Origin of the sequence: Brevibacillus parabrevis (assembly GCF_003710905.1) — a bacterium.
GTDB lineage: Bacteria > Bacillota > Bacilli > Brevibacillales > Brevibacillaceae > Brevibacillus > Brevibacillus parabrevis.
In genome coordinates this window covers 1-55,085 of the sequence record NZ_RHHV01000011.1, presented here as the reverse complement: position 1 = coordinate 55,085, position 55,085 = coordinate 1, and the positions used below count along the sequence as shown (strand labels likewise).

The window sequence follows — 55,085 nt, the reverse complement described above, 5'->3', positions numbered from 1 at the left end:
CAGGCGCCATCGGGTTGATATCGTGGTCGAGATAATATTGCTGTTGCTGAATGCGGATTTTAATGATGTCGCGCCATTCGTCCGGGAGGCGGCTGGAGGCAAGCCTGTTTTGCATATCGACGATTTGCTGGGTCAAAAGCGGACGCCAGTCAGTCGTGCCCATGCGCTCCTGGGTGGTGATCACAGAACGATACTGCGCGTATGTAAAAATCGGGATGAGGATCGCCAGAATCAGCACGACGACGAGGAAGCGGCGGCGGCGCAGCAGTTTGACCGTTTCATTTTGGACGAGGCCCAGCATGCTTGGATTCATTTTTCTCCCCCTCCTGTCAACGTCAGGAACAAGTCTTCGAGCGTCACCGTTTTCGTGGCAATTCCCACGACCGGAACGCCTGCCTGAACCAGCGCCTGGTTGACTTCTCCTACCCGTTCCATATCCATGTGCGTTTTCAATCGGTCTTCTCCGACCGCGGCAATCTCCGTCACAGCCTTATGCCTACGCAGCACGTCCATTGCCTTTTGCATATGCGCAGCGGAGATGGTCCATTCCACCTGATCGGCAAACTGCTCCATCAGCTCAGTCACCAGCCCAACAGAAATAACCTTCCCCTGGCTAATAATCGCTACCCGATCGCACATCATCTCGATCTCGCTGAGCAGATGGCTGGAAATGAACACAGCAAGTCCCTCTTCCTCTGCAAGCCGCCGGATAAACTGGCGCATTTCGCGGATGCCAGCCGGGTCCAGTCCGTTTGTCGGCTCGTCGAGAATCAAGATTTTCGGTCGGTGCAACAGCGCCTGCGCGATTCCCAGCCGCTGTCTCATCCCGAGCGAGTACGTCTTGACCTTGTCGTCAATCGCCCGTTCCAGATCGACGAAGCGCACGATCTCCTCTATCCGCTCCGGCGCAATCCCGCCGCTCATGCGGGCAAATTGCTCCAGGTTTTCTCTTCCCGTCAAAAATTTGTACAACTCGGGATTTTCCACGATGCAGCCAACTTGCGCGATCGCTTCCGGGAAATTGTCCCGCAGCGATACTCTCCCGATGCGAATGTCTCCGCCATCTGCTTTTGCCAGACCGACCAGCATGCGGATCGTCGTCGTCTTGCCCGCTCCGTTTGGCCCGAGAAAACCAAACACTTCTCCGGCGAGCACTTCAAAAGTAATATCGTGAATAATCTGCTTTTTGCCGATTGTTTTTTGCAATCCTGATACTGCGAGGACCGTATCGCCCAATGTGCGCCCTCCTGTCTTTGTTTGCGCTGCCCGCGACTGACGCAAGCTCTGCGTTTATGGTACACTGGCATAAGATGTCCAACCACATTATACCATGTCTGTTCACTTCACATCGAATAGGAGGATAGCCGATGCGCACATCCGGCAAACTTCTCTGGCGGACCGCAGGGTTGCTGTCATTTCTGTCCTTTTTGCTCTTGGCTACAGGCTTTGTCCTGGCGATGAACCCGCAGCAGTTGGCCCCCGCTACAGGAACATCCCCTGCCGAATCCGCGAAAACGCCAGCGCCTTTGCCTGCTGAAGGCGTCCGCAAAATCGTCGCGCTCGGTGACTCGCTCACACGCGGTGCCGGCGATGCAAACGGTCAAGGATACGTCGGGCTCGTCCGGCAAGCGTTGGAAAAAAAGGCGGGCCACTCGATCACGTTTACCAACCTCGCGATTAACGGACAAGAGTCGACCGACCTGCTCAAGCAAATGTCCGAAGCACAGGTCAAAACGCTGATTGCCGATGCCGACCTGATCTTGTTCACCATCGGCGGCAACGACTTGTTCAGGCAAACCGGCGGACTTTACACGATTGAACAAGAAAAAGTGGCCGCAGCCATCGACAGGCTTACGACCAACTATGAGGAGATCATTCGACAAATTCGCGCGCTGAACAAAAAGGCGACGATCGTCTACACTTCTTTGTACAACCCGTTCGGCAATACGGAAGCGGCTGTGGATACGGTGCAACCTGTCCTGGACTGGAACAACTCCGCCTCGCAAATCGCGGCCCGCTACCCGCAAGTATTCGTCGTCCCGACTTATGACATGTTCTTGCGCAAGGAACAGTCGTACTTGTACACCGATCATTTCCATCCGAACACGGAAGGGTATTCGCGGATCGCCGAGCGGATCATGCAGGCGCTAGAGTGATTCCGCCCGCGCCTCGTTCAGCGATTTGCCGTGCGTGGCGAAGTACACCCGCTGACCTGCCCATTGGAAGGCGCTGCTGACCATGGAAAAGGCGGCTACGGTCAAGAACAGCGTCGTCCCGCCGTAAAGCCCGAGCAGCATGCCGCCCATCCACGGACCGATGAACTGCCCCAGGTTGCTGAAGCTTTTGGCACCGTAGTAGCTGCCGCGCATTCCTTCCGGCGCCATGCGGTCAATCAGGACGTCACCTGCGGTAAAGGTCAAGATTTCACCGAACGTAAACAACACCATGGCGATGATGAAAAGCGCCCAGGAGCCAGCGAACGCGTAGCCGATATCGCCCAGTGCATACATAACGTTTCCGACCACAATTGCGGTGAGGGGCGTCTTTTTTTCTGCCCATCTGGTCAAAGGCATCTGCATAAGCACGACGACAACTGCGTTGATGCTCATGAGAATCGCGAACAGCTCCGCACCGGACGCCACTGTCATCTCCGTGAACTTGGCGAGCGTGGAGGACATTTGCGAATAGCCGACCGCTCCCAGCACCCCGGCAATCATGTACAGGCGGAATGCCTTGTCGTTCACGACTACGCTGAAGGCGCGGCCAAAAGTAATCGTCTCTTTCTTTTGCCCCTCGATTTGCTTGATCCCGAACTTGTTCAGCAATCTTTGCAAGCTGATGACGTACAGCAAGTAAATGAGCGCGGTAATCATAAAAGGCAGCGCGACGGACGTCTTCGCCAGCACAGCGCCCGCAATCGGACCGACTGCTACCCCTACGTTGATCGCCGTATAGCGAAGGCCGAATACGCGAAACCGTTTTTCCGGCGGCGTCACATCCGCCATCAGCGCCTGCGAGACCGGCTCATAAAACGAGCGACAGAGCCCGCCAGCCATATTGAGGAACAGCAAGACCAGCGGGTTTTTGCTGATCGCAAAGCCGATAAAGACGAGCGTCCAGACGTACAACGCCCCCAGCATGACCCGTCTGCGTCCGATTCGGTCCGACAACGTCCCGGCAATAAAACCGCCAATCGTCCCGGCTAATGGGCCAGCTCCGATCGTCAAACCGATCATCGCCAAATCCATATCGGTATGATTCGACAAGTATAAAAACAAAAACGGCATGCTCATCGAACTAGCAGCCCTGACAAACACAGTCCCGACAATCAGCGACCAGACGATCGGGTGGTACTCCTGCAAACGTTTTTTAGTCCAGCTCATGCTCTCTTCTCCCCACAACTGTTCTGCTTGCGCCTTGCTACCAGAACAGACGCTCTGTGATGTTCCTATTGTAGTGAGGAGTCTATGGTTCGTCAATGAGCATTCAAAATTTTTGGATTATGAAAAATTTCTATGAGACTTATCAAAAATTCGATAGCTGCTAACTTGCAAAAAAAGCCGGGGATCTCCCGGCCATTACGCTTCTATTTTGATGTGCTCGATGATTTCGCCTTTTTCATTGAGCTTGACCGCCCGGTAGACGGCGTCGTGATAAAACGTGAACCAGGCGCCTTGCTGGATGCCGCCGAGTATCCATTCTTCTTTGGCGAAAATCGACGTCATCGGGTAGTCGTCGTACGCCATGACCCACAGCGGATTGTGGTGGGTGTGCGTCGGCATGATGTCTGCGAGATGCAAAAGCAGTTGACCGCCGCTTTCCATGCGGACGATGGCATGTCCCTGGCTGTGGCCGCCCGTGTGATGCAAGCTAATGCCGGGAACGACCTCCAGCGTGTCGCCGTATGTTTGCACTTGCGCTTCAATCGGGCGCCAGTTTTCTTCCCAGTATGTATTGCGGGAACGAATGTTGGGCTCTCGCATTTCCGCCCATTCCTGCTCTTGTACGTAAATGACGGCGTTCGGAAAAGTCGAGACATGCTGCCCGTCCTGTACGGATACGAGTCCATTTGCGTGGTCGTAGTGCATGTGCGTCATGATGATGATATCAATATCAGCAGGCGTCAAGCCTTTTGCCGCCAGCGATTCTTTTACTTGCGATTCTTCCACGAGGCCGAAGTTGCGCTTCTGCTTTTCTGTCAGCCGATCGTTCCCCATGCCGGATTCGATCAAAATGCGTTTGCCATACGCCTGAATCAAAATCGGGTCTGCCCGAAGCGGAATCTGATTGCTTTCGTTGGGCGGATAGCGTTTGCTCCACAACGGCTTGGGAACAACGCCAAACATCGCTCCCCCGTCGAGCTGGGTCAAACCGCCTCTGAGCCACGTAAGTTGCAGCTCGCCTACTTGCCATTCGTTTGCTGTCAAATTCTTCGGCCTCCTCGCCTGTATCTATGTAGAGGGAAAAAAGCGAAAAGCACCCTGCTCAGGGTGCCTTACAACTTCTCTGCCACACTCACAGTTCTGGTCGCTGGCGCGATTTCCAGCAACAGCTCGCTGGAGACGGCCTGCACGGTGACATCTGAGTCGGAGCGTCTATGATGAAGCACGAGTTGAGCAACCTTTTCATTTTCACGGTAAACGCTGATAAGTGTCTGAAGTGGGTTAGCACTACCACCTGCAATCATCTTAAACCCCGGGGCAATCGTAAACGTCCATCCCTCCACTTCTGCTACAGGTGCAGTGGAGTACAGGAAGTAACGCTTTCCTAATAGAATGCCGTTATGGTTCATCAAGGCGAAAGCCCCCAATCAAATGAATTTGAACAGTATGCTTCCATTGTGCAAGAATTTAAGTATGTTGAAAAGCGATTCGACAAAAGTTCTAAAAAGACGACATACTTTTTTCATCATACACGATCCAACGTATTTTCGGAATAGAAAAACTTTTGCAGGGCATCAAATCGCCCTTCCCACCTGTGCTCCTTCCAAAATCGCCCGCTTGGCATCCAGCTCCCCTGCCTCTTTTGCGCCGCCGATCAAATGCACCGGAATGCGTCCTGCAAGCGCGTGATACAAGGCATCATTCGGCGTAGCTCCCGCCGCGATGATCACCGTATCAGCCGGGATGACCTGCTCTTCGCCATTGCGGGTAATGTACACGCCTTCTTCGGCGATCCGCTTGTACTCGATCTCGGTCAGCATCTCTACGCCGTTTTGCTTTAAATAGGCCAAAGTCGCCCAGCGCGTCGTTTTGCCCAGCCCGGTGCCGACGTGCTTGCCCCTGCGCAGCATGAAGACCTTTCTTTTGCCTGTTTGCAGCTTGTGCAGAGCTTTCGCATCCAAAATCCGATACGCGAGCAAATACTCCGCTGCTTCCGGTGAGATCACCTCGTCATGGACGAGCAAGTGGGACAAGTCACAGGCAATTCCCCCTGCGCCCACGATCACGACCTTGCTTGCGACCTTTACCTTGTGCTCAAACACTTCATTGTACATGACGACGTGCGGCATCTCCTGGCCCGCAATCTCCGGTCTGCGCGGAACAACCCCTGTCGCGATGACGACTTCCGCAAAGCCTTCGCGCACCAATTCGTCCGCGCTCGCTTCTGTGCCCAGCCTGACTTCTACCCCCAGCTTGACCAGCTGCGTCTGATAATAGCGCAACGTCTCGTTAAATTCGGCCTTGCCTGGCACTTGTCGCGCGTAGTTCAGCTGGCCGCCGATGCGCTCCTGCTTTTCGAACAGAACAACCTCGTGCCCCCGCTCAGCCAGCACGCGGGCTGCTTCCAATCCGGCAGGGCCAGCGCCCACGACCGCGACCTTTTTGCGGACAGTTGCCTGTGCCAACGCCCACTCCACCTCTCTGCCGACCATCGGGTTGACCAGACAGGATGCGACCTTGCCATCGAAAATATGATCGAGACAAGCTTGGTTACAGGCGATGCACGTATTGACTTCATCAAAACGTCCCTGAACGCTTTTCGCGACGATTTGCGGGTCAGCCAAAAACGGACGGGCCAGCGAAACGAGATCGCAGCGGCCAGCCTGCAAAATTTCTTCTGCGTGACGGATGTCGTTGATCCGGTTGCTGGCGATGACCGGGATGTGGACAGCCTCTTTGACTTGCTGGGCGACCCACACATACGCTCCGCGCGGCACCATCATGGAGATCGTCGGCACTTTCGATTCATGCCAGCCAATCCCGATATTGAGCGCGTCAACCCCAGCCTCCTCCAGCATCCGGGCGAATTGGAGCGTCTCTTCGATCGTGGTGCTGTCCGGAATCAGATCAAGCCCGGACATTCGGAACAACACAGGAAAATCACGGCCAACTGCTTCCCGCACGCGCTTCGCTACTTCCACCCCAAAGCGGGTCCGCCGCCCAAAGTCTCCTCCCCATTCATCCTGCCGCTGGTTGGTCACAGGAGAGAGAAACTGATTGATCAAATACCCTTCCGACCCCATGATTTCGACAGCGTCAAAACCGGCTTTCTGCGCCCGCACCGCACCACTGGCAAAAGCGGCAATCGTCCGTTCAATGCCAGCCTCGTCCAGCTCCCGCGGCTGTGTGCGATTGATCGGCGCCTGCAACGGCGAGGGAGCTACCGGATCGAGTCCTGTCACCTCTTTGTACGCGTAGCGGCCCGCATGGAACAGTTGCAACGCGATTTTGCCCTTTTGCTGGTGCACTTTTTCTGTAATGATCCTGAGCTGTTCGATATGTTCATCGAGAAACACGTTGCAGTAGACCTCACCCATGCCACCCTCCGGCAGCACAGCCGCTCCTCCCGTCACGATCAATCCTGCTCCCCCGCTGGCTCGCTCCGCATAAAAATCTGCGAGGCGCTCTACGCCGTTCGGCAGCTTCTCCAGCCCGACGTGCATCGAGCCCATGATGATCCGATTCGGCAGTGTCATCGCTCCGAGCCGGATCGGCTGTTGAACATTTGCAAGCTTCATGATAGGACCCCCTCAAACAAGAATGAATGCTCATTCATTTTCTGTTTAATCGATTCTGCATCTCTGCCCGCAAATCCTGCCCGCTGTTTCCGCAAAACAACCAAAACATGGGGAGCGCCTGCCGCCTTTGCAGCAAACCGCTTGCCTTTCTTTCTAGACCGGGAAGCAAAAAAGCCGCGAGGTGTCCCTCCCGGCCTGTGCTTCGCTTTGTTCGTCCCGGCTTATCCCAGCTTGACCAGCTCTCCCAAATCCGCTGCAAACCGCTCCAGCGTCTCGTTCAGCGCGGCCTCTTGCTCTGCACGCTCTGGCGTCTGCACGACAAAGTGGTAGTCCACCTGTACAGATGCCTCCACCAGCTTGCCTGGCTCGGTATAGCGGCGTTTCTCGGTAACCGAGCATTCTGCTACCCGCCCTCTCGCCTGCTCCCACAAGTCCTGAACCTGTTTTTCCTGGAGTTTGCCCGGATATTGAATCTCTACCTCAACTTCGCAGCTCTGCTCGTCTTCCAGCAAAAAAAGATGAATCGTTGCCGTCGGCTGTTCCTCTTCAAAAGAGCTTGCGAAGGTGATCATGACCTCGCGCATTTCTTCGTCTTCCAGCAAGGAGCGATCCGAACGCAAAACGACATCCGTAATCATCCCTCGTGTAGACAGCAGTTGATTTAGTTTTTCTACCAATAATTGCAGCACGGTAAATGGTTCCTCCTGTAAATGCGTTATTCCCTATCCAGCTAGAAGTATAGCACGATTGCCCGGTGCGCGAAAAACCCCTTCGCTCAGGAAGGGGTCGGTGTATTGTTCATATTTTTTTGATTCATAAATTCAGAGAGCCAGGCGCGTCTTACTTCTTTGTTTGGGCAATAGCCTAAAATGTAGCTTTCCCCGCGCATATATTTTTCCTTGATCCACTCTTTATGCTTGCGGAAAAAGGCGTGTTGGAAATCGATCGGCATTTGCTGATATTCTTCCAGCGCTGAGGGGTTCTGGAGGAAAAAATCTTCATCGTACACAAGCTCTTCATTTTGTTGGCGGCTGATCAGGTACACAAAGGCAATCACCAGAAACAGGTTCACCAAGAAAATCGTCATCCAAATCCCTCCAGTCAGGTAAGTATTTTTCTGATTAATCTGTCTTATCAGCACATTATTATTGTACCACGAATTTGGTGTTTTCTAAACCTTTCGTTTCATTTTTTATAAAAAAAGTTCTATTGAAAACAGAAAAGGCTTGGCAACGTTTTGCCAGCCTCATTAAAAAGCACCCGCTCTTTTTCAAGAAACGGGTGCTTTGCCTGCTTGCTATGATGGAGTCGTTGTCGGGTTCGATGCTGGTGCTCCGCCGTCCTGTCCGGTTGCAGGCGGAGAAACGATATCGGGAGGTGGTGCCGTAGTCCCGCTATTTCCTGCTGGAACGGCAGGAGGCTGCTGGATGACAGTCCCATTCGGAACTGTCGTCTGCGATTCAGGTGTAGTCGTCTGGCCCTGCTGTTCCGGATTCGCTACATCTGGCGGTGGAGTCGTTCCATCCGTCACGCTTTCCTCGCCCTCTGCGACTTCCTGCTCCGTCGACTTTTTCGTCTCTTCGCTTGCTTTCGGCTTGGCCGAAGCTGCCGACTCCGTCGTTTTCTTTTTGGTCGATCGGTTGCTGCTCGATGCCGACACAGTTGATTCCCCTGATCCCAATGTCGGGGAGTTGTTCAGCTTTGCTACTACATTGCCGGACACGCCCATTTCCGCTTGCAAGGAATCGCGAATCAGATCGAGCTTCTCTTTTTCCAGGAACGTATAGCCGCCTTGCCAATAAGCGCCGTTGTCCAGCGTCGTCAGCGTCGAAGCGCTAAATCCTTTGAAGTCGTACGCGAGTCCCTTGATTTGTTCTTTGGACAGGTCCGTATGTATATGCTTTTTCCCTACGTCCATGATGTTGAAAACTTTGGTCAATCCATCCAGGGAGCCTACCTTGTCAACGACGGCACGAATCACTTCCTGCTGGCGTCGATTGCGGTCGAAATCGCTGGAGTAATACTTGGTTCCCCGATTGTCGTGGCGGTGGCGCACATAGCCAAGCGCCTGCTCGCCATTCAGCTTCTGCAGTCCAGGATTGAGGTTGATGTGCGTATCGTCAGTCGGATCGTCGTAAACGAGCTTGCGGTCGACATTGACCTCGACACCGCCCAGCTCGTCGATCACAGCTTTGAAGCCATCAAAATCGACCGCTACGTAATGTTCGATGGGAATCCCCAAAATTTCGTTCAATGTTTTCTTCGTGAGCGAAATTCCGTCCTCTGTCGGCGTCTGCTTGTTTCGCTCGGCCTGTCTGCGCTCAGCCTCGCCGTTGGCGTAAACCGAGTTGATTTTGTGATAATCGCGATATCCCGGAATTTTCACACGCGTATCGCGCGGGATGGAAACCATCGTTACTTTTTTCGTCTCCGGGTTGGCTACCGCGACAATCATCACGTCCGTGTTCATCGAGCCTGTCTCTGGCCGTGAATCGGAGCCGAGCAAGACGAAGGACATCGGCTTGTCAGAATGATAGACCGGGTCCACATTTTTGGATACTTCAGAGGTAAAACCATTTTCTACAGGGCTCGTTACTTCGTCCAGAGTGTCTTCAATTTTCCAATAAATTGCTCCAGCGACACCGCCGACCAGCAACAGAACCGTCAAGGCGAAGATCGTCAGGAATCTGCGCAGCTTCCGGCTACGGGTTGGCTGCTGCTTCTTCTTGCGCGGAGCAGAAGCGCGTGTTTTTGCAACAGTTTCTGGCATATGTATCAATCTCCTTGTTCGCGCACGCTTTTTGACAAAAGAAAAGGGAGGCACAATTGGGAACAGTGCCACTTAACCAGATGAACTAATATTTTCTTCTGTTGGTAATCATCTGATTCAGGTATTGTACCATAGGATTGTCTGCATTTGTAGAAAAATGTTCCTTTCACGCAAAACTCCCCTACCGTTTTTGTCGATAGAGGAGTTTTTTTCTGTGAAAAACGTCCCGGCATTTTTTGCCGAAAAAAGAGGTGACCGCTTGCGTTGGGCAAAGCGGTCACAATCGGTTTGCTGTTTATTGCAGACCTTTTGGCGCCTGGCTAAAACCTTGCACTGGCCCATCCGGCTGCTTTTGCTTGGAGCGATGCGAATCGCCGCCTTGACGCACGTGGCTTTCTTGCTTGCCGTTCACATCGTTGGACTTCTTTTCCATGTACACTCCTCCTTGGGACAAAATACCCAATTAGTGTACGCCGTTCTATGTACCCTCATTCCCGCTCGAAAATTTGCATCTCTTTTCCAGTAAAAGACTGTTTTCGCTGCATGAGCAGTTCCAGATTGTAAGGGCGATGTTTGTCGCGGCTCATTTCCGCAAGCGCCATTCCGTAGGCCGCTTGTTCCCGCAGCAGGGGCGTCCGATGCTGCGCAAAAAGAATGCCCGCGGCAAAAGCGTCGCATGCCGCTTCGCGAATCGGCGCAGGAGGAGCGGCGATCCAGATCGATTCGGCTTCCCGGCACAAATACAGGCCCGCTTCGCCGCAGTTGATCATCAACTGGCGCACGCCTTGTTCGAGCAATCGTTTCGCGCATACTTCCACATCGTTAAAGGAATGCAGCGATTGGCCGGACAATATTTCTATCTCATCAATGCTCGCAATCAGCACATGCACCCCATGCAAAAAGGGCCGCCATTTTTCCGCCTTTTTCACGGAGACAGGATCGACAGCAACGATTTTTCCCAGCCTGTTTGCCTCTTCCAAAAAGGCGTGCATGACCGGCACGGGCAAGTTTGCATCCATAAACAGGCCAGCAGCTTGCGGCAGGCGCTCCATAGCCTGACGGACAAGCTCCTCTGTCCACGCCTCGTTGACTTCCATGTCTGCCACTGCTGTGTACAGCTCTCCGTCGAGATCGCGAATCGCCAAATACCTGCCAGTCGATTTACCAGCAATCCGCAACATCCCGTGGGTCGATACTCCGCTTTTGGCCGTCACTTGCCGCAGCCATTCCCCGTCAGCATCCTCTCCCACAAGAGCAAAAAGCTGTACTTCTTCCCCAAGCCATCCCAGATTTTCTGCCACATTACGAGCTACTCCGCCTGCCACTTGCTGAACATGCCCCGGATTGCTCGTTCCAGGCAGCAATCTGGCAGAAGTGACTCCTTGCACGTCCACATTGGCTCCACCCACGCATAGCCAGTATTCGGTAATCCCTTTCAGCACTTCGGCACTCCTCCCAGCCTTTTGCTCATGGTCTCGTCCTTCATCTTTTCGACAACGCATTTGCATTTACCTACCGATCCCAAAACTTCATCGTGGAAGACGAAGCGTATATCTCGTCGGCATATTCCATCCAGACAGTGATGACGCCTCCAGCCCATCCGTGCTACAGTGAGAAAAAGTCAACGGCAACTTCTCACTGAACAAGAAGCTGCACGATTTTCCCACTCTGAATAATGGAGATGAACTGACATGAGTGCCACATCGACACCGCTGCAAGCGTCTGGGGCAACAACAGCAGCACCTACCGTGTATCGCATGCTGTTTGCCATCAGTCTCGTTCATTTGCTGAACGACAGCTTGCAAGCGGTCATTCCGGCCTTGCTTCCCATCGTGGAAAAGAATCTGGCGTTGACCTTCACACAAGTCGGCTTCATTCTTTTGGTCATGAACCTGACTGCATCCGTCTTGCAGCCTGTTGTCGGTTACTTCTCCGATCGCAAGTCACAGCCGTTTCTGCCTCCGCTTGCCTTGCTCGTCTCCGGGCTCGGGATGCTCGCTCTCGCTTTTGCAGGCAGCTACTCCTTCGTTCTCGTCGCTGTTGCCTGTGTCGGTATCGGCTCCGCTGTCTTTCACCCGGAGGCGTCCCGTTTTGCGCATCAGGCATCCGGCCCGCGCCGCGGCTTGGGGCAATCGATTTTTCAGGTCGGCGGAAACGCAGGCCAAGCGCTTGCTCCGCTCATGACGATTCTCGTCTTCGCCAATCTCGGCCAGCCGGGAGCGGCCTGGTTTTTGCTTCCGGCGGTTTTGGCAAGCGGCGTTCTGCTTTACGTGGCGCTGTGGTATCGCGGTCAACAAAGGCTGAAAAAAGCCGCTGCCGCGGTCGTGACGTACACGAACCGAAAGCAGCGGCTCGTCGCCTTGTGGCTGCTCATCCTGATCGTCAGCGTCCGCTCCTGGATGAATGCGGGCTATCAGAGCTTTTATCAATTTTACTTGATGTACGTCAAACATATGGATTATTCCAGCGCCCAGCTAGTTGTGTTCGGCTTCCTGCTCGCCGGAGCCATCGGCACCTTTTTTGGCGGACCTCTGTCGGATCGATTCGGAAAACGCAATCTGCTGATTCTCTCGACACTCGGCGCGTTGCCGTTGACCTTGCTGACGCCTTACGTCTCCGGCTTCTGGTCTTTTCCCCTGCTGCTCGTAAGCGGCTTCATCATGCTGTCCAGCTTTTCGGTCACCGTTGTTTATGCCCAGGAGCTTTTGCCAGGCAAAATCGGCACCGTGTCCGGCTTGATTATTGGCTTGGCTTTCGGCATGGGCGGCATGGGTGCTCTCGCTTTTGGCTACTTGGCAGATATGTTCGACCTTGGCTTCGTCATCACCCTCTGCTCGGTGCTCCCGTTAATTGGTCTGGTCGGATTTTTGCTGCCGAAAGACAAGACCTTGCAATCGTGGGTGCAATAAAAGCACGCTTTTGCGTCAAAAGAAAAAACCCGAGGAGCGATTCCTCGGGTTTTGTTTTTATACCAAGACGCCAGTCGGCACACCCAGCAAATGGGCAATCGCTGGCGGATACAGCTCAGGCGTGCTGTACAGACGCCAGTTGCCATCCTCGCCTTTGCCAAACACGCCGGAAATCATCCAGTCAGGCGCCAGCACGTCTTTTCCGTCAGCAGCGATAGCCAACGTGATTTTTTCACCATCAGGACGTTTGGCAACCCAGCCGTTTGCGGCTGTATCCAGCAAGAGCAGCGTTTCCTCTGCTACTTCTTTCGGAGCGGAAGTGTTGCCGTACAAGTTCTGATTGGCTTCCCTTTCCAGTACGCCACGCAAACGGTATGCTTCTGGCAGCGTCTCTTTCAGCTCTGCCAGCAAAGACTGCATGTTCGCGTACAAGGCACTGGCTCCTTGCTTGTCCAGCCACTTGAAGAATGCGGTCAGAACAGACAGCAGGTTTGTTGCCAACGTTTTCGTCGCAGCATCTGCACGGGTAAAAATGTCATGAACGAGGAAATAAGCAAGCTCCTCCTTGCGCAGCTGCTCCCAGGTAAACGCAGGGCCAAACGCGCCTCTGACAAAAGAGCGGAAGTTGTTCATAACCTCATCATATTTTTTGACCGTAGCTTCCGACTTGCCTTCTGTCATCTCTTGCACGAAGCGATTGATGTCAGCGAGTCGGTCAGGATGCACGGTGTACACACTTTCTGGCAAGCCTTCGATCAATGGTCGGTTGAGCAGGTTGTTCACGTGCAGGCTGGCATTGGACAGGCTCAGGCGCGGACGGAGCATGTCCATCCGAATGAAACGGGCAATGCCTTGTCCTACTTTGTGATCCTGTTCCATTTGCACCAGGAGGCTTTCCAGCTTGGCGTGAAGCTCTTTGCTGTCTGACGCCGCCACCAAAACAGGAGGCAGGTCGTCGAGCGCATCCTGCGGGTTCACCAGCCATTTTTCCGCAAAATACGTCTGCACAGCCCATTGCAATACTTTTGGCGGCAATGTCGGCTGGCTCGTAATGAACAAGGTTCCTTTGGACAGTCTGGAACCAGTCGAGGTCAGGACGCGAATCTCTTCCTCTTTTTCGTAAGCGAGCAGCAAAAGCAGCTGCGCCACTTCCTCCAGCTCCGAAGCGTATCCTTCCAGATACAGCTTGTCGCCTTCCAAAATTGCCTCTGCCTGCACTTCATACAGTTCAAGCAACGCATCTTTCAGCGCCGGGAACAGATGCTCTTCCTTGCGTGTCGCATATACCCAGATTTCCTTGGCGCCATCGGACTTTTTCAGCTCGAAAGCTGGATTGGCCTCGATCGCTTTGGAAAGCTGATCGCGATTGGGCAACACATACGTGCGGCGCAGCAAGGTGCCTTGACCAGATGCTGGCTGTTCGCTGCCTGTTTCTGTCCCGCCGAACTGAACGATGAAACGGTACAGCTCCGTCGTATACACTCTTTTGCCCGCGTCTTCTGCCGCATGCTCCACTTCCGGATGCTGATTCAGCCATTCCAGCAAGCTTTCTTTGACATGCGGCTGCAAAATGATGCTGCCGGAAAAGAGCATGTTGCGCAAGCCGAGGTTCAACAGGCGACCGACGATCATCTGGCCTGGCATGACATTCAGGCTGTTGGAACGCAAAATGTAATGCTTTTCCAAAGTGAGCGGATGTTGAACCGTCATGACATCGCGGTCTACTTCCGTGATCTCGTATACGTTCAGATGCAAGCCTGCAAAAGCACGACGGAGGTCAGGCTCCATCCGGCGGCCGTGCTGCTTGATGTAGTTCTCCAGCAGCGTGCTTCCGCCTGTTCTCACATCCAGGACACACCAGTTGAAGAAATGCGCAGCCCACTCTGGACGCGTGACTTCTTCTTCGGTCAAGCCCACTTCTGCTGCAAAACGGCTGCGCGCTTCGGAAATGGTCTCGCTGGTGACATTGCCACCTACGAAATGGTTCAGACGCTCGACCCAGCCTGCATATTCTTTCTGCAATTTTTGTTCATGACGGCTGCGCAGTTCGGTAATCGGTGTAACGACTCCGCAGCACTTCTTGTATTTTTTTCCGCTCCCGCACGGGCACAGTTCGTTTCTTCCTACTGACATAGAGGGTTTGGATCTCCTTTCCATCCCACGCGGCATGCGCGGGGAATCCTACACAATCCCCCTATATTACCGCATTTTCCATCATGTGTTCAAGTGTTCTCGTTTTGGCTCATGTGCGATTCCCACATCGCCGTTGCCTTCCCACTGGGAAATAAACAGCTCCAGACGGTTCATCAAGCGGACGATGCGCTGCTTTTCGCTCATGCATGTAGATATAGCAGAGAGCTGGTTGGCGGCAAAAAGTTCCACCACTTCCCGCTCCATGTCTTGAAGGCGAATCCGATAACTCGCGATGATGTCGCGCAGCAAATCAAATCGCTGTTCCAACCGGATCATGGCCTCAAGTTTACTCATTGTTGCTCACTGGTTGCCAGTACTTGCTGAATGCCAAGTACGATTTGCTCATGCTTATGTTTCTCTTTCATCAGCACTTCTATAGCTTGCATATTGCTTTGTTGGAAATGCGCGACGACTTCCTGGGACATCTCCTGATTGCGGCCTTCCAGGCGGCTGATTGCTTCTTGCAGCAATTGTTGTACTTCCTCCAGCACTCGTACATTCGTAGCGTTTGTCATGTTCGTTTCCTCCTTGGTAAAAATTGTTTCTTCTTGTTTCGGTTCCTGATGCAACGGGCTTGCTGTTTCGGGTGCAACTTCCTCTGTTTCATTCTCGATGACGGCTATCGATTCAGAAGAGTCCGCCGCTGCGATTTCTTCCGCAGCCAGCTCCTCATCGGTTTCCTCACTGCGAACAATGATATACAGCGTTTCTCCCTCGACCCGAAATCGGTCATCCAGCAGGGGCAGAAAAGCGGCATCCCCGGCGATCCCCACCTCTTGCTCCAGAAAATGGACAAGCGAGCGGGCAGCTACGTGCGTGATGCCGTTATCCCGGCAAAAATCGTAGACTTGGTCGTTTGCCTGCGTCCACTCTGCCAGGAACCATCGGTCGTCGCCTTGATACTGAACAAAGCGAGGGTCGCGTTCCAATTGCAACATGCGAAGGATCTGATTCCAGCCAAACTGCGTCTGACGGCGCAACTCAGCGACGATCTGTTCCAGCTTTTTAGGCGTTTGGGTATCGCGCAAAAAGCGGTGCGCCAAATCGTACACCTGATGCGGCTGGTAAGTGATCTCCACGATCGCCTCCGAGCTGGCAATCCGTACAGGCGACTGCTCCATCTTCAACACTTTATCAAGTAGTGTCGCGCTATCCAGATCCAAAAAAGCCGTCAGCTCATTCACTTCCATCCGGGAGCAAATCTCCGTACGTGGGAGGGAGCGCTCGCCGGACCGGAACACCTTTTTGACAATACTTGGTAGGGTATAGGTTGGCCGTTTCATGCACTTTCTCCTTCTCGTGATCGGCATTTTTGCCAAATCAAATGGGAATCAAGAAGATATTCTACAAAAAGCAAAAAAATCCTACTAGCTGTGAAGTGTTTGTCTATTTTGAAAAGAAAGGCATGGGACAATCCATGCAAACAACCCGGCAGCACACAGCCACGCCGGGTCGTTGCCTGTTTTGGTTACTCGGTCAGCTCACGCCAGTTGCCCGCTACTTCGCCTGTTTTGGCTTCCACCTGCAACGCTTCCGTATCCGCCGTCGGCACATACGCGAGCTGCGGAGTGGCAGATGTCTGCCCGCCGATCTGCGGATAGAAGTACGCAAGGCGCAAAGCAGCATGCTTCAGCAACATCTCTTTGGCTCGCTCCTGACCGATGACCCCTTGTTTGTCCAACGCGGCTGGCATCGCGGCTGTTTCGTTCACCTTTGCTTTGACGACGTTCCCTTTTTTCGCGTCTACTTCGATGGTAAACAGCGGAGTTTTCGCGCGGATTCCATTGGCCTCGGGATAAAAATCGTACTGGTAGAGCGGCCGCACCACATTTTGATCGGCCCATCCGGGCAAGTAGTCAACCGGGCGGGTTTGTTTGACCACAAAGCTCTGTTCCCTGGACAACAAATTCGTTTCTGCAAAACGGAGGGCCAACGCTTTTGCTTCATCTTCACTCAGCGGTTTTTCCCGTTCGCTTTGGGCCGAGCCATCCAGGGAAAAGGCAAGCAATGACTTCGATTTCCGCTCTACCAGCACGGAGGCACTCTGGTACATTCTCGCGTTCCACTCGTACAGATCGGTGTCGCGTTTCTTTTGTTTCACGGATGGGGCCTCGAATGTCAGGCTGCTCATTTTCAGCGCGAAGTTCTTCGCAAGCCACTCTTCCATTTTAGTGCGATCGCCCCAGCTTGAGTTGCCAGCGGTTCCTTTCAGCTTGACGGTTTCCGTTGCCGTGACAGTGACTTCCGGGACGATTTCTCCGGTCAGGGCATCCACAACCGGGAGCTTGACCGGCTCGTATACGAGCTTGCCCGCAGCGGTATCGTAAACAAGCTGCACGTCCAGGTCATTGCCCCACGCGCTCGCCGCCTTTTCCAGAGCGATCGCTTTTTTCGGGTCAGTCACCTCTGCCACCAGTGGAAGCTTCTTTTTCTCTTGCCAAAAGTGCACAATCTGTCCCGAAGCATCGATATAGGCGCGACCCATCTCCTTTTTCACCCAGACGCCGTTGAGCACCGGATAAAACGGCACGACTGCCAGGCGGTCGAGTCCCGCTTTCCGCTCTGTAGAGAGCATGGGCTGTGTCGCTATGACGATATGGTCAGGCACGTTCTCGCGAATAAAATCCGTCAGCTTTTTGTAGGTTGCTTGTTTGTCCCACTTTTGCTGATCACGGTCAGCGCCATTCAGTTTTAAGGAAGTAATGTTTCCATCTGCATCGACGACGAGATCGAGAAAAATATTTGCGGTAATCACGCTTTTTCGGTCGGACAGAGCAAGGATCGTCTCGGACTTGCTGCCTTTTCCGATCGCATCGACGTGCAGGTCGGACAAAAGCGGCACGTAATCTTCCTTCAAATCGACCAAAAGCTTGCGTATATCGTCAGGCAGCGGCATGACTTCGAGATCAGATTTGCCGTCGTAGGCATAGACAGGTGCCGCTGTTCCAATCGCAGCTCCCGGCACGGCGAGAACTGTCGCCACCAGCATTACTTCAATCATTTTGCTGCTTTTTTTCATAGCAAACTCCTCCTTTGCAAGCCAATCTTGTAGTAAGACGGTACAGGAAGGAAAAGGTTTCAGAAAATTTGTTCGGCACAAAAAAGCCAACTGCCTGATTCGAGCAGTTGGCTTTCTGGTTTTGGTGCTTTTCCTTTTTCATGCTGCCAGATGACGATTAGTAGCCTCGCCAAACTTTTCGTCTGAGCACACCTGCGTACGCCCACTCGTCTTCCTCGCCCATGTCGGCGAGTGTTTGCCCGAGTGCGTTCATTTTGCTGTCGATCTGGTCCAGGTAATGGAACAAGACAGCCGTCGGAGTCTTGCCGGATACGGCGCTTCCCCAGCCGTTCTCCACTTCCCCATGATGACTCAAAATGCAATGTTTGAGATGAAGCACCTCGGCGTCTCCGAGCGGAATGTCCAGCTTGCGGCAAATGCCGCTGACCATCTCGACGCCCATCACCAGATGGCCGATCAGCTGGCCTGGCGTGGTGTAGTCCGGCGCAATCGGGTCTGACAGCTCGTACAGCTTCCCGATATCGTGCAGGATGCAAGTGGCGTAGAGGACATCTCTATCGACCTGCGGATAGAGCGGAAGCAAGCTTTGCGCCGCTGACAGCAAGGAAACGATATGTTCCAGCAGTCCGTGGTAGTAATTGTGGTGCATTTTTACCCCTGCCGGGTACTGCCTCAGCCGCTCGCTGATTTCCTCCGTAGCCAACGCCTCGCGGATAATCGCTCGCAGCGTGTCGCTTTTCAAGCTGTCTACCGTCTGCATGAGCTTCGTCCACAGCTCGTCCACCGGAACCGGGGATACAGGGATCAGCGACTCCATCAGCACTTCATCCGATGCGGCTGCCGGGCGAATGCGCTGGATCACCAGCTGCTTTTTCCCGCGGTACATCTGGACGGCGGCGTCGATTTTCACCACAGATTTTACGGCGATCCACTCTTTCATTTCAGGGCTGACATCCCACAGCTTGGCCATGAGCGTGCCGGAGCGATCTCCCAGCTCCAGATTCAAATACTCGCTCTGGTTGCTCGCCACGCCAGCCTCTTTGCTTTTCACCAGGCAAAAGGCGACGACTCTCTCTCCCTCTTGATAATCCAGCAAATATTTTGTCATTCGTGTCCCATCCTGTTTATTTTTTTCGGAACAGTGTCTCTTCCAGCTTTTTCACGATTTTTTTGCCAACGAGGTCATCTGCCGACTTTACGACCTTCGTAATGACACCGAGCAAGTCTTCCTTGCCATTCCAATGCTCGCGCACGATTTTTTCATCCACGTCCACCAAAATTCGCCGCAGGGCGTAAACTGCCAAAACGACGTCGTCCAAAAGCCCGACGCCGCCGACGAGCGCTTCCGGGATAAAATCGATCGGCGTGATGAAATAAGCGACCGCCACCCCGGCAATCGCCTTGGACTGAACGCCTACCCGCTTGTCCAGAAGCAGACGGGCGAGCAACACGAACAGATCCGGCGCCAACAAAATATAGTTCGCTGCCGTGTCATTGACGCCTTTGTCTTTGATGAAAGCTTCGATTTTGGCCCGCAGTTTGTCGTAGAAACGCTGATGCACCTCGGGTAATTGTAGCGGAACCAACTGCTCAGGCTCGCGAATCACTGGCAGGTTATTGTCTTGCCGATTCTCTTCACTCATTGCATTCCCCTCCGTTTTTGTTTCTTCAAACTTGCCCGATGCCGCAAATAAGACCAGCCGGCAATGATTGCAAACAATGCGATAAAGAATATAGCCAGATTGCGCGAGATGAGATCGAACAGTTCATCCCAGCGCTCTCCCAACTGCCAGCCCAAGGTGACGAACAACAGGCTCCAAAACAGCCCGCCCGTATACGTGTACAGCAGAAATGTCGGAAACGGAAGTCTCGTAATTCCCGCGAAGTAGGCGGTAAACTGTCGCACCCCAGGGATAAAATAGCCGAGCGGCAGCGCCCATTTTCCTACCCGATTGAACCATTCTTCCGTTTTTTTGTAGACGGTGTATCCCATGCCGAGCCGCTTCCCGTACTTCTCTAAAAAAGGGAAGCCCAGCTTTCGCCCGATCCAGTAGGCCGTCGTCATCGCTGATATCGAGCCGAGAAAGCAGACGAGAAAAGTAGGCCAATAAGCCAATTGACCTGTCGAAACCAGAAAACCGGAAAAAACGAGCAGCGTTTCTTCTGGCAGCGGCATCCCCAAAATTCCCAGAAAAAACAAGCCAAACAAGGCTCCGTATCCGTATTGCGCAATGTAGTCGCCAAATGTAGTCATCACTTCTGCCATAACTTCCACCACTTTTCTTGCGGGTCTGCCCTCTCCATTATGCCAAAAGATAGCAGCATTCACAAATGAACGCTCCTCTCGGTCGGCGTGGACAAAGGGGTATCAATTTTTGCCAGGAGAACTGGACATACTTGTGTTAATTGGCTTCCCCCAAGCGAAGCCTTTTTTGGGAAAAACAGAACATGAGTTCAGACAAAAGAGAGGCAACTATGTGGAACAAACTGTACCGCAAACTGAAATTCGAATACTACAAGCTGATCAGAATGAAAGGGGCGCCTTCTTTTGTCGCCCGCGGCTTTTCCGTCGGGATTTTTGTCGAGTTCATTACCCTGCCCACCTTCGGCCTCGCTTTTTTGCTGCTCTTTCCGCTGGTCAGGCTGTTTCGCGCCAGCCTGCCTGCGGGTTTGATCGCGTTTGTCATCGGAAAACTCGTGCTGCCTATCTTCATGGTCGTGAACTACAATATTGGGTACGCTTTTGTCGGAAAACCGTTACAGTCTCCCCCCGCCCCTCCGCACGAAGCGTGGCCGCAATGGCTTGTCTGGATGAAAGAAAAAGGGTTGGCCTACTTCACAGGAAGCGCGATTATGGGCCTGGTCGTCGCAGTCGCCAGCTATTTTTTGGTACATGGCGCTCTTCTGATGTATCGCCGGAAAAAACTGCGCCGCTCCGTGACCCACGGCCGCACCTCTCCCTGAAAATTCGGCGGCTCCACCGCTTCGCATTAGAAAACTTGGCTGCGCCAAGCCTGCGGCGCAGCTTTAGTTGCACTTATACTGGATAAGAATCTTATATCTGTATAAAAAAGACCGGAACTGACAATTTCTTGTCCGTCCGGTCTTTTTTATGTACGCAATCTTGCGTTACGCCAAGTAGCCTTTATCCCGCAGTTGCTCGATGATTTCTGCAACAGTAGCGTCTTGTTTCAACAGTTCCATCGTAACTTCCACTTGTTCCGGGGACAGGCCGTTCGCTCCGAGGCTTTCTTTTACCAACACGTCGTTAGGACGGCGGAAATACGTTTGCAACGTACGTTTCACGCGGCCTTCGAGGCTCGTTCTCAGCATCAATTCAGTCGTCGACATCTGTTCCACCTCTTTCCTAGAAAGTTTTGTGCGTAACTTCTATTATCGTACAAAACTGCCTAATAATCAACCTGTCAGTGAAACAGCTTCCTTCATCAGCACGATGCGGTTTTGCTCGTGGGAATCTTGCAAATACTGGCCGATCGGCGCACCGTCGTAGGAGATTTGCCGAAAGCTCTCTGCCAGCGCTTCCTCGCTCGTCCCCGCCGCTACGCCTTCGAAAATCAGCTTCCGGGCAGCAAGCAAATACTCTTGGTCCCGTCTGATCCGGTGCAAAATTGACTCGCGCCCTTTTGCCGGGACGCCGTGCCCCGGAATGAGCTCTTCAACCTCGCCGTCCACGACCAGCTTTTCAATCGCTTGCAAGCTCGACAAGTACGCGCTGCTGTCGTCCACAAACGGAAATTCCAGGTTGGAAAGCATGTCGCCGACGACCAGCAGTTTTTGCTCGCAAAAGAGCGTCGCCAGCTGATCAACCGTATGGCCGGGAACCGGGATAAACCGCACTTCTTCCCATGCTTCCACCTGCTCGACCAGCTTGTCAAACGCGGGAGGATTCAGCTCGTACGGACGATTCACATAATACGAGCCGTCAAACTTCCTCGCCTTCTGCAGCTTTTTGGCAAGCCGCTCAGGGTCGGTAATTTTTTTGTGCCCAATCAGCTTGGCATCGGCAAATCGGGGATAGCCCACAATATGGTCCCAGTCGCCATGCGTCAAGACGAGAACAAGCTCCCGTCCGTTTCGCACACTTTGCACATACTCGGCAATCGCCTCGATCTCGTGCGGAAAATAGGCCGGGTCAAACAAATACAGTCGGTCAGGCGTCGAAACGACCGCACTCGTCGTCTGCCACAGGCAGCTCGTAAACAGCTTGTAATCGCTCATCTTAAATACCTGGCATCAGGTTGCGTTTGTGTTCGGATATGCGGTGCAAGTAATCGATGCGCTCTTTTGCCTCCGGTCTGGTTTCTCCGGTAATCAGCAGGCGGTCGAGGTCTTCGTACGTAAAGCCCATTTCCTGCTCATCCGTTTGGCCTTCCCACAAATCGGCGGAAGGAGCTTTCGTAATGATCGCGTCCGGCACGCCAAGTGCAGCGGCGAGAATGCGCATTTCGTGCTTGGTCAGGCTCGCTACCGGGTTGAAGTCAGCCAGACCGTCTCCGCCTTTTGTCATGTAGCCGACATGAATCTCGCTGCGGTTGCACGTATCGGCAACCAGATAGCCTTTCTGGTTAGCTACGGCGTACAGCACGGTCATGCGCAGGCGCGCTTTTGTATTTCCTTTTGTCTTGTCGTCGAGCGCGAGCACTCCTTCAATAGCTGGAACAAGCGCATCGTACGCAGCTCCGACATCGACTGTATGCAAATTCATTCCGATCGCTTCAGCCAAACGCTGTGAATCTTCGGCGTGAACGTTTTGCGAATACGCTGGCAGCCAGATGCCAACGACTCGTTCGCGGCCCAGGGCACGCACGCACAAAGCCGCTGTTACGGCGCTGTCGATCCCGCCGGAAATGCCTACGACTACGCCGCCCAGCCCGTTTCCGTCAATCTGCTCGCGAATAAATGCGACGCGTTTTTCGATATCGTCCTTTACATGAATCTGGTAGTTCGCCAGATGTTCTTGAAACTTGTCCACGCTACCTACCCCCAGGTTGTTTAGTTCTTCCTCATCCTACCATGCCGTTTTCACTGTGGCAATTAGCCCCAAACAGGTCTACACTGTATACTGTATAGAGAGCATTTGAACTTACGCGAGGACAAGGAGAGAGTCGATGATTATCCTCAAGACACCCGAAGAAATCGAACTGATGCACGCAGCAGGCAAGATTTTGGCTGCCTGCCATCGCGAGATTGCGAAGATGATTCGTCCTGGGCTAACCACTTGGGAAATTGAACAATTTGTAGAAGAGTTTTTGGCGAGCCACGGCGCAACACCGGAACAAAAAGGCTTCCACGGCTACCCGTACGCCACCTGCGCTTCCGTTAACGACGTGATTTGCCACGGCTTCCCGAAAAAGGAACCGCTGCGCGATGGAGATATCGTCACGATCGACATGGTTGTGCGCAAAAACGGCTGGCTGGCGGATTCGGCCTGGTCGTACGAAGTGGGCACCGTCTCACCGGAAGCGAAAAAGCTGCTGGAAGTCACGGAAAAATCACTGTACCTGGGCATTGAACAAGCGGTTGTCGGCAACCGGATCGGCGACATTTCCCACGCGATTCAAACGTACGCCCAAGCACAAGGCTACTCGGTTGTACGCGACTTTACCGGCCACGGAATCGGACAGGAAATGCACGAGGAGCCGTTCGTTCCGCACTTCGGCCCTCCAGGACGGGGTCAGCGCCTGAAAGAAGGCATGGTCATCACGATCGAGCCGATGCTCAATATCGGCACCTACCACGCCACTGTCGATGCCGACGGTTGGACGGCCAGAACCCGCGACGGCAAGCTGTCTGCCCAGTACGAGCACACGATTGCTATTACGGCGAACGGGCCGGTTATATTGACGAAGCAATAAGTACAGGACTCAGTTGCATTGCTCAATCCATCTGCCAACGAGTCAAGGGTTTGCCTCACCTCACTCCCTTGACTCCGCTGGCTATGGTAAATCTACATTCTCGCCATTTTCATATGGCCCTCCCCCATTTCGCCATCAGCAACAGCTCTTTGTCTCCTCATTCCCGTTCTCGGATTCAGGCGTGCAGCAAACTGCTGCAATCTCCCTATGAGTATCTGCATCTGCTTTCGTGTAAAAGAACTCCCACTCGTTTCCATCCGGGTCGTGTACCCAGAATTTATCCTGGGTTGCATAACAGCAGGTAATGTTCCTTTCATCTTTATTCGAAAAAAGATTGCGCTTCTCCAAACGTGTTTTATGGATGAGGACGTCCTCTGTCGAAGCGACTTGAAATCCAAAGTGGCTCACTTGATTCCCGGTCACTTCACGGCTTACATTCAGCGTAAAATTCAAAGCTGGAGAAGACAGAAGAAACTTCGCGTAATCAGGCTTTACTTTGACAGGTTCAGCGTCAAACAGCTTAGAGTAAAACGCGATCGACTTCTCCAGATTTGTTACGTTAATCCCAATATGAGCATACAACATGACTGTTCCTCCTCAATATCAAAAAATTTTGATGTTTTGAATAAAAAAATTTTAGCAACAAGTGTTGCTAGACCGGAACACACAACAAAGCTCTTCGGAAAGAAGGTGATTGATCTGAGTTTCGTTTAGCTGATAGTAGTTCCATGTTCCATCCGTTTCTTTTTGGATGAGATTGGCATCGAGAAGGATCTTGAGATGATAGGACAGTTTGGACTGTGCCATATCCATCACTTCTGCCAAATCACATACACAAACCTTGCCGCGCTGCGTCAGTTCGTACATGATTTGCAGTCGCTTCCGATCCGCAAGAGCTTTAAATTTGGCTTCATATTGTTCAAATGTCCCGCTTATATCTCCTTGCTTCATCCTGTCTCACCTGCATCAACTTTTTTTGATGTATTAACTGTATCACCAAAATCTTGCAAAAGCAACGGATTACATCAATTTTTTTTGATATTGGAAAATGCCCCCGCTTACCTATCCGAGAACCGGGGGCATTTCATGTTATTTTCCTGCTTCCACGAACTGGACGACACGCTTCCTGATGGCATCACGAACGGTTCGGAACTGCTCCTTTACTTCCTCCTCTGTCCCTGTTGCCTTGGCTGGGTCATCGAACCCCCAATGCAGCTTGATTGCGTTTTCGTTCGGGATCAAAGGGCAATTCTCATCTGCATGCCCGCATAACGTAATGACGTAATCCGCTTTTTTCAAAATGACAGGATCAATCTTGTCGGAAGTGTGATGGCTGATATCTACTCCTGCTTCTTTCATCACATCTACAGCCCGGGGATTCAGCCCATGCGCTTCTAGCCCCGCACTCATCACCTCGTACTTTCCCCCGCCAAGCGCTTGTAAAAAACCGTGGGCCATTTGGCTCCTGCAAGAGTTGCCCGTGCAAAGAAAATAGACGAATGCTTTGTTAACCATGTTGGACTCTCCTTTACTTTTGGCCTGGATGAAAATACTTCTTCTGAAACCAAAGTGCCAAATTCACGAGTGCAATCATCACGGGCACCTCTACCAGTGGGCCGATCACCGCAGCAAACGCAGCCCCGGAGTGGAGCCCAAAGACGCCCACGGCAACAGCGATGGCCAATTCGAAATTGTTGCTTGCAGCGGTGAACGCCAGCGTAGAGGTTACTGGATAAGGAGCTCCTGCCTTTTTCCCCATGAAAAACGACACCAAAAACATAATGACAAAGTAAATCAACAGTGGAATCGCAATCCGCACAACATCCAGCGGAAGCGCGACGATGACGTCCCCTTTGATCGAGAACATGACAATGATCGTAAACAGCAGAGCGTTCAACGTGATCGGACTGATTTTTGGGACAAACACGCTCTCGTACCAGGTACGCCCTTTTCGGTGGACCAACGTATAGCGTGTGATCATCCCTGCAAGAAACGGCACCCCCAAATAAATAAAGACGCTTTTGGCTACTTCAGCGATAGTTATGTCAACCACCATCCCCTGCAAACCGAACCACTCTGGCAAAACTGTAATGAAAATGTACGTATAAACGGAATAGAACAAGACCTGAAAGATTGAATTGAAGGCAACCAGTCCCGCCGCGTATTCAGTGTCTCCCTTACAAAGATCGTTCCATACAATGACCATTGCAATGCAGCGAGCGAGCCCAATCATCATGAGACCTACCATGTACTCGGGATAGCCTTGCAAGAAAACAATCGCTAGCACAAACATTAAAATCGGACCAATCACCCAGTTCTGTACAAGGGATAACCCCAGCACTTTCCCGTCGCGAAACACCCGCCCCAATTCTTCATAGCGCACCTTTGCAAGCGGCGGATACATCATCAAAATGAGCCCGATTGCGATCGGAATAGATGTAGTTCCGACCTGAAATTGATTCAGGATGGCAACCGTATCAGGAATGAAAACGCCGACTCCAATTCCGAATGCCATGGCAAGAAATATCCACACGGTCAAATAGCGATCTAGGAAAGACAAACGCTTTCCTGTGTGTTCACCCACTTTTGCCCCTCCTTTCTTACTCGCACGTCACTAGCAAACCTTGCTTACCAAGTTCCTCGATCTCGGCAGAAAGGTCGGGCAATTGACTCAATCCGTATCCTACTTCTGCCAATCTGCTTCGATTCAAGGAATAAATCACCCACTGGCCTTTTCGAGTTTCCGTGACAAATCCAGCAGCCTTGAGCCGCCCGACATGCTTAGATACCGCTGGCTGAGAAATTTTGAAGATCGGAACCAATTCACAAACACAAAAGTCCCGGAGCTTCAATAAAGCAATCATCTTCAGCCTCGTGGGATCGCCCAGCGCTTTTAGACTGTCTGCCAACTCCAAAATGTCCATGCTCCATATCCCTCCTCTCTTCACAAAGAGTATAATATAACTATAAGGTTATGAATTGTTTTTACGGGTTTCTTTACAAATCCTTTACACTGGAACCAGATCGCAAATGTGCTGCCACAGCCGATCGAAACATTGACAGCAGCCTCCCCTCCCCGTAAGATGCAAGTACGTTTGTTACTAACCAGTAACATTCTGACACCCCAAAAGGAGGGTTCCCTTTCCATGGCAAAAACATTGCGCGATATTCCGCTGTCTGTGCTGGATCTCGCTCCTATTGTAGAAGGCAGTACAGCTGCCCAGTCGTTCCAAAACAGCCTTGACCTCGCCCAAAAAGTCGAGAAGTGGGGCTTTCACCGTTACTGGCTCGCGGAGCACCACGCCATGCCCAGCGTCGCCAGCTCTGCTACCTCTGTCCTGATCGGCCACATCGCGGGAGGGACATCGACAATGCGCGTTGGCTCCGGCGGGATTATGCTGCCCAATCACGCCCCACTCGTCATCGCGGAGCAGTTCGGCACTCTCGAATCGCTCTATCCGGGGCGGATTGATCTCGGGTTGGGCCGCGCTCCCGGAGCAGATCAGCGGACGGCGCGTGCGTTGCGACGCGACCTGCGGATTGGCGGGGATGACTTTCCTGAGCTTTTGGAAGAACTGCGCGAGTATTTGCGTCCGCGTACGAGCGATGCTCCCGGTGCCTTGCGCGCCATTCCCGGCGAAGGCTTGAACATTCCGATCTGGCTGCTCGGCTCCAGCGATTTTTCCGCGCGTCTCGCTGGGCTGCTCGGGCTTCCCTTCGCTTTTGCCGGACACTTTTCCCCCAACTACACATTGCCTGCCTTGCAGACATACCGCCACGCCTTCCGCCCTTCCGAGGTATTGTCCGAGCCTTACGCGATGGTGGGCGTCAATGTGATGGCGGCTGATACAAACGAGCTTGCCGAACGATTGGCCACCTCGCACTACCAGGCGTTTCTCAACCTCGTGCGCGGCGACTTGAAACCGATCCAGCCGCCCGTGGACAATATGGATGAGCTGTGGAGCGAGTTTGAGAAACTTTCGGTGCAGGCCCAACTCCGCTCCTCAATCGTGGGCGCCCCGGATACCGTGAAAAGCAAACTGTCTGAGCTTTTGGAAGCGACCCAGGCGGACGAGCTGATGATTACGACGCAAATGTACCGCCACGCCGATCGGGTGCGTTCTTTCGAGATCGTCGCGGATATTTGGAAATCGTAACAGAGAGCAGGACGCTGCCATGACCACAAGCAAACGAACCAGGGTGCCCCGCGCCAAAGCGCAAGAAATCATTTTGAACGCAGCCGAAGAACTGTTTTACCAGGAAGGCATCCATGCCGTCAGTGTAGACGCTATCGTGGAACGTGCCGGACTGAACAAAATGAGCGTCTACCGCCAGTTTTCCTCGAAGTCAGACTTGATTTTGGCCTACATGCAAAAGAAGCAGACCGTTTTCTGGCAAGAGTGGGAGCAAAGCATGGCCAAGCATCCCGACCAGCCTCGGGAGCAATTGATCCAGTTTTTTGCCGACCTGGCTGCCAAGGCGTCTTCCCCGGAATTTCGCGGCTGCTGCTTCATCAACGTCTCGATCGAGTTTCCCGACACCGCCCATCCGGTTCGCGAACTGGTTTGCACGCATCAGAAACGGATTTCGGATGCCTTCCTGGAACGCACAACGGCGCTTGGTGCCGCGAATCCATGTGAGTTGGCCTACACACTGATGCTGTTGATGGAAGGAACGTACGCCGACAGTCAGACGTACGGAACAGACAGCGCCGCCATCCGGATGGTGCCGACGATTGTGGAAAAGCTGCTCGACGCCTCGCCTCGCGAATAAAAGACAGGACGCAAAAAAGTGGCTGACTGCCGTTTGGGCGGTCGCCACTTTCTCTGTTTTCACAAGCCCGCATCCTTTTTTACGCGCATCCTTAATGCTGGCCGCTTGTTGCGTACTTCTCTTTGTTGGTCATTTCTTCCAAGGCTTTTACGTCTTTCTCCAGCTCTTGGATGTCTTCTTCAATCAGCTTTTTCAGGTGCTGCTTTTCCCGCAAAACTTTGCGAGTCTGCTCCAGACGCTGATTCAAATCGAACACGCCGAGATACACTGCCGTTCCCTCCCTATGTACATTCTCCACCTTACATGTTATGCACCGGGATGCCGAAGTTGACTGGATTTCCGCCAATAATTTTCCTCAGCCAGTTGCGCCCGAACAGCTTGCCTTTTCGCCAAAAGAAAAAGGCTCCCCGTGCCAAGTGGACAAGGAACCCTTTTTGCTGCTTACAAGCCTCTGTATTTGCTCAGTTCTTCCCGCAAACGATGCACTTCCTGCACCAGCGCCTGTTTCTCCAGACGGTCAATTTCCGAATCGAGATCGTTCATCCGCGAATGTCCAGCCTTCGGAGTGTCGTACAAGCCAAATCCGTCACCGGCAAATGCCCAGCTCGGTTCTTTTGGCATGATCATCGCCATGAGCAGATAGATCAGGATCGGAAATCCTGTACAAACAGTCAAAATGACAACGCCTACACGTACAAGCGTCGAATCAACCCGCAAAAACTGGGCAATGCCTCCACAAACCCCAAACAGTCGCTTGTCTTGCGAAGAGCGGTATAAACGTCTTTCCATGGGAACCAATCCTTCCTCTACAATATCCGCTTGCCTTATATGTATTAAGGATACCCTAGTGCGTAGCGCGGCAAAATGGCCCATAGAGGGATTTGTCCTCAGCCCCTAGACGGATATCGGCTTTTCGCGTATGAAAACCGCGCAGAATAGTCACGCTACTAACGAGGTGAAGCATGATGCGGTTTCTTCTGTTCCTCTTCACAGGCTTGCTCCTTGGCGGCTGTACGGCTGATGGGCAGGAACGCTCCTACATCCAAAGCGATCGGAATTTGTACTACCAGCAAAGCGTCGTTCACCCGCTGGGCCAGGAGCCGAACGCCACTCCTTATGGCACGCCTGCCAATGCCGGGACTTCCTCCGATTACGACAGCTGGATCAGACCCGATGCCATTTCCCGTTATCCCGGTCTGAACTAGCGAACAAGAGAACGCCAAAAACCGTTCCAGCTGCCTGCCGGAACGGTTTTTCTCTGTCTACAAGCGCGATTACTTGGATGCAGGGTCAGGCTCGTAGACGGGACGCGGGCGGTCAAACAAATCTCCCAAAGTGGCATACGTATGCCCTGCCAGCCTGCTTACGGGTGCGAAGGCATGGGCGTCAATTCGCCCGGCGTGATACAGCTCGTCGGCTACATGTACGTGCACAACTTCCCCGATGATCAGGTCGGATGTAGTCGGACTTCCCAACTCGACGACCTGGTGCAGCTTGCATTCAAAATGAATCCGCGATGCCAAAAGTCTTGGAACCGCAACAACCGACGAAGGAGCAACGGCAAGGCCGAGTGCGTCGACCTCGCTCACTTGTGGCGGATAGTCGGCAGATGTCTGGTTGACGGCGTCCACATTGTGAACATCCACCATGTTGACGACAAACTCGCCCGTCTCCACGATGTTTTGCGCCGTATCTTTGCGGACGCTGCCCGGCTTGCGCATGACAGCGACAGACACCATCATCGGCTCGATGCTCGCCACATTGAAATAGCTGAAAGGAGCGGCGTTGATGACACCGTTGCCATCCTGCGAAGTCACCCAGGCGATAGGCCGGGGAATGATGCAGCCGATCAACAGTTTGTACTTCTCCTGCCTTTGTAACTCGTCAATCCTGATTTCCATCGTGATCCCGCCTTTTTTACGCGAAAAACGTCTCGACGTTATTTATGGTAAGTGATGCGACCACTTGCGATCAACCGTAACGCTCACGGCCGCTTTTGTGTTCACTCGGACGGCAGCCAGCTCGACATGTACGCTTCGTCCTCCACTGCCAACGCTTCTTTTGTGACGTAAAGCGGCTGGAACGTATCCAGCATGACCGCCAGCTCCATCGTTTCCTTTTTGCCGATGCTCGCCTCGATTTTGCCCGGGTGCGGCCCGTGCGGAATGCCCATCGGGTGCAGTGTGATCGATCCTTCGTATACGCCTTTTCGGCTCATGAAGTTGCCATCCACATAGTATAACACCTCGTCGCTCTCCACATTACTGTGGTAGTACGGAGCGGGGATCGCCTGCGGATGGTAGTCGTACATCCGCGGCACGAACGAGCAGATGACAAAATTTTGTCCGGCAAACGTCTGATGCACCGGAGGCGGCTGATGGATGCGCCCGGTAATCGGCTCAAAATCGTGAACACTCAGCGCGTACGGATACAAGTAGCCATCCCAGCCTACGACGTCAAACGGATGGAAGTCGAAAAAGTAGCTGTAGACAACGGATTGGCGCTTGACGCGCACTTCGAACTGGCCGCTCTCTACGTGTGTCACCAGCTTTTCCGGTACGCGAATGTCCCGTTCGCAAAAAGGGGAATGTTCCAACAATTGACCGTGCTCGTTGCGATAGCGCTTCGGAGGGACGATTTCGTTTTGCGATTCAATCACCAAAAAGCGGCTCTGCACACTGGGCACGATCCGATACGTCGTGCCGATCGGAATGACCAAATAATCTCCGGGACGGTAGGTAATCGTGCCGAAGATCGTTTGCAGCTCGCCCTCTCCCTCGTGCACAAACACGACTTCGTCGCCGTCTGCATTGCGGTAAAAGTAATCCATCGGCTCTGTCGGCGAACAAACGCCCATGACTACATCGCTGTTCCCCAGCAAGTAGCGGCGGCCAAAAACCGGATCGCCTCCTTGTGCCAGGTCAAACGTTTTGAAATGCTGGTGCTTCAAATCCGCCTGCTCTACAAATTCCAAGCGCACATCCGCATATTTGCGCGTCTCGCGCACTTGCGTCGGCGGGTTGTGATGGTACAAAATCGACTGGATGCCAGAGAACCCTTTCGTTCCCATTACTTGCTCGCGGTACAGCTGGCCGTCCGGTTTGTAAAAAGTCGTGTGCCGTTTTTGCGGCAATTCTCCCATGCGGTGATAAAAAGCCATCCTGCTTCCCCCTCTATTATCGTGATTCGCTGATCGTATTTCTGAGCACGCCCAGGCGCTCTACTTCAAGCTCTACCACGTCGCCCGGCTTGAGCCATCCGTATTGCTCCGGCCCCAGCTCCAGAATGCAGCCAGTGCCCACTGTCCCGGAACCGATGACATCGCCCGGATACAGCATGCAATCTTGCGAGGCCCTGGCGATCATTTCCGCAAACGTATAGTGGATGTCGAGCAAATTGCCGCGGGAATACTCCACGCCGTTCACCCGCGCCACCATCGTCAGATCGTAGCGCTCGCCTTTTGCTCCCGCTACTCGTACATCCTCCAGCTCTTCCGGCGTAACGAGCCACGGCCCCATCGAAGTAGCGAAGTCTTTGCCTTTTGCTGGCCCAAGCCCGACCTTGACCTCTTCACGCTGAATGTCGCGGGCACTCCAATCGTTGAGGATGCAAAAGCCTGCTATATGCTCGTGGGCACGCTCTGGCGGAATATCTGCCCCTGCCTTGCCAATCACGCACGCGACTTCCAGTTCATAGTCGAGCCATTCTGTCGCTTTTGGCTGCTGGATGCTCGCGTCCGGCCCCAAAAAGGCTGCTGCATTGGAAAAGTAAAAGACCGGGAACCGATACCACTCGGGAATCATATCCAGTCCGCGCCGTGCCCGGGCTGTCTTCACATGCGCTTCAAAGGCGTAAAAATCGCGAAAGCTCGCCGGGCGCGGCAATGGCGAGCCGAGGAACACGTCCTCTGTGGCCAGACCCGTTGCTTGCACGTCTGCGCTTTGCGCAAGCGTCAGCAAACGCCCTTTCCATTCCTCCCACTGTTCCAACAATCCCAGCAGCGTATCGGGTGCGCCCGGCAGCGCCTGCGCGATGTCTGTGATTTTGCCTTCCGCAAGCAGTCCGGCGCGCCACGCTCCCCTGTCGATTTGTCGATAGGAAACCAGTTTCATGCGCTTCCCTCCTTCCTTTTGTTGCACAAAAAAACCCAGCTCGCCCCCGTTCGCTCAAATCGGTGCATGACAAAGGAAAGGGGTGTCCCTGTATCTTGTCAAAAGCTCCGAAACGTGCGTCAGGCGCAAGCTGGGTCTGTCTGCTACCGAAAAAAATCTTGCGGGATTTTTCCCCGCAGACAACCAGCTGTTTCCACAGCTTATTTGTTTGTTTCTTCTATCATATCGAAAACGCTTTCTGCTTTCCACAGAAATTTGCCGAATTTTTTTGCGACTTCTTTCTAGCTGCCCGCAGGCCGTTCCGGGAAAAACGTTCGCAGCAATTGCTGCATATCCGCTGGCAATGGCTCGGCAAATTCCATAGGCTCGTTGCTGCGCGGGTGAACAAAAGACAGTCTTGCCGCGTGAAGCGCCTGTCTTCCGATATGCTCCCGTCCGCCCAGGTAAAGGTCGTCGCCTGCAAGCGGATGACCGACGCTTTGCATATGTACCCGAATCTGATGCGTACGGCCTGTCTCCAGCTTCAGCTCCAGCAACGTCATGCCCTCACCGCGAGCCAGTACCCGATAATGCGTAACAGCCGATTGACCGTCTGGCCGGATTTGCCTCGTGATAAACGAATTTTCCGCAAGCCCGATTGGCGAATCAATCGTGCCTGCATCGTTCGCAACGATCCCTTCGGCAATCGCCTGATAAAAGCGCTGGAGCGTCCGCTCTTGCTGCATGCGGCTGAACTGCTCGTGCGCCCACTGGTTTTTGGCGACAATCATCAAGCCTGACGTATCTTTGTCCAGGCGGTTGACTGCGCGAAACCGCCGCGCTTCGCCCCGCTTTTTCCAATAGGCAATCACCCCGTTGGCAAGCGTACCTGACGGATGGTTGCCTGTCGGGTGCACGACCAGTCCAGCCGGCTTGGCGATGACCAGCAAATCGTCGTCCTCATAACGAATGCAGAGCGGCATTTCCTCAGGAGCTACCGTCTCTTCTGTTTCTTCTTCGACCATGACAGCCACTTCGTCTCCGGCTTGCAGCTTTTCATTCACGAACACGAGGACTCCGTTGCGCGTAATCGTTCCTTTGAATTTGGCCCGGATCAGCAAGCGGCGCGACACACCGTAACGCTTTTGCAGCACATCCCGCACCGTTTGTCCTGCATCTATCTCATCCGCTGTAAAGCGTATCAATTCTTCCTGCATGTTGTCTCTCCTTTGGGATTTTCCCTGTTGTCCAGTATAGCAAAAAGTCCCGGTGAGTAGACAACCTTTGCGAGGTTAAAGCGGGCGATTTTCCCTGACCTCAATCACAAAAGCATGTCCCGCATCGCCTTGGCTCCACTGCCCGCGAACGTCAAACAAATACCAGCCCGGCTGCTCGGGAGCCTTCCATTGGTTTCCGTTTTCAAGGAGCTGTTCGATCCGCTTCGAGCCGATCCATTGCGCGACCGTGAGAGACTCCGTCGTGGGCGGGGGCGAATATGTAACGGTTAGCATGGCGCCGGGATTCACTTGCAACGGCTTGGGCTTTTGTTCCCCAATCACTTCCGGCGGAGCGGCCATGTCCATGCAGACACCCTCGTTTTCGTAGTTCCAGCAGTATGAGGTCGGAACCGTCACGGCTGTTTTACCTTTCCACGCGATGACAGGCGCTGGCGGTTGGGCCAGCTCTTGAAAAGACGACTGATTGAGCATGCCAAGCTGACAGCCTGTCAGCAGCAAGACAGCTGCCATGTACAGCGGGGCTATCTTTTCTACCTTTTTCATCCAATCACCTCTATGTATGAGACGCGAAAAAGAGCGGTTCGTTTCAACCGCTCCTGGCAATTTGTGCTATCGCTTTATCGAACACGTACAGTGGAAGGAAACCAACTATCGCAGCGTCTTGATGAGCAAACAGCTGACGCCCTCATAAAGCCCGGCTTCCTACTGCCACACACTCGTCGGGATGGAAAAGGCACGGGACATTTCCGCCAGGTACGCATCGAGCTGCTCGGCGGGATTGTGTACCGCCTGGCCGTGACATACTTCCAGCCGAAGCGGGTTCAACTCTAGCACGATTCGGCTGCTTTTCACCGCTTCTGTCATGTCGGCCGTGAACATCGGCATCGGGCGGTGCAGTTTTCCCCGCTTGGAGGTAAACAGATCACCTGCCAGCAGGACGCGATCTTGCTCGTGGTAGTAGACGACGTGACCAGGCGAATGCCCTGGCGTGAGGTACGGCTTGAGTCCAGCGATCGCAGCCAGTCCTCCGTCCTCTGTTTCCGCGAGCGGCTTCGCCAGGCCCGGCTGAACGTTCTTTTCCAGCTTTTTGCGGCGCGGATACAGCTCTCTGCCTTCCATGTACGGAATCTCGATCCGATGGGCATACACCGGAACGGGCATCGTTTCCACCAGCCGCTTGACGGCTCCTACGTGATCGGAATGGCCGTGCGTCAACAAAATTTGCTTCAATGGCCCTGCTCCCTGTTTTTGCAGAAACGCCGCAATGCCTTTTGCCATGAACGGCATCCCCGCATCAACCAGCGTCACGCCGTCCTCTTCTACCACCGCCCAGACACGAACCGGAATCAGCATCCAGCTGCGGATGCACCAGATGTGCTTGGAGATTTGCTCGATCTTCATTTTTCACCACTCCTTGTCATCGTTTGTTTGCTGCCCGCGAGGATGACGTCCACAGCCAGATCGAACGTCGGCGCCAATCTGCCTAGCAACTCTTCCAGCGATTCCTCCGAATGGGTATACGTCCCGACGATGCCGTGCAACGTATAAAAATAAATCCGTGCATACGCCAAAGCTTCCTCTTCCCCGACCTCAGGCGGCAAGCAGAGCAACACGGCTTTTCTCAACAGCCCGAACAAGTGCGTGCGCAGCGCCTGAAGCTCTTGTTCCGGCTCTTCTTCGTCTATGCGCGATGCTTTGATCATGAAAAACAGCGTGTACATGTTGCGATTCCCCAGGCAAAAGCGGATGAACTGGTGACTGATTTCACGCAGTTTTTCCTCGGATGACCGCTTTTCATCCGCAAGCGCAGCTTCCATTGCCTGTGCCAACGTTTGCAGCGGCCCTTTGGAAAGCTGATGCAGAAGCGCTTCCTTGTCTTTGAAATAAATGTAGAGCGTCGTATGTGAACAGCCTGCCGCCTTGGCGATTTCCCGAATCGAGACGGCCTCGAAGCCCCGCTCCGCGAAAAGTTGTGTCGCGGCCGCGAGAATCGCCCGCTTCGTTTCCTCTGATCGCACTTCCTGTCTGCTTGCCATGCAAGACTCCACTCCTGACTTCCACCAAACAAAATAACCAGTGGTTAGTAACCGTTGGTAATAATATAACCACTGGTTACTAAAATCGTCAACACATTTTTGCAGCTCCCCAAAAAACAGGCGCCGCCTGGACAAAAACAATACAAAAAACCCCCCCTCGTCTCCATAGACGAAAAGGGGGTCTGACTCTCAGCAGATTGCTTGCGAAAAAGCTTACTTCGCAGCTTTTGCAGCAGCGATTGCCGCTTCGTAGTTTGGATGCTCACCAGCAGCAGCCACATACTCCGCATGAACTACTTTGTCATTTGCATCGATTACGAATACAGCGCGGGACAGCAGACGAAATTCCTTGATCGCTACGCCGTAAGCTGTACCGAAGGACAGGTCTTTGTGGTCGGATACAGTTTTCACTTTGTCGATGCCAGCAGCACCGCACCAGCGGTTTTGCGCGAATGGCAGGTCAACGGAAACAGTCAGAACTGTTACGCCTTCCAGACCGGCAGCCTCTTCGTTGAAACGACGAGTTTGCGCGTCGCAAACACCTGTGTCGATGGATGGGATTACGGAGATGATGCGAACGGTTCCTTTGGAATCGTCCAGAGTTACAGGGGACAGGTCGCCGCCTACTACGGTGAAGTTAGGAGCAGTATCTCCCACTTTGATTTCCGGACCGAGCAGGGTAACAGGACCCCCTTTGAAAACAAATGCGCCTTGACGCTCAACAGCAGTTGTCATGATTTCTTCCTCCTCACCAATACTTTCATATGTACCTCATTTATCATACCCTATCATTCACTTTTTTTCACTATGCCAATAGTAGAAATTACAGATTCACTTGCACTTTCCCGGAAGCTTTGGCATCCACCTTGACGATGCGCTTCACTTCGTGCTCATACTCCCAGTCTGTTTTCGTGTTCAGCTCGTGGCAACGCATCAGCGCATGGTAAAGCGCGAAGCCAAAATCGACATGCTTCATCTCGTAGCGCGTAGCGTGTGCCTTTGGCAGTGCCGTATTGAAAATCTCGATCTGATACGTAGCCTTTTCCCGCTTCTCCCTGACCGGGACGATGTAGCCCATCTGCTTCAGGACAAATCCGTAGTCAAACTCGCCCTCGTCGTCAAAGTCAATCGTATCGTCGGACGTCGCCAGACATTCCAGCAGCGTGCCCATATCCAGCATGTCAAAGCAGGCCGGCTTGGGCAGCGCCAATACCGAGCCATCCTGATTCACGAAGTAAATATGGTCGCGATAGTGAAAGATCAGCTCATCCTCGGGAACTTCCTCCGTGAACATCCAAAAGCTTTGCGGAATAAGCAAGCGCCAGATTTGCGCAGGTTTCGCGTTCATCAATTCCATGGCAGGGTCCCTCCTTTTCCCTACCAGTTTTGGCAAAACGCGCCTCTGCTATTCAGCCCGCTCCATGAAGGCGCGCCAGTCTCCGTGCTCCACTCTGGTCCCGACCCGCTTCACATAGGCTTCATCCAAATAGCGGTAAACGTACACCTCTACCTCTTGCCCAGTCTCTCGGACACAGGCTGTTACGGGAATCCGCTCGTACTCGTTTCGCGAGTCTCCCTCGCCGTAGTAGGTTTCCAGCTCGTCGAGACCAGCCAGCGCCTTTTCGTACACCTCAGGGGCAAAATCGACGATCTCGCCTGCCACTTCTCCCGCGTCTGTCATGAGCAAGCCGGGGTAGCCTTCTGGCAAATGATAGATTTCCCCCTTGATCGTCGCCCTTGTTTTGGTATGCGAAAACGGTTTGATATAACCGCTGTCATTATGAAAGCCGGACAATAATGTGCCATAGACGAAAACAGGCAGTTGCTTTGGCAAAACGATTCACTCCAGTCAGTTGGCTGATGTTGTAAAAGAAAAAAGGGTGTCTTGTATCACGAAAATTTTGTATATTTATGCTATATATAATTTTTTCATGTCTCTCAAAGAGACAAAGGGGGAGAGAAATTTGGAAAAGAGAAAGATTAATCGGCTGCTGGTAGCAAACCGCGGAGAAATTGCGATTCGCATTTTCCGTGCGGCTACCGAGCTGGGCATCCGTACTGTAGCGATTTACTCTGAGCAAGACAACGTCTCGATTCATCGTTTCAAAGCGGACGAGTCCTATTTGGTCGGTGCCGGAAAAGGCCCGATCGAAGCTTACCTGGACATCGACAGCATCATCGAGATCGCCAAGCGCAACGATATCGATGCGATCCACCCCGGCTATGGATTCCTCGCCGAAAACGCCGATTTCGCCAAACGCTGCCAGGAGGAAGGAATTATTTTCATCGGTCCTTCTTCCGAGTTGATCGAGAAATTCGGCGACAAGGTCGAAGCGAGAAAGCTTGCCATCGAAGCACAAATCCCGGTCATTCCAGGCACGCCGGAGCCGATTGAGACTTTGCAGGAGGCCCTGCTGTTCGCCAAGGAATACGGCTATCCGATCATCATCAAAGGCGTCTCCGGCGGTGGCGGTCGCGGGATGCGCATCGTCCGCAGCCAGGACGAGCTGCAAGACTCGCTTGATCGCGCCCGTTCAGAAGCGCGTTCCTCCTTCGGCAACGCCAAAGTATACCTGGAGCGCTATCTGGAGCAGCCAAAGCATATCGAAGTGCAAATTCTCGGCGACAACCACGGAAACATCGTGCACTTGTTCGAACGCGATTGCTCGGTGCAACGACGCCATCAAAAAGTGGTCGAAGTGGCGCCAAGCCTTTCTCTCGACGATAGCCTGCGCGAAGAAATTTGCCAGGCAGCTCTCACCCTGATGAAAAAAGCTGGCTATTCCAACGCAGGGACGGTCGAGTTTTTGCTCACGCCGGACAAGCGCTTTTATTTTATTGAAGTCAATCCGCGGATTCAAGTGGAACATACGATCACCGAGCTGATTACCGGCATCGATATCGTGCAGTCGCAAATTCGCGTCGCGGAAGGACACGCCCTCTCCGATCCGGAAATCGGGATCGCCTCGCAGTCCCAGATTCAAATGAGCGGCTATGCGATCCAGTGTCGCGTAACGACAGAAGATGCAGAAAACAACTTCCTGCCAGACGCGGGCCGTCTGTCAGCCTGGCGTTCCGGCGGCGGCTTCGGCGTCCGGCTCGACGGCGGAAACGGCTACCCTGGCGCGATTATTACGCCGTTCTACGACTCTTTGCTGGTGAAAATCTCCACGTACGGAACCAGCTTTGATCAAGCTGCGCGCAAAATGCTGCGTACGCTGCGGGAGTTCCGCATCCGCGGTGTGAAAACCAACTTGCCTTTCCTGGAGAATGTCGTCACACACCCTGATTTCCTCAGCGGCAACTACGACACCTCCTTCATTGATACAAAACCGGAACTGTTCGTGTTCCCCGGCCGTCAGGACAGGGGTTCCAAATTACTATCGTACATCGGCAATACGATTGTCAACGGCTATCCGGGCATGGCAAAGCCGGACAAAAAGCCGCACTTTGACTCGCCGCGCATTCCGCGCACACCGTTTACCCAACCGTACCCGGATGGAACGAAGCAAATTTTGGACAAAGACGGAGCGGATGGCCTGGTTCGCTGGATTCAGGAGCAAAAGCAGGTGCTCGTAACCGATACGACATTCCGCGATGCCCACCAGTCGCTGTTTGCCACGCGCGTGCGCACGTACGACCTCGCGTCGATTGCCGAAGCGACGGGCAAGCTTGGCTCGGGACTGTTCTCTTTGGAAATGTGGGGCGGCGCTACGTTTGACACCTCCATGCGCTTTTTGCAGGAATCGCCTTGGGAGCGGCTGCAGATTTTGCGCCAGCGCATCCCGAATGTGCTGTTCCAGATGCTTTTGCGCGGGGCAAACGGGGTTGGCTACACGAACTACCCGGACAACGTCATCCATGCGTTCGTCAAGGCTTCGGCGGAAAACGGCATTGATGTCTTCCGCATCTTCGACAGCCTGAACTGGCTGCCAGGCATGCAGACGGCCATCGACGCCGTGCGCGAAACAGGCAAGGTGGCGGAAGCGGCGATTTGCTACACAGGCGACATCCTCGACCCGAGCAAAACGAAATACACGCTGTCCTACTACGTCAACCTGGCGAAAGAACTGGAAAAAGCAGGCGCGCACATTTTGGCGATCAAGGATATGGCCGGATTGCTGAAGCCTTACGCCGCTTACGAGCTGGTTCGCGCCTTGAAACAGGAAATCGGCATTCCGATTCACCTGCACACGCACGATACGTCTGGCAACGGTGCGGCCATGCTGCTCAAAGCCGTCGAAGCAGGAGTCGATATCGTCGACGCGTGCGTCAGCTCCATGTCGGGCTTGACCTCGCAGCCAAGCCTCAACGGATTGATCGCGAGCCTCGCCCATACCGAACGCGAGACGGGTTTGTCGCTTGATTCGTTCAACAAGCTGTCCGATTACTGGGAAGATGTCAGACCGTACTACCAAGGCTTTGAAAGCGGCATGAAAGCGAGCAATACCGAAGTATACGTGCATGAAATGCCAGGCGGTCAGTACACCAATCTGGAGCAGCAGGCAAAAGCTGTCGGCTTGGAAGGCCGTTGGGACGAAGTCAAGCACATGTACGCCGTCGTCAACCAAATGTGCGGGGATATCGTCAAAGTCACTCCGTCTTCGAAAGTCGTCGGCGATCTGGCCTTGTTCATGGTGCAAAACAACCTGAACGAAGAAAATATTTGGGAGAAAGGCGAACGCCTCGACTTCCCTGATTCCGTCATTCAGTTTTTCCAAGGCTATCTGGGTCAACCGCCAGGCGGCTTCCCGAAAAAGCTGCAAGAACTCGTGCTGAAAGGCCGCGATGCCTTTACAGCTCGTCCTGGAGAGTTGCTTGCGCCGATCGACTTCGCCCAGGTGACATCGGAGCTGGCAGAAAAAATCGGCCGCGAGCCGAGCGAGTTGGATGTGCTCTCGTACATCATGTATCCGCAGGTTTACTTGCAATTTGACCAGCGCCTGAAAGAATACGGCGATCTGTCTGTCCTGAACACGTCGACGTTCTTCTACGGCCTACGTCCTGGCGAGGAAACCGCGATTACGATTGAGCGTGGAAAAACGTTGATCATCAAGCTGGTTGCTGTCGGCGAGCTTCATCCGGATGGCCGCCGCATCATTTACTTCGAGCTGAACGGTCAGCCGCGGGAAATCTTCGTCCGCGATCAGTCGGCAAAAGTCTCGGAGACGATCCGCAGAAAAGCAGACTCGCAAAATTCCGCTCACCTCGGTGCTTCCATGCCAGGCAAAGTATTGAAGGTACTCGTGGCGGAGGGCGACAAAGTCCGCAAAGGCGAACACCTTCTCGTCAGCGAAGCGATGAAAATGGAGACGACCATCCAGGCACCGCAGGACGGAAAAGTCAAAGCCGTTTACGTAAAAGCGGGCGAAGCGATCGAAACTGGCGATCTGCTCATTGAAATGGAGTAGTCATCGTCTATAATGGAGAGTAACAGACGATGGTTTCCATCGAAATCCAATTGTTCGTGGTGAGGTGATCGACTTGAAATTGGACCGAGTCAGCCAAATTCCTTACAGCTCCCGAGTCGGCCGCTATCATTTTCAAATGGTTCAGGCGAAGCTCAGCTCTCCTGTCGAGCCGATTTTCGGATATAGTCTGCAGCCTTACTATACCCGGCAGCAACAGTGGAAGGCTGATCTCTCCGATTCCTTGTCCCGCCTGTACCGCTGTTTTGCTGACCTGGATCAAGCTGCCCAAGAGTTTGACCCCGCGCGACCGGAAAGTGCCATCAATCAGCGCGCTGTCGTCTCCTCTCAACCGGAGGCGGCAGCTGTCAAACCCGGTCCGCGAGCAACGAACGGCACGCACCGTCTGTCCATCGGCTCCTTGGCGAGCGGACAGACCAACACAGGCACAGCATTGCCGGATGACTTCCCGACGCTTGTCACAGAAGGCCCGCAGCAGTTTAGCCTGCGGCAGGGGGAGCAAGAGGAGTTCTTTTCCTATTATTCGCATGGCAATGACACTCACGCAGACAGCCTGCGTTCCGCTGCGGAAGCACTGCGCAACAGCTCGCTTCCTGTAGATGTCCGCCAGAAATACGAAGGGCAGTATCTGGCGTTGAGCGTGTCTTCACGCAAAACAGGAGCCGACGAGTCTTTTGACTTGCAGGATGTGACCGGAAATACCATCCGTGTGCTCGGCCTTGACCGCGCGACGACAAGCGCCGCTGACGCTGTGTTTGTGTGGAATGGAAGGCGGGATTCAAGCCCCTCCAACCACGTTTGGCTCACGAACGATGCCGTACAAGTCTCCATGCTTCAGACAACAGCTACAGACATTGTCGTCGAGATTGCGCCTGACTACGATCGGCTTTTGCAAAAGACGCACGCGTTCGTCAACCGCTACAACCAGTTGCACGACTTTTTGACAGAGCAGGCATCTGCCTTGTCATCGCAAAAGCTTGATCCGTTCGCACACGTAACCCGAGCGTCCAGAGGAACACTCGACCGTTACGGGCTTGGCTTTCGCAAAGATGGATTGTTGTCCTTCGATGAGCAAGTTTGGCGTGAAGCCACTTCTGCGCATGTTTCCGGCTTTGTCGACGAAATGACTCGCCTCTCCCGCGCGATTCGCGAAGAGGTCGTCAAGGTGCAGAGCAAGCCGTTTGGCTCGTTCTCCCAAGCCTACGCAGCCGCAACCTCGGCCAATCCGTACTACAACACTTCCGCTTCGGGAATGAACTACCGCTACGTGGCGCAAACAGGCTTGTTCCTCAACCAATTGTGGTAGAGAAGTGTGCTGATGAAAGCAAAAAACAGGTATGCCCCGTAATAGGCGCATACCTGTTTTCATTTTTTAACCCCGGTCCATCAACTCTTCCAAGTCGTGATCGTCTACCCTCTTCCTTCCCGGATGGGACTGAACAGGCATCTCGTCGTGCTTTTTAAAAAGCGACTGCATCTTGTCCACAAACTGCGGAACGGAGTCGAGAATCCGATCGTACAGATGCGTCGTATTTTCTAGCGGTATGGAGCGTATTCCTTGTTTTCCGACGACCAAAAAGGCCACGGGTGTAATCGAGACACCGCCCCCGCTACCGCCGCCAAACGGATGTCCATCGATTCCCTGGTGATGCTGGTCGTAGTGAAATTCGCTACCCCCAGCAGCAAAGCCGAATCCCACTTTGGAGATAGGGAGAATCACACTGCCATCCGGCGTCTCGACAGGATCGCCAATAATCGTGTTCACGTCCACCATTTGCTTGAGATTTTCCATCGCTGTTCTCATGAGGCCCTGAATCGGGTGGTCTGCCATAGTAAGCTGCTCCTCCTTCCTGCATGTCTCATCTATTAACATTCCCCCAACAATTTCAGAGCATGTACAGGAACGCGGCTACATGACGGAAAGCGTCACGTTTTTTTGTGCTGGTTCATGCTTGCGATGGGCTTGTATGCCATTTGCGCTGGCCTGTTTTCCTGATCCGCCAGGCAATTTTCAGCAGCGAAAACAGAAAGTGCCCCAAGTAAAAGCGAAAGACACAGCGAAACGTTGTCTGGATCACCGCATCATTCCACACGGGCTGGACGCTCATCGCAGGCATCGTCCGCAGCGAGATCGAGTGTGACAACACCCCGACAATCAAGCTTTTCACGCCCCAGATCACTCCGGTGATGGCTCCTGTTTCCGCAGCCTGCCCTGTGCCGAGCAACGTATGCCATTCCAGCTTGGTGCAGTGAATCTGCTTGCACAAGTCGCGGATCAGCGGCAGCAAATCCCGTACGCGATCGACCAGCTCCCGATAGTTGTGATACCATCTTTTTACTTGGCGGCGGGTAAAGTCTTTGATTTTTTCCTGCACCTTGCTTCCTTGCTCGATCGTCTCCACCTTTGCCACCAGCTCCGGGCCTGCCGGGGACACTTTGAACAGCAAAATCGGCAACTCGTATTTTCGGGAAAAAAGGCCATGCCACGCCTCAAGCTCCACTTCCAGTTGATCGTCTTCCTCTTTTCGATGATAATAGCAACTGATTTTTACTGGGGTCATCACAAGCAGCAGCAATAAGACAAGCAATCCGAGAAATACCCAGGCCCACAAAAAAATCCCACCCTTTCCACGTTAGTATGAGTGGAAAGAGCAGGAAATATGTCCGTGACGATATGTTAATCCAGCACGTATACTTTGACGCCCTGCTTCATGCCGTAGTTTTCGGCTTCCTGCAAGGTCGGCAAATACAAGTCGACGTGACGCTGCTTAACGGCACCGCCAATGTCTGCGGCAACTGCGTAGCCGTAACCATCGATGTACAGATGGCTGCCGAGCGGAATGACGGACGGATCGACAGCGACGACACCTTCACGGAGCGGATACTCCAAATACGACAGGATCGGCTGGTTCGGGTTGCTGTAGGCGGTCGTCTGCACGGTCAGCGCCTGCTTGTAGGCCGTCCCGTTGAACAGCTGCTGCCCGCTTTTGGAAGCTTGGCCGCTGACGAGGTGCACGGCCGCATACGTGGCTGCTTCCGCTCTCGTCATCCGGTTTTTCGGCTTCAGCGTACCGTCGCCATAGGCGCCCATCAAGCCTTTTTCCAAGGCGTACACGAGCGGACGCTGGTAACCTTCATCCACGCTGCGCCCATCCGGGTATTTGGCCAACGTCTGAACCGTCGTCGACCATTTGAGCTGATTGACGACACCGCTATCGCCCATCGTTCGAATCAAAATCGAAGCAAGCTCCTCTCTCGTAACAAGCTCCTCCGGTTTCAAAAATACTTGGCTTCCTTGTTTGGTGCCATGGACGATTCCAAGGCGATAGGCAGTTTCCGCATATGGTGCCATCCAACTGTCTGACGGAATGTCAGCAAACGGCGACTGGCTCGCTGTGCCTGGCTCTATCCCTTTTGCCTTGACAAACATCGTTACCAGTTCCCCGCGCGTAATCGGATCATCTGGCCGAAACGACTCGGTATCGCCAATGACTCCCGCTATGTATAATGTTTCAATTTCCTTTTTGGCCCAATGCTCTGCAATGTCTGTGTACGGTGTACTGCTCGTCTCGTTTGTCTTTGCCTCTGCAACCGGCGCGCCAATGACCAGCAAGGCTGCCAGCGAGGCCAGGATCATCTGTTTCCTCATCATCATCCTCCAGAAAAAAGATTCGAAGCCGTTTCGTTTCATTTTATCGAAACATTTCGTGAAAACAAGGGACAATTCTTCCCAGTTTCCTGTCCCTTCCCGCCAGGCGCGAACGACGCGCATTGGGGCTTTTCAGGAAAAAAGACTCTTGCTTTCCGCTGGCTGTCGCGGAAAAACAAGAGTCTGTTACGTCGCTTCTCTTCGTCACTTGGCAAAAATGTGCTTGCCGATTTGCACCACTTGCGGACGCGACCAAATCCATTTGGACGTGGCGGTCGCCGGGTTGAAGTAATAGAGGGCACCATTGGTTGGGTCCCAGCCCCGCACTGCTTCCCACGCTGCCCGGTAAGCCGTCTTGTTGGGGCTCAACCAGTACTGTCCATCATCGACTGCGGTAAAAGCGTACGGCTCGAAAATGACGCCCTTGAGCGTATTCGGGAAGTCTTTGGACTGAAGACGATTCAGGGCGACGGCCGCAACCGCTACTTGCCCCTTGAAGCTTTCGCCCCGCGCTTCCGAATAGACGAGCTGAGCGAGCATTTGCATCTCGTTCTGATTGACCGACACTTTTTTTAGTGAACGCCATGTATTTTCACCAGCGATCCCATCGGCTGGCAGACCGTATGCTTTTTGAAACTGGCGCACCGCCTGAGCCGTGTTCGCCCCAAAACTGCCATCCAGCTTGTCCTGATAGTACCCCAATATTTGCAGGCGATACTGCAAGTCCCACACATCCCCGCTCTCGCTGCCGCGCTTTACAAGCGATGCCGCGTAAGATTCGGCAGGGAAGACAAACGCGACGGCAAGCATCGCCGCGAGCAGGGTCGTCAATGTTTTTTTCTGCCATGACATGAACATCCCCTCCTAACGCCACCATTCTACCCGCTGGCGAAAGTAGGTTCAATTCAAGCATTTTGGCAACAGAGGTAACATCTGACTCGCTTTTGCCGACTTTATCCTTTGGGCCGGAAGATAAGCGCCATCAAAAAGCCAAACACAATGGCAGCGGATATCCCTGCACTGGTCACCTCAAAAATGCCGGTCACAACGCCGATCACCCCATGCTGCTCCGCTTCGGCCATCGCCCCGTGAACGAGCGCGTTGCCAAAGCTCGTAATCGGGACGGTCGCACCTGCTCCCGCGAACTGAACCAGTGGCTCATACAACCCGAAGCCATCCAAGACGGCACCTGCGACAACGAGGGACGACATCGTATGGGCGGGAGTCAGCTTGACCACATCCATGAGGAATTGCCCGATGACACAGATGATCCCGCCTACGAGAAATGCCCATAAAAACGTCATGCTATCACTCTCCAGGTTACTCGGACTCTATGGCTACTGCGTGCGCGATACACGGGATGCTCTCTCCTTGCTGGTACGAAATAGGCGATAACAGCGCACCTGTGGCAACCAGCAGCATCCGCTTCCATTCGCCTGCCTTCATTCTCCGCAGCAAATGTCCGTAGGTGACCGTCGCAATGCAGCCACATCCGCTCCCGCCCGACCAGACGTTCGGATTGTCGCCGTAGATCAGCTTCCCGCAATCGACGTAGCGTTGCAGCGGAAGCATGACATTATGCTTCGGCAGCAATTCCGACAAAATCGCGTGGCCGACTTTTCCCAAGTCACCCGTCACGACCAGATCGTAATAGTCGTGTGGCAACTGAAAGTCACGAAAATGCGATTCGATCGTCGTCAGCGCTGCCGGAGCCATGGCTGCCCCCATGTTGAACGGGTCAGTCATCCCCATGTCTACAACCCGTCCAATCGTCGCCCCTGCAATGTGCAGCCCCTGGCCTTGCTTGCCGACGACTGCTGCTCCCGCTCCGGTAACGGTCCACTGTGCCGTAGGCGGCTTCTGCGAGCCGTACTCTGTCGGGTACCGATACTGCTTCTCCGCCGCTCCATTATGGCTGGAGGTTGCCGCAAGCACGCAATCCGCAGATTGGCTGTCTACCAGTTGCGCAGCGAGCGCCAAGCCTTCCATCGCTGTCGAGCAAGCCCCGAAAATCCCGAGAAACGGAATCGCCAACGTCCTTGCGGAAAAGCTTGCCGAGATGATCTGGTTCATCAGATCGCCCGCCAGTAAAAAGTTGATCTGCTCCTTCGTCAGATTCGCCTTTTCGATCGCTTTGGAGCACGCCTCTTCCAGCAGCACTTTCTCCGCCTTCTCCCAGCTCTCCTGTCCTATCATCAAGTCTCCGTGCAGCGTATCAAAATCCTCGGCCAACGGCCCCTGAGCCTCAAATGGCCCGCCGATGGCAGCGTGGCCGAGAATGACCGGCCTGGAAGGAAACACCCACGACTGATGACCCTGGCGCATGTGTCACCCTCCCATCGTAATCAATGTTTTAATCAAGCCGATGACAAATGCGGCAGCAACACCAAACACAATCACAGAACCTGCGAGCTTGAACATGTTTCCCCCTACCCCAAGCACCAATCCTTCGCTGCGGTGCTCAATGGCGGCTGAGGTAATCGAGTTGGCAAATCCGGTCACCGGAACACTGGTGCCCGCCCCGGCCCATTGGGCGATCCGGTCGTACACGCCCAGTCCCGTCAAAAGCGCCGAGAGCAGAATCAGAACCGCGACAGTCGGGTTTCCCGCCGTTTTCTCGGTAAAGTCAAAGTAGCGGATGAACAGCTCGGTAATCCCCTGACCAATCAGGCAGATGACGCCGCCCACGATAAAGGCGCGGAAAAAATTGCGCACGAGAGGTCGCTTCGGCTCATGTCGCATCGCCAACTGCTGATACTCCTGCTGCACGGGGGTTAAATTCTTCTTTTTTTGATCGGCCATTCTTCTCTCACTCCTTTTTACCGTATTAAAAATGGCTTGACCTGGTCGATGATCGTCTGCAATTGTTCGGCGTCGCGCTGATACGTCTGTTTGGCTGTCTCGTTTTTTGTCCCGAGAGCAAACAGCTCCAGATCAGCCTGGCATTTTTTCAGAGTCGCAAAAGTCAGCTTCGTTGCCTGCGGAGCCGGAACCTGTATCTTGTCGTCATACAGATCGAGGTACAGCTCGCCTCCTTTGTCTACCTGGGCGAGAAACACATTTTCCAGCGCCACACCCGCTTTTTGCAGCTGCGTGCGTACCCATCTGCGGTTGTAGCCCGCCGTTGCCAACGGCTCGTCCATGATCACCCCATCCATGATGACGACCTGGCCTTCTTCTGCAGGCGGCACCGTCAGCTCCAACTGTTGAGCCGTCAGAGGCTGGTTTTCCGACTTCAGCAGTACACTCAGTTCCCCGTTTGTCTCCATGAGCGCAAATTCGACGTCTGCCACCCGAAACACATTTTTGATTCGAAGCTGTTCCATTAAATCTTCTGCCGTCAGCCGCTCCCTTTTCAGGTTGTCCTCCATGATTTTCCCTTCTTTGATCAGCACGGTTGACTTGCCTTCGAACAAGTCGCGCATCACCTTGCTTTTCAGCGATACCCATTCCATCAAAACGGGGAAAATCGCAAACACACCCATGGAAATCAAACTGTGAAAAACAGGCCCGTCCATCTCCGTTGCCATGAAGGCTGCAATCGAGCCAATCGTAATCCCGACGATGTATTCAATGAACGTAAGCTGCTTGATTTGCCGCTTGCCAATAATTTTGGTAAGAAGGAACAAGTACGCCAACGCTCCTATGGAACGCAGCAAAATATTTAACCAGTCAGGCATGCTCCACCTCCATCAACCGTTGACCCTTGAAGAAAAGCCAAGAGAGAGAGCGTCTCTCCCTCTTGTTTTGCAGCATGGCTAGAAGCCTTTGTACTGTGGCTCTTCGTTCTCCAACTCGGTAACACGCTGTTGCAAGTTGTCCACAATCGTTTGCGTCTGCGCAGCTGCATCCGTGTACAATTGCTTTGCTTGCTTGTTCTGCGTGCTAAGAGCGAACGACTCCAAATCTGCCTGTGCCCCTTTCAGGCTGGCAAGAGCCTGTTTTACCTGTGCTCCAACTGTCATAGCCAATCACCTCCCAACACATATAGAATCAGCCAGTACCGCGGAAATATGCGGTTAAGTTTGGTTTGTCGGCTGTAACGTTTTTCCATTTCATCGACTTTTTCCTCATAAAAAAGGAAAGACACCCGCAGGTGCCTCTCCTCATCCACTTATGCAATTAGCCACGGCCAGCCAATTGTTGTTCAGCGAAAGCAACGAGACGTTTTGTGATCTCGCCACCAACTGAACCGTTTTGACGGGAAGTGGTGTCCGGACCAAGCTGAACGCCGAATTCAGAAGCGATTTCGTACTTCATTTGGTCCAGCGCTTGGTTAGCTTGAGGAACCACCAGATTGTTGCTGGATCTGTTGTTAGCCATCTGTAATCACCTCCTCGTCGTTGGTAGGTTTAATATGCGTGAAGTTTTCCTTGTTCATTCGCGATTTTTGTTTCCAATTTTAGACTCCAGCGAAAAAAGGACGTGTGCGATCTCAACTGCTGCCTCCGGGCGCCGCAGCTTGTCCATGTGCGCGGCAAGCTCTCCCACGCGCCCAGAGCCGCGCAAGCCCCGAATGACTTCGCGAATCTCCTGCGGAGAGCGAGCGAGAATCGCCGCTTGCTGCTCTGTAAGAAACGCACTATTGTACTGCTCCTGCCCTGGCAACGGCTGATGCAAAATGAGCGGCGTGCGCAAAGCGAGCGCCTCCGCACAAGTGATTCCTCCCGGCTTGGTCACATACGCATCTGCCGCCCCGATCCATTGCCACATGCGCTCCTCGTAGCCTTTCACGACAAAACGGTGCCGCTCGCTCCACGGCGAAACCACGGTCTCCAGCCGCTTTTGCAAACTTGCATTTTTGCCCGTGATGACGACAATCTGTAACGGCTCCTCTTCCTCTGCCAATGTGCGAATCACTTCTTCCATCTGGCCGTATCCGCCCTCGCCGCCGCCAATCAGCACCGTAAATCGATCGACGGCAATGCCGAGCTGACTTTTCCAATCCGACTTGGTCTTACTCGCAGCATAATGGAAAGCACGGCGAATCGGGATGCCGCAAACATGCACTTTTTCAGCGGAAATGCGATAGCGATGCGTCAGCCTTTCCGCCATCTGCTCATGCGCTACCATATAAGCGTCAATTTGCGGGTGTATCCAGAAGCGGTTGACATGGAAGTCAGTAGGGACGCTCACCAGTTGAAAAGGCTTGTCCGCCTTTTGCTTGGCATAGGCGAGCGCCGACAGGCAGTAAGCATGTGTCGCCACCACGACGTCCGGCTGCTCCGCACGCAAAACACGCTGGAGCAACCTTGTCGAGAGCCACCAGCCCAGTGGCTTGGATAACGATCTTCCCCACATCTCATCTTGCTCGTACATTTTGTGCCAAACCGGCTTCGCATACCGCAGCATGTTCAGATAAAAAAAACGGGACAGCACCCGCAATCCCGGGCTGGCCGTCTGTAAGCCTCCGATCACCCGCACAGATTGTGCGCCGTCCATGTTTTGCAATACTTCCTGGATCGCCTCTGCCGCTACTCGATGTCCGCTGCCTGCCCATTCCTCCGTGACCAGCAAAAAGCGCTTGGCCATCAGAAGGCATCCCCTGTCGTTGGCTTGCTCTGGCCGTAACGCTCCAAGAGCAATTCCTTGGACATGTAGACGCGCTTCAACGGCATATCTTGCTTCCACGTCTGCACGCGCTTTTTCCCGTTCGGGTGGACGATTCTGAGCATCAGTCGCAAATACCAGCGCTTGTAGCGGAAAAACCAGCTCATCGGTACGTCGGAAATGGAAAAGCCCAAAGGAGCCACGCCTTTGTGCAGCATGGTTGTGCCGACGATTCCCTTGATTTGCTCCCGTTCCTCCATCGCTTCCAGAAAAGCCGCCAGCCTCGGCAAGGATTGCAAAATATGCCTGCGCAATAACAAGGCTACTTTCAGTTCGTCTTTGACGCCCCTGCAAAGAGTGGCAAAGTAGTAGTTGTGAATATGTATTTTCAAAATCAGATCGCCGTCATGAATGATCCGCTCGTCTGACGTACGCAAAGACTCACCCCGATAACGCAAGGGAACGACCCGAAAAATATTGTTCCCTTTTTCAATATAGGTAAGTCTGGTGCACCGTTGGTAGATTTCATCCCAGTATCCCCATAGCATCAAGAGATTTGTGTTCATATGCAACGGTTCCTTTCCAGCGATGTTTACTTTGTAGTATTCCCCACTACCGCTTCCTTTCATTACCTGGTCAGGCCCTTTTCATCCGCCCCCACAGCATGATCAATGCGGCAGCAATCACGGGAAGCCACATGTGATTCAACATCAGCGGATTGAGCCATTTCCACACGTACGGGTCTTCCAGACACATGTCCACAGCCGTAAACGCCAACACGCCGCCACCGATGATGACCAAACCTGGGAAGCGGTTCATCAGCCGCGCGACCCAGACGCTTCCCCACATCAGCAGCGGGATGCTCATCCCCAGTCCAAGCAAAACCAGCCATATATCGCCATGTGCGGCTCCGCCAACCGCCAAAACATTGTCCAAACTCATTACAAAATCTGCTAATATAATCGTTCTGACCGCTTGGCCGATTGTCTGATTGTGCGCAACCTCTGTCGTCTCGTCGTGGCTGCTCAGCATCAGCTTGCAGGCAATCCAGAGCAGCAGCAACCCTCCGATCGCCTTTACAAGCGGAATGTCCAGCATCCACGTCATCACGCCTGTCAAGCCAATTCGCAATACAACAGCCCCAATCGTTCCATACATGATTGCACGGCTTCGCTCCCGTAAAGGCAAGCCCCGACAGGCCATTCCTATGATGACAGCATTGTCGCTGCTCAGTACCAGATCAATCATGAAAATATGCACCAGACCCAGCCAAAAATGCTCTCCCATCCCTGCCTCCCTGGTCCATGAAATGTTTGTCCATTCTACTTTATGCGACTAGAATCGGACCTATGATTGAATATTTTTCCGAAAAAAGGCGGTTTTCAGCGGATTTTGTCAACAAAAAAATTCCACAAAAAAACATTTTATCGCGAAATCGGGATATTTATACCTTGTCTAATCTTACCTTTTTCCCTTACGATTCTAGTGGGGTGGATAATGAGATGGTGGAGACTGTGACGCTTAACTTATTGCACGTTTCACGGAAAATTTTAGACTTGGCTCCAAGAATTACTACGATATGGATGCAGGAAATTGTTCGCAGTATGGAAATCCCTGTAACAATTCCTCGTGATTTTGCGGAGAAACGAACGGTTCTCTTAGCCCGTTATCTGGTGGAAGACGTAGACCAGGACATGCAGAACTGGGCACTGGATATGGGAGAGTGGCTGCGTTCGCAGGAGTTCCCCTTCTCCTCCATTTTGCGCACGTATCAGTTGTATCGAAACGTATTCTGGCGTGTGCTTCAGCCTGAACTGCAACATTGGTCCCTCTCTCCTCAGGACATGCACTATCTGGAAAAGCAACTGGGCAAAGCGATGGACGAGAGTGTCTTTTGGGCTGTCTATCATTTTGAGCAAATGATCAACAAAGAGCTCGTTCAAAAGGAAGAAACGATTTCTTACCTGCACAACGACAAGCTGACCATGCTGGGGAAAATCGCGGCCAACATGGCTCACGAGCTGCGCAATCCGCTCTGTGCCATTGAAGGCTTTCTCAAACTGATCAGTGAGTCGACGCAGGAGCAGGCACAATTGCAAACGTACATTCAGGTTGTCATGCATGAATTTGAAAACTTGCATCGGCAAATTACCGGCTTTCTCAGCTTTTCCAAAAAACCGATTCTCGATGAAATTTTCAAAACTGTCCAAGTTGAGCAACTGCTCGCTGAAGTAGAAACGCTGATTACTCCGAGACTTTTGGGAGAAAACATACGATTCGAAAAACAAATCCACCCCTGCTCTCTGGCTTGTTATGAGGAAGGCTTGAAACAGGTTGTCGTCAACTTGCTGAACAATGCGATTGACGCCGTGCAAAACCGAACGGACAAGTACGTCCACATTATCGCTACTGCTTCGGATGGCTGGCTTTATTTAAGTGTGGAAAACAACGGTGAAATGATTCCTCCCGACATTGTGGAGGTTCTGTTCCAACCGTTCTTTACAACCAAACAAAACGGGACGGGCATTGGCTTGTCCATCTGTAAAAATATTATTGAGAAGCACAACGGCACCATCCATTGCGACTCCAACGAGAAGCGCACCCGTTTCGTCGTATCGCTTCCGATCGTAACAGTAGAAGAAGCTGTAGAGCCTGTGGAAGCGACCAACTGAATCCTGGTGGGTTAGTATAATAGTCAAGTCAATCGCGCTTCTGTGAACACAAAAAAGCCTCCTGGTCATCAGGAGGCAATGCAAGAGATCCGTTACCTATACGTTCGGTAAGCGACCTTAGCCTTACTGTACACGAAAACATATGTTTCTACCACTGAAACCGTCAGACAGCTTTCGACATCGTTTTTCTGAAGCTTTTACGTTCATAAGCACTAAACCTGCTGCTTCGTTCATTCGTCTCTCGTCGGATGAAAGAAACCCGGACTGATTCTGTTTCTTTTTGTTTTTTATACTTACGCGAATAAAAGACCTCTGGCACGCTGGACTGACGCAGCCACACGAGGTCTTTTTCTGTTGGATCGTTTGCTTGCGGATAGAGACGATGGGAGAATAACGAAAAAAGCAGAAAGCTAAACGGCTCTCTGCTTTTACATATGGAGCGGGTGATGGGAATCGAACCCACGCGACCAGCTTGGAAGGCTGGAGTTCTACCATTGAACTACACCCGCATCGAACGAACTTGGTGCCGAGGACCGGACTTGAACCGGTACGGGAGAAACTCCCGACAGATTTTAAGTCTGTTGCGTCTGCCCATTCCGCCACCCCGGCAGCTTTTCACGAATCGTTAGGCAAATCATGGTCGGGAAGACAGGATTCGAACCTGCGACCCCTTGGTCCCAAGCCAAGTACTCTACCAAGCTGAGCTACTTCCCGACTTTGCTATTTCTCTTCCCTTTTAAGGTAAAGAGGCGTGCCCTGAGAGATTCGAACTCCCGACCTTTTGATTCGTAGTCAAACGCTCTATCCAGCTGAGCTAAGGGCACATGATATGAAGCGGACGACGGGTCTCGCTTCTACTGGCGCTGCTTCGTCGATTTCCTGCCCGACAAGCCAGATCTGAAGTGCCCGTGACACTCTTCATTGATGCTCTTCAAGGGTAAACCCGGAACGGGTGAGAGACCCGAGAACATCTATGGAGCGGACGACGGGTCTCGAACCCGCGACCTTCGCCTTGGCAAGGCGACGCTCTACCAATTGAGCTACGTCCGCATGCTTGATAAGAAAATATGGTGCGGTCGAGAGGACTTGAACCTCCACGGTGTTGCCACCACTAGAACCTGAATCTAGCGCGTCTGCCAATTCCGCCACGACCGCCTATCCATTTTGTAAAAACTGGTGAGCCATGAAGGACTCGAACCTTCGACCCTCTGATTAAAAGTCAGATGCTCTACCAACTGAGCTAATGGCTCAAATACTGGTGGGGAGAGACGGATTCGAACCGCCGAACCCGGAGGGAACAGATTTACAGTCTGCCGCGTTTAGCCACTTCGCTATCTCCCCAGTAAATGGTGCCGGCAATAGGACTTGAACCCACAACCCCCTGATTACAAGTCAGGTGCTCTACCAATTGAGCTATACCGGCATACTATTTGATTATAGCATATCTTTCATAAAATGATCAATGTTTTTTAGTTTGATTAAAATATATTGTCATTTCATGAAAACGGCCACCTTGTAAAGATGGCGGAGCTGACGGGACTCGAACCCGCGACCTCCGGTGTGACAGACCGGCGTGAACTCCAACTTCACCACAGCTCCATGTTGTTAGTCCAAACCCAGTAAGGCGTGCGAATGTTGATCGCTTGGGCAAAGAGAAAATTTGGTTGCGGGAGCAGGATTTGAACCTGCGACCTTCGGGTTATGAGCCCGACGAGCTACCGAGCTGCTCCATCCCGCGACGATTAGGACAACCAAGTGTCAGTGTCACCACAAAATGCGAGGGTTTCAACTGACCGTCCTGCTGATTTATAAATGGTGGAGGCTGACGGGATCGAACCGCCGACCCTCTGCTTGTAAGGCAGATGCTCTCCCAGCTGAGCTAAGCCTCCGTACTCCCCCACAAAGTGAAGAGATTGCGT

Annotated in this window: 61 protein-coding genes and 12 tRNA genes (1 of these 73 running past the window's edge); 10 read left to right on the top strand and 63 right to left on the bottom strand. The window is 53.1% G+C overall.

What is annotated here, in order from left to right:
• Together EDM60_RS15595 and EDM60_RS15590 are read right to left on the bottom strand one after the other, a co-directional pair.
• A protein-coding gene (locus tag EDM60_RS15595) for an ABC transporter permease (protein WP_122964807.1) crosses the window boundary here: on the bottom strand, positions 1 to 313 show its beginning. It extends 683 nt beyond the left edge of the window; only the first 313 of its 996 coding nucleotides appear in the window; its start codon is at positions 311 to 313; the stop codon falls past the left edge of the window.
• Positions 310 to 1,236, bottom strand: a complete 927-nt coding sequence (locus EDM60_RS15590) for an ABC transporter ATP-binding protein (protein ID WP_122964806.1) — start codon at positions 1,234 to 1,236, stop codon at positions 310 to 312. Before EDM60_RS15590 ends, EDM60_RS15595 begins: the two co-directional genes overlap by 4 nt.
• Before the next feature lie 131 nt (positions 1,237 to 1,367).
• Between EDM60_RS15590 and EDM60_RS15585 the strand changes: the two genes are divergently transcribed.
• On the top strand, positions 1,368 to 2,156 hold the full coding sequence (locus EDM60_RS15585) for a GDSL-type esterase/lipase family protein (RefSeq protein WP_122964805.1): 789 nt from the start codon (positions 1,368 to 1,370) through the stop codon (positions 2,154 to 2,156).
• Here the strand turns inward: EDM60_RS15585 and EDM60_RS15580 are convergent.
• The 9 genes from EDM60_RS15580 to EDM60_RS15545 form a co-directional block, all read right to left on the bottom strand.
• Entirely contained in the window at positions 2,148 to 3,383 is a 1,236-nt protein-coding gene (locus EDM60_RS15580) for an MDR family MFS transporter (protein WP_122964804.1), read from the bottom strand. The genes EDM60_RS15585 and EDM60_RS15580 overlap by 9 nt on opposite strands.
• 195 nt (positions 3,384 to 3,578) lie before the next feature.
• On the bottom strand, positions 3,579 to 4,427 hold the full coding sequence (locus EDM60_RS15575) for a YtnP family quorum-quenching lactonase (protein ID WP_122964803.1): 849 nt from the start codon (positions 4,425 to 4,427) through the stop codon (positions 3,579 to 3,581).
• A gap of 68 nt (positions 4,428 to 4,495) precedes the next feature.
• On the bottom strand, positions 4,496 to 4,792 hold the full coding sequence (locus EDM60_RS15570) for a hypothetical protein (protein WP_122964802.1): 297 nt from the start codon (positions 4,790 to 4,792) through the stop codon (positions 4,496 to 4,498).
• 165 nt (positions 4,793 to 4,957) lie between these two features.
• Entirely contained in the window at positions 4,958 to 6,961 is a 2,004-nt protein-coding gene (locus EDM60_RS15565) for an NADPH-dependent 2,4-dienoyl-CoA reductase (RefSeq protein WP_122964801.1), read from the bottom strand.
• A gap of 221 nt (positions 6,962 to 7,182) precedes the next feature.
• Complete coding sequence (locus EDM60_RS15560; RefSeq protein ID WP_122964800.1) at positions 7,183 to 7,650, bottom strand: hypothetical protein; 468 nt, start codon at positions 7,648 to 7,650, stop codon at positions 7,183 to 7,185.
• Between the two features lie 86 nt (positions 7,651 to 7,736).
• Complete coding sequence (locus EDM60_RS15555) at positions 7,737 to 8,048, bottom strand: hypothetical protein (RefSeq protein WP_005828950.1); 312 nt, start codon at positions 8,046 to 8,048, stop codon at positions 7,737 to 7,739.
• Between the two features lie 210 nt (positions 8,049 to 8,258).
• A complete protein-coding gene (locus tag EDM60_RS15550; protein ID WP_122964799.1) occupies positions 8,259 to 9,731 on the bottom strand; it encodes an LCP family protein in 1,473 nt (490 codons plus the stop codon).
• 295 nt (positions 9,732 to 10,026) lie between these two features.
• On the bottom strand, positions 10,027 to 10,164 hold the full coding sequence (locus EDM60_RS28670; RefSeq protein ID WP_167470311.1) for a hypothetical protein: 138 nt from the start codon (positions 10,162 to 10,164) through the stop codon (positions 10,027 to 10,029).
• 55 nt (positions 10,165 to 10,219) lie between these two features.
• Positions 10,220 to 11,173 (bottom strand): carbohydrate kinase family protein, encoded by a 954-nt coding sequence (locus tag EDM60_RS15545; RefSeq protein WP_122964798.1) that lies wholly within the window; start codon positions 11,171 to 11,173, stop codon positions 10,220 to 10,222.
• A gap of 249 nt (positions 11,174 to 11,422) precedes the next feature.
• Between EDM60_RS15545 and EDM60_RS15540 the strand changes: the two genes are divergently transcribed.
• A complete protein-coding gene (locus EDM60_RS15540; RefSeq protein ID WP_122964797.1) occupies positions 11,423 to 12,640 on the top strand; it encodes an MFS transporter in 1,218 nt (405 codons plus the stop codon).
• 57 nt (positions 12,641 to 12,697) lie between these two features.
• Here the strand turns inward: EDM60_RS15540 and EDM60_RS15535 are convergent, their stop codons facing one another.
• The 7 genes from EDM60_RS15535 to EDM60_RS15505 all read right to left on the bottom strand — a co-directional run bounded on the left by EDM60_RS15535 (position 12,698) and on the right by EDM60_RS15505 (position 20,118).
• Positions 12,698 to 14,773, bottom strand: coding sequence for a YecA family protein (locus EDM60_RS15535; RefSeq protein ID WP_122964796.1), 2,076 nt, complete (start codon positions 14,771 to 14,773; stop codon positions 12,698 to 12,700).
• Between the two features lie 81 nt (positions 14,774 to 14,854).
• Positions 14,855 to 15,127, bottom strand: coding sequence for a hypothetical protein (locus EDM60_RS15530; protein ID WP_063230068.1), 273 nt, complete (start codon positions 15,125 to 15,127; stop codon positions 14,855 to 14,857).
• Positions 15,124 to 16,116 (bottom strand): hypothetical protein, encoded by a 993-nt coding sequence (locus tag EDM60_RS15525; protein ID WP_122964795.1) that lies wholly within the window; start codon positions 16,114 to 16,116, stop codon positions 15,124 to 15,126. Before EDM60_RS15525 ends, EDM60_RS15530 begins: the two co-directional genes overlap by 4 nt.
• A 185-nt stretch (positions 16,117 to 16,301) precedes the next feature.
• A complete protein-coding gene (locus EDM60_RS15520; RefSeq protein WP_122964794.1) occupies positions 16,302 to 17,852 on the bottom strand; it encodes a YcdB/YcdC domain-containing protein in 1,551 nt (516 codons plus the stop codon).
• Positions 17,853 to 18,009: 157 nt separating this feature from the next.
• Entirely contained in the window at positions 18,010 to 18,960 is a 951-nt protein-coding gene (locus tag EDM60_RS15515; protein ID WP_122964793.1) for a 3'-5' exoribonuclease YhaM family protein, read from the bottom strand.
• Positions 18,961 to 18,976: 16 nt separating this feature from the next.
• Entirely contained in the window at positions 18,977 to 19,495 is a 519-nt protein-coding gene (locus EDM60_RS15510; RefSeq protein ID WP_122964792.1) for a YkvA family protein, read from the bottom strand.
• On the bottom strand, positions 19,492 to 20,118 hold the full coding sequence (locus EDM60_RS15505; protein ID WP_122964791.1) for a DedA family protein: 627 nt from the start codon (positions 20,116 to 20,118) through the stop codon (positions 19,492 to 19,494). The genes EDM60_RS15510 and EDM60_RS15505 overlap by 4 nt, the downstream gene beginning before the upstream one ends.
• Before the next feature lie 209 nt (positions 20,119 to 20,327).
• Here EDM60_RS15505 and EDM60_RS15500 point away from each other — a divergent pair, with 209 nt between their 5' ends.
• Positions 20,328 to 20,816 carry a DUF2062 domain-containing protein gene (locus EDM60_RS15500; protein WP_122964790.1) on the top strand — a complete coding sequence of 163 codons (489 nt, stop codon included), beginning with the start codon at positions 20,328 to 20,330 and terminating at the stop codon, positions 20,814 to 20,816.
• A 165-nt stretch (positions 20,817 to 20,981) separates the two neighbouring features.
• Here EDM60_RS15500 and EDM60_RS15495 read toward each other — a convergent pair whose 3' ends face one another.
• From EDM60_RS15495 to nadE, 3 genes are all read right to left on the bottom strand, one after another.
• On the bottom strand, positions 20,982 to 21,203 hold the full coding sequence (locus tag EDM60_RS15495; protein WP_063230062.1) for a hypothetical protein: 222 nt from the start codon (positions 21,201 to 21,203) through the stop codon (positions 20,982 to 20,984).
• A 66-nt stretch (positions 21,204 to 21,269) separates the two neighbouring features.
• Entirely contained in the window at positions 21,270 to 22,091 is an 822-nt protein-coding gene (locus tag EDM60_RS15490) for an MBL fold metallo-hydrolase (RefSeq protein ID WP_122964789.1), read from the bottom strand.
• A gap of 1 nt (position 22,092) precedes the next feature.
• Entirely contained in the window at positions 22,093 to 22,845 is a 753-nt protein-coding gene (nadE, locus tag EDM60_RS15485) for an NAD(+) synthase (protein ID WP_122964788.1), read from the bottom strand.
• Between the two features lie 136 nt (positions 22,846 to 22,981).
• On the opposite strand from nadE, the gene map reads away from it, so the two are divergent.
• Positions 22,982 to 23,728 (top strand): type I methionyl aminopeptidase, encoded by a 747-nt coding sequence (gene map, locus EDM60_RS15480; RefSeq protein WP_122964787.1) that lies wholly within the window; start codon positions 22,982 to 22,984, stop codon positions 23,726 to 23,728.
• A 135-nt stretch (positions 23,729 to 23,863) separates the two neighbouring features.
• On the opposite strand, the gene EDM60_RS15475 is transcribed toward map, so the two are convergent.
• The 5 genes from EDM60_RS15475 to EDM60_RS15455 all read right to left on the bottom strand — a co-directional run bounded on the left by EDM60_RS15475 (position 23,864) and on the right by EDM60_RS15455 (position 26,652).
• Complete coding sequence (locus tag EDM60_RS15475) at positions 23,864 to 24,313, bottom strand: ArsI/CadI family heavy metal resistance metalloenzyme (RefSeq protein ID WP_122964786.1); 450 nt, start codon at positions 24,311 to 24,313, stop codon at positions 23,864 to 23,866.
• 51 nt (positions 24,314 to 24,364) lie between these two features.
• The gene (locus EDM60_RS15470) at positions 24,365 to 24,664 is read right to left on the bottom strand and encodes an ArsR/SmtB family transcription factor (protein ID WP_122964842.1); all 300 of its coding nucleotides are present in this window, start codon (positions 24,662 to 24,664) and stop codon (positions 24,365 to 24,367) included.
• A gap of 153 nt (positions 24,665 to 24,817) precedes the next feature.
• Entirely contained in the window at positions 24,818 to 25,243 is a 426-nt protein-coding gene (gene arsC / locus EDM60_RS15465; RefSeq protein WP_122964785.1) for an arsenate reductase (thioredoxin), read from the bottom strand.
• 13 nt (positions 25,244 to 25,256) lie between these two features.
• Complete coding sequence (gene arsB, locus EDM60_RS15460) at positions 25,257 to 26,312, bottom strand: ACR3 family arsenite efflux transporter (protein ID WP_122964784.1); 1,056 nt, start codon at positions 26,310 to 26,312, stop codon at positions 25,257 to 25,259.
• 16 nt (positions 26,313 to 26,328) lie between these two features.
• Entirely contained in the window at positions 26,329 to 26,652 is a 324-nt protein-coding gene (locus tag EDM60_RS15455; RefSeq protein ID WP_122964783.1) for an ArsR/SmtB family transcription factor, read from the bottom strand.
• 222 nt (positions 26,653 to 26,874) lie between these two features.
• Between EDM60_RS15455 and EDM60_RS15450 the strand changes: the two genes are divergently transcribed.
• Entirely contained in the window at positions 26,875 to 27,885 is a 1,011-nt protein-coding gene (locus EDM60_RS15450) for an LLM class flavin-dependent oxidoreductase (protein ID WP_122964782.1), read from the top strand.
• A 19-nt stretch (positions 27,886 to 27,904) separates the two neighbouring features.
• Complete coding sequence (locus EDM60_RS15445) at positions 27,905 to 28,501, top strand: TetR/AcrR family transcriptional regulator (RefSeq protein ID WP_122964781.1); 597 nt, start codon at positions 27,905 to 27,907, stop codon at positions 28,499 to 28,501.
• Positions 28,502 to 28,592: 91 nt separating this feature from the next.
• Here EDM60_RS15445 and EDM60_RS28665 read toward each other — a convergent pair whose 3' ends face one another.
• Both EDM60_RS28665 and EDM60_RS15440 read right to left on the bottom strand, forming a co-directional pair.
• The gene (locus EDM60_RS28665) at positions 28,593 to 28,769 is read right to left on the bottom strand and encodes a hypothetical protein (protein ID WP_167470310.1); all 177 of its coding nucleotides are present in this window, start codon (positions 28,767 to 28,769) and stop codon (positions 28,593 to 28,595) included.
• A gap of 173 nt (positions 28,770 to 28,942) precedes the next feature.
• Positions 28,943 to 29,290: a PspC domain-containing protein gene (locus EDM60_RS15440; RefSeq protein WP_122964780.1), complete on the bottom strand. Its 348-nt coding sequence runs from the start codon at positions 29,288 to 29,290 to the stop codon at positions 28,943 to 28,945.
• A gap of 173 nt (positions 29,291 to 29,463) precedes the next feature.
• Here EDM60_RS15440 and EDM60_RS15435 point away from each other — a divergent pair, with 173 nt between their 5' ends.
• Positions 29,464 to 29,706 (top strand): hypothetical protein, encoded by a 243-nt coding sequence (locus EDM60_RS15435; protein WP_233454156.1) that lies wholly within the window; start codon positions 29,464 to 29,466, stop codon positions 29,704 to 29,706.
• Between the two features lie 69 nt (positions 29,707 to 29,775).
• On the opposite strand, the gene EDM60_RS15430 is transcribed toward EDM60_RS15435, so the two are convergent.
• From EDM60_RS15430 to EDM60_RS15385, 10 genes are all read right to left on the bottom strand, one after another.
• Positions 29,776 to 30,402, bottom strand: coding sequence for a flavin reductase family protein (locus EDM60_RS15430; protein WP_122964778.1), 627 nt, complete (start codon positions 30,400 to 30,402; stop codon positions 29,776 to 29,778).
• Between the two features lie 101 nt (positions 30,403 to 30,503).
• Positions 30,504 to 31,661, bottom strand: coding sequence for a homogentisate 1,2-dioxygenase (locus EDM60_RS15425; protein WP_122964777.1), 1,158 nt, complete (start codon positions 31,659 to 31,661; stop codon positions 30,504 to 30,506).
• 16 nt (positions 31,662 to 31,677) lie between these two features.
• Positions 31,678 to 32,613: a fumarylacetoacetate hydrolase family protein gene (locus EDM60_RS15420; protein WP_122964776.1), complete on the bottom strand. Its 936-nt coding sequence runs from the start codon at positions 32,611 to 32,613 to the stop codon at positions 31,678 to 31,680.
• A 281-nt stretch (positions 32,614 to 32,894) separates the two neighbouring features.
• Complete coding sequence (locus EDM60_RS15415) at positions 32,895 to 33,809, bottom strand: RluA family pseudouridine synthase (RefSeq protein ID WP_122964775.1); 915 nt, start codon at positions 33,807 to 33,809, stop codon at positions 32,895 to 32,897.
• A 75-nt stretch (positions 33,810 to 33,884) separates the two neighbouring features.
• Positions 33,885 to 34,373 (bottom strand): hypothetical protein, encoded by a 489-nt coding sequence (locus EDM60_RS15410; protein WP_122964774.1) that lies wholly within the window; start codon positions 34,371 to 34,373, stop codon positions 33,885 to 33,887.
• A gap of 159 nt (positions 34,374 to 34,532) precedes the next feature.
• Entirely contained in the window at positions 34,533 to 35,231 is a 699-nt protein-coding gene (locus EDM60_RS15405; RefSeq protein ID WP_122964773.1) for an MBL fold metallo-hydrolase, read from the bottom strand.
• A complete protein-coding gene (locus EDM60_RS15400) occupies positions 35,228 to 35,866 on the bottom strand; it encodes a TetR/AcrR family transcriptional regulator (protein WP_122964772.1) in 639 nt (212 codons plus the stop codon). Before EDM60_RS15400 ends, EDM60_RS15405 begins: the two co-directional genes overlap by 4 nt.
• A 213-nt stretch (positions 35,867 to 36,079) precedes the next feature.
• Positions 36,080 to 36,601 carry a thiol peroxidase gene (gene tpx / locus EDM60_RS15395; protein ID WP_122964771.1) on the bottom strand — a complete coding sequence of 174 codons (522 nt, stop codon included), beginning with the start codon at positions 36,599 to 36,601 and terminating at the stop codon, positions 36,080 to 36,082.
• 88 nt (positions 36,602 to 36,689) lie between these two features.
• Complete coding sequence (locus EDM60_RS15390; RefSeq protein ID WP_122964770.1) at positions 36,690 to 37,223, bottom strand: hypothetical protein; 534 nt, start codon at positions 37,221 to 37,223, stop codon at positions 36,690 to 36,692.
• Positions 37,224 to 37,271: 48 nt separating this feature from the next.
• Entirely contained in the window at positions 37,272 to 37,700 is a 429-nt protein-coding gene (locus tag EDM60_RS15385; protein WP_122964769.1) for a gamma-glutamylcyclotransferase family protein, read from the bottom strand.
• A gap of 130 nt (positions 37,701 to 37,830) precedes the next feature.
• Between EDM60_RS15385 and pyc the strand changes: the two genes are divergently transcribed.
• Entirely contained in the window at positions 37,831 to 41,277 is a 3,447-nt protein-coding gene (gene pyc, locus EDM60_RS15380; RefSeq protein ID WP_122964768.1) for a pyruvate carboxylase, read from the top strand.
• Positions 41,278 to 41,350: 73 nt separating this feature from the next.
• Positions 41,351 to 42,601 carry a flagellar filament capping protein FliD gene (gene fliD / locus EDM60_RS15375; RefSeq protein ID WP_122964767.1) on the top strand — a complete coding sequence of 417 codons (1,251 nt, stop codon included), beginning with the start codon at positions 41,351 to 41,353 and terminating at the stop codon, positions 42,599 to 42,601.
• A gap of 66 nt (positions 42,602 to 42,667) precedes the next feature.
• On the opposite strand, the gene ytfJ is transcribed toward fliD, so the two are convergent.
• The 13 genes from ytfJ to EDM60_RS15310 form a co-directional block, all read right to left on the bottom strand.
• Positions 42,668 to 43,126, bottom strand: coding sequence for a GerW family sporulation protein (gene ytfJ / locus EDM60_RS15370; RefSeq protein WP_063230686.1), 459 nt, complete (start codon positions 43,124 to 43,126; stop codon positions 42,668 to 42,670).
• 115 nt (positions 43,127 to 43,241) lie between these two features.
• Positions 43,242 to 43,907 (bottom strand): DUF2953 domain-containing protein, encoded by a 666-nt coding sequence (locus EDM60_RS15365; protein ID WP_122964766.1) that lies wholly within the window; start codon positions 43,905 to 43,907, stop codon positions 43,242 to 43,244.
• A gap of 65 nt (positions 43,908 to 43,972) precedes the next feature.
• A complete protein-coding gene (locus tag EDM60_RS15360; protein ID WP_122964841.1) occupies positions 43,973 to 44,944 on the bottom strand; it encodes an S-layer homology domain-containing protein in 972 nt (323 codons plus the stop codon).
• A 204-nt stretch (positions 44,945 to 45,148) separates the two neighbouring features.
• Positions 45,149 to 45,796 (bottom strand): spore cortex-lytic enzyme, encoded by a 648-nt coding sequence (gene sleB / locus EDM60_RS15355; RefSeq protein ID WP_122964765.1) that lies wholly within the window; start codon positions 45,794 to 45,796, stop codon positions 45,149 to 45,151.
• A 101-nt stretch (positions 45,797 to 45,897) separates the two neighbouring features.
• A complete protein-coding gene (spoVAE, locus tag EDM60_RS15350; protein WP_122964764.1) occupies positions 45,898 to 46,248 on the bottom strand; it encodes a stage V sporulation protein AE in 351 nt (116 codons plus the stop codon).
• Positions 46,249 to 46,264: 16 nt separating this feature from the next.
• Positions 46,265 to 47,269, bottom strand: coding sequence for a stage V sporulation protein AD (gene spoVAD / locus EDM60_RS15345; protein ID WP_122964763.1), 1,005 nt, complete (start codon positions 47,267 to 47,269; stop codon positions 46,265 to 46,267).
• A 3-nt stretch (positions 47,270 to 47,272) separates the two neighbouring features.
• Positions 47,273 to 47,746 (bottom strand): stage V sporulation protein AC, encoded by a 474-nt coding sequence (spoVAC, locus tag EDM60_RS15340; protein WP_063230692.1) that lies wholly within the window; start codon positions 47,744 to 47,746, stop codon positions 47,273 to 47,275.
• Positions 47,747 to 47,763: 17 nt separating this feature from the next.
• Complete coding sequence (locus EDM60_RS15335; RefSeq protein WP_122964762.1) at positions 47,764 to 48,624, bottom strand: DUF421 domain-containing protein; 861 nt, start codon at positions 48,622 to 48,624, stop codon at positions 47,764 to 47,766.
• A 78-nt stretch (positions 48,625 to 48,702) separates the two neighbouring features.
• Positions 48,703 to 48,909 (bottom strand): DUF1657 domain-containing protein, encoded by a 207-nt coding sequence (locus EDM60_RS15330; protein ID WP_063230694.1) that lies wholly within the window; start codon positions 48,907 to 48,909, stop codon positions 48,703 to 48,705.
• Positions 48,910 to 49,066: 157 nt separating this feature from the next.
• Complete coding sequence (locus tag EDM60_RS15325; RefSeq protein WP_063230695.1) at positions 49,067 to 49,267, bottom strand: alpha/beta-type small acid-soluble spore protein; 201 nt, start codon at positions 49,265 to 49,267, stop codon at positions 49,067 to 49,069.
• A 54-nt stretch (positions 49,268 to 49,321) separates the two neighbouring features.
• Positions 49,322 to 50,476 (bottom strand): MGDG synthase family glycosyltransferase, encoded by a 1,155-nt coding sequence (locus EDM60_RS15320; protein ID WP_122964761.1) that lies wholly within the window; start codon positions 50,474 to 50,476, stop codon positions 49,322 to 49,324.
• The gene (locus EDM60_RS15315; protein ID WP_122964840.1) at positions 50,476 to 51,060 is read right to left on the bottom strand and encodes a YkoP family protein; all 585 of its coding nucleotides are present in this window, start codon (positions 51,058 to 51,060) and stop codon (positions 50,476 to 50,478) included. Before EDM60_RS15315 ends, EDM60_RS15320 begins: the two co-directional genes overlap by 1 nt.
• Before the next feature lie 70 nt (positions 51,061 to 51,130).
• Positions 51,131 to 51,781: a TerC family protein gene (locus EDM60_RS15310; RefSeq protein ID WP_122964760.1), complete on the bottom strand. Its 651-nt coding sequence runs from the start codon at positions 51,779 to 51,781 to the stop codon at positions 51,131 to 51,133.
• A gap of 215 nt (positions 51,782 to 51,996) precedes the next feature.
• Between EDM60_RS15310 and EDM60_RS15305 the strand changes: the two genes are divergently transcribed.
• Positions 51,997 to 53,166, top strand: a complete 1,170-nt coding sequence (locus EDM60_RS15305) for a sensor histidine kinase (protein WP_122964759.1) — start codon at positions 51,997 to 51,999, stop codon at positions 53,164 to 53,166.
• Positions 53,167 to 53,601: 435 nt separating this feature from the next.
• Here EDM60_RS15305 and EDM60_RS15300 read toward each other — a convergent pair.
• From EDM60_RS15300 to EDM60_RS15245, 12 genes are all read right to left on the bottom strand, one after another.
• Positions 53,602 to 53,675 (bottom strand) — tRNA-Gly (locus tag EDM60_RS15300).
• Between the two features lie 12 nt (positions 53,676 to 53,687).
• A tRNA-Leu gene (locus tag EDM60_RS15295) sits at positions 53,688 to 53,775 on the bottom strand.
• Between the two features lie 28 nt (positions 53,776 to 53,803).
• Positions 53,804 to 53,880, bottom strand: a tRNA-Pro gene (locus tag EDM60_RS15290).
• A gap of 36 nt (positions 53,881 to 53,916) precedes the next feature.
• Positions 53,917 to 53,990: transfer RNA gene (locus EDM60_RS15285), tRNA-Arg, on the bottom strand.
• A gap of 150 nt (positions 53,991 to 54,140) precedes the next feature.
• A tRNA-Gly gene (locus tag EDM60_RS15280) sits at positions 54,141 to 54,216 on the bottom strand.
• Positions 54,217 to 54,234: 18 nt separating this feature from the next.
• A tRNA-Leu gene (locus EDM60_RS15275) sits at positions 54,235 to 54,321 on the bottom strand.
• A gap of 19 nt (positions 54,322 to 54,340) precedes the next feature.
• Positions 54,341 to 54,416 (bottom strand) — tRNA-Lys (locus tag EDM60_RS15270).
• Between the two features lie 6 nt (positions 54,417 to 54,422).
• Positions 54,423 to 54,507: transfer RNA gene (locus EDM60_RS15265), tRNA-Tyr, on the bottom strand.
• Between the two features lie 6 nt (positions 54,508 to 54,513).
• Positions 54,514 to 54,589: transfer RNA gene (locus tag EDM60_RS15260), tRNA-Thr, on the bottom strand.
• Between the two features lie 99 nt (positions 54,590 to 54,688).
• Positions 54,689 to 54,765: transfer RNA gene (locus EDM60_RS15255), tRNA-Asp, on the bottom strand.
• Positions 54,766 to 54,827: 62 nt separating this feature from the next.
• Positions 54,828 to 54,904, bottom strand: a tRNA-Met gene (locus tag EDM60_RS15250).
• Positions 54,905 to 54,979: 75 nt separating this feature from the next.
• Positions 54,980 to 55,055, bottom strand: a tRNA-Val gene (locus EDM60_RS15245).
• Positions 55,056 to 55,085: the final 30 nt, after the last annotated feature.

Coding starts and splice junctions, on each gene's coding strand:
- EDM60_RS28670 (WP_167470311.1), bottom strand. CDS start 10,164: ATGGAAAAGAAGTCCAACGATGTGAACGGCAAGCAAGAAAGCCACGTG.
- EDM60_RS15435 (WP_233454156.1), top strand. CDS start 29,464: ATGATGCGGTTTCTTCTGTTCCTCTTCACAGGCTTGCTCCTTGGCGGC.
- EDM60_RS15580 (WP_122964804.1), bottom strand. CDS start 3,383: ATGAGCTGGACTAAAAAACGTTTGCAGGAGTACCACCCGATCGTCTGG.
- ytfJ (WP_063230686.1), bottom strand. CDS start 43,126: ATGGCAGACCACCCGATTCAGGGCCTCATGAGAACAGCGATGGAAAAT.
- EDM60_RS15530 (WP_063230068.1), bottom strand. CDS start 15,127: ATGAGTAAACTTGAGGCCATGATCCGGTTGGAACAGCGATTTGATTTG.
- EDM60_RS15585 (WP_122964805.1), top strand. CDS start 1,368: ATGCGCACATCCGGCAAACTTCTCTGGCGGACCGCAGGGTTGCTGTCA.
- EDM60_RS15520 (WP_122964794.1), bottom strand. CDS start 17,852: ATGAAAAAAAGCAGCAAAATGATTGAAGTAATGCTGGTGGCGACAGTT.
- EDM60_RS15320 (WP_122964761.1), bottom strand. CDS start 50,476: ATGGCCAAGCGCTTTTTGCTGGTCACGGAGGAATGGGCAGGCAGCGGA.
- EDM60_RS15315 (WP_122964840.1), bottom strand. CDS start 51,060: ATGAACACAAATCTCTTGATGCTATGGGGATACTGGGATGAAATCTAC.
- sleB (WP_122964765.1), bottom strand. CDS start 45,796: ATGTCATGGCAGAAAAAAACATTGACGACCCTGCTCGCGGCGATGCTT.
- EDM60_RS15440 (WP_122964780.1), bottom strand. CDS start 29,290: ATGGAAAGACGTTTATACCGCTCTTCGCAAGACAAGCGACTGTTTGGG.
- EDM60_RS15360 (WP_122964841.1), bottom strand. CDS start 44,944: ATGAGGAAACAGATGATCCTGGCCTCGCTGGCAGCCTTGCTGGTCATT.
- arsC (WP_122964785.1), bottom strand. CDS start 25,243: ATGGTTAACAAAGCATTCGTCTATTTTCTTTGCACGGGCAACTCTTGC.
- EDM60_RS15425 (WP_122964777.1), bottom strand. CDS start 31,661: ATGGCTTTTTATCACCGCATGGGAGAATTGCCGCAAAAACGGCACACG.
- EDM60_RS15430 (WP_122964778.1), bottom strand. CDS start 30,402: ATGGAAATCAGGATTGACGAGTTACAAAGGCAGGAGAAGTACAAACTG.
- spoVAD (WP_122964763.1), bottom strand. CDS start 47,269: ATGCGCCAGGGTCATCAGTCGTGGGTGTTTCCTTCCAGGCCGGTCATT.
- EDM60_RS15505 (WP_122964791.1), bottom strand. CDS start 20,118: ATGGCAGAAGTGATGACTACATTTGGCGACTACATTGCGCAATACGGA.
- EDM60_RS15400 (WP_122964772.1), bottom strand. CDS start 35,866: ATGGCAAGCAGACAGGAAGTGCGATCAGAGGAAACGAAGCGGGCGATT.
- EDM60_RS15515 (WP_122964793.1), bottom strand. CDS start 18,960: ATGACAAAATATTTGCTGGATTATCAAGAGGGAGAGAGAGTCGTCGCC.
- EDM60_RS15455 (WP_122964783.1), bottom strand. CDS start 26,652: ATGGACATTTTGGAGTTGGCAGACAGTCTAAAAGCGCTGGGCGATCCC.
- tpx (WP_122964771.1), bottom strand. CDS start 36,601: ATGACAACTGCTGTTGAGCGTCAAGGCGCATTTGTTTTCAAAGGGGGT.
- EDM60_RS15490 (WP_122964789.1), bottom strand. CDS start 22,091: ATGAGCGATTACAAGCTGTTTACGAGCTGCCTGTGGCAGACGACGAGT.
- spoVAC (WP_063230692.1), bottom strand. CDS start 47,746: ATGGCCGATCAAAAAAAGAAGAATTTAACCCCCGTGCAGCAGGAGTAT.
- EDM60_RS15535 (WP_122964796.1), bottom strand. CDS start 14,773: ATGTCAGTAGGAAGAAACGAACTGTGCCCGTGCGGGAGCGGAAAAAAA.
- spoVAE (WP_122964764.1), bottom strand. CDS start 46,248: ATGACGTTTTTATGGGCATTTCTCGTAGGCGGGATCATCTGTGTCATC.
- EDM60_RS15450 (WP_122964782.1), top strand. CDS start 26,875: ATGGCAAAAACATTGCGCGATATTCCGCTGTCTGTGCTGGATCTCGCT.
- EDM60_RS15445 (WP_122964781.1), top strand. CDS start 27,905: ATGACCACAAGCAAACGAACCAGGGTGCCCCGCGCCAAAGCGCAAGAA.
- EDM60_RS15305 (WP_122964759.1), top strand. CDS start 51,997: ATGGTGGAGACTGTGACGCTTAACTTATTGCACGTTTCACGGAAAATT.
- EDM60_RS15495 (WP_063230062.1), bottom strand. CDS start 21,203: ATGTCGACGACTGAATTGATGCTGAGAACGAGCCTCGAAGGCCGCGTG.
- EDM60_RS15390 (WP_122964770.1), bottom strand. CDS start 37,223: ATGGAATTGATGAACGCGAAACCTGCGCAAATCTGGCGCTTGCTTATT.
- EDM60_RS15325 (WP_063230695.1), bottom strand. CDS start 49,267: ATGGCTAACAACAGATCCAGCAACAATCTGGTGGTTCCTCAAGCTAAC.
- EDM60_RS15475 (WP_122964786.1), bottom strand. CDS start 24,313: ATGTTGTATGCTCATATTGGGATTAACGTAACAAATCTGGAGAAGTCG.
- EDM60_RS15420 (WP_122964776.1), bottom strand. CDS start 32,613: ATGAAACTGGTTTCCTATCGACAAATCGACAGGGGAGCGTGGCGCGCC.
- EDM60_RS15335 (WP_122964762.1), bottom strand. CDS start 48,624: ATGCCTGACTGGTTAAATATTTTGCTGCGTTCCATAGGAGCGTTGGCG.
- EDM60_RS15410 (WP_122964774.1), bottom strand. CDS start 34,373: ATGAAAAAGGTAGAAAAGATAGCCCCGCTGTACATGGCAGCTGTCTTG.
- EDM60_RS15540 (WP_122964797.1), top strand. CDS start 11,423: ATGAGTGCCACATCGACACCGCTGCAAGCGTCTGGGGCAACAACAGCA.
- EDM60_RS15565 (WP_122964801.1), bottom strand. CDS start 6,961: ATGAAGCTTGCAAATGTTCAACAGCCGATCCGGCTCGGAGCGATGACA.
- EDM60_RS15330 (WP_063230694.1), bottom strand. CDS start 48,909: ATGACAGTTGGAGCACAGGTAAAACAGGCTCTTGCCAGCCTGAAAGGG.
- EDM60_RS15550 (WP_122964799.1), bottom strand. CDS start 9,731: ATGCCAGAAACTGTTGCAAAAACACGCGCTTCTGCTCCGCGCAAGAAG.
- EDM60_RS15525 (WP_122964795.1), bottom strand. CDS start 16,116: ATGAAACGGCCAACCTATACCCTACCAAGTATTGTCAAAAAGGTGTTC.
- EDM60_RS15310 (WP_122964760.1), bottom strand. CDS start 51,781: ATGGGAGAGCATTTTTGGCTGGGTCTGGTGCATATTTTCATGATTGAT.
- EDM60_RS15555 (WP_005828950.1), bottom strand. CDS start 8,048: ATGACGATTTTCTTGGTGAACCTGTTTCTGGTGATTGCCTTTGTGTAC.
- EDM60_RS15570 (WP_122964802.1), bottom strand. CDS start 4,792: ATGAACCATAACGGCATTCTATTAGGAAAGCGTTACTTCCTGTACTCC.
- EDM60_RS15500 (WP_122964790.1), top strand. CDS start 20,328: ATGTGGAACAAACTGTACCGCAAACTGAAATTCGAATACTACAAGCTG.
- EDM60_RS15415 (WP_122964775.1), bottom strand. CDS start 33,809: ATGCAGGAAGAATTGATACGCTTTACAGCGGATGAGATAGATGCAGGA.
- EDM60_RS15510 (WP_122964792.1), bottom strand. CDS start 19,495: ATGAGTGAAGAGAATCGGCAAGACAATAACCTGCCAGTGATTCGCGAG.
- map (WP_122964787.1), top strand. CDS start 22,982: ATGATTATCCTCAAGACACCCGAAGAAATCGAACTGATGCACGCAGCA.
- EDM60_RS15405 (WP_122964773.1), bottom strand. CDS start 35,231: ATGAAGATCGAGCAAATCTCCAAGCACATCTGGTGCATCCGCAGCTGG.